The sequence below is a fragment of the Winogradskyella sp. genome (genome assembly GCF_045105575.1).
GTDB lineage: Bacteria > Bacteroidota > Bacteroidia > Flavobacteriales > Flavobacteriaceae > Winogradskyella.
Genome location: NZ_JBGCDQ010000002.1, coordinates 1 through 57,671 on the forward strand (window position 1 = coordinate 1; position 57,671 = coordinate 57,671).

The window sequence follows — 57,671 nt, forward strand, 5'->3', positions numbered from 1 at the left end:
GCTTCGTTTTCAGGACCACTTTCTGGTAAAACTTCAATATAAACAGCTGCTGTATCGCAAGCTTGCGGATTACCATCGTCACAGATTGTATACTCAAAAGTGTCTTCACCAATAAAGTTAGGGTTAGGAGTGTAGGTATAAGATCCATCAGGGTTCATTACCACAGTTCCATTAGCAGGATTGGTATTAGCGGTAACCGTTTGGTTATCACCTTCAAAATCTTCGTCATTAGTTAAGACATTACCAGTAACTGACATATTGATAAATGTATTATTAATATCAGAAATGGCATAGGTACAATTAATGAGAATATTAGTTGTAATGCTGAATTCACATCCATTTGCATCTAAAATATTAACGGTATAGCTTCCATCGCTTAAATCGTTGAATGAACTACTATTTTGATAAGTTGAGCCACTATCAATAGAGTATGAATAAGGTGCTGTACCTCCCATTGCAGAGATAGTAAAATCACCGAAACCAGCACATATAATATCTGTTTGTGAAGATATTGTTGCTGATAGACTTTCTGAAGGTTCAGTTATAGTAATTAGTCGCGTTACAGGATCACAAACCGATCCATCAAGGGTCACACTCACGGTATAATCACCAGCAGCCACATCAGCTATGGTACTCGAAGTAACACCAGCATCCACTTGACCATTAGACCAAGTAAATGTAAAAGTAGCCGTCGTATTAATAGCTGAACTCGCCGAAGCCGAAGCCGAACCAGTCGCTTCACCAAAACAAAGCACATCGACCACAGTACCAGTAGTAATTGCCGTATCACAATCATCTGTACATGTAATGTCTATAGTTTGATTAGCGATCACACAATTATTAGCATCAGTTACAGTTACAGAATGTGTTCCAACAGGAAGGTTGGTTGCGGTAGCCGTTGTTTGACCACTTGCCGAAGCCGACCAAAGATAAGTATAAGGAGCATTACCACCAGAAGCCACAGCGGTAGCCGTTCCATCGGTACACCCTTGAATAGACGTCGCATTGACGCGATTAATCACCACAGATAATGGGTTAGTCGGTTGTGCAATAGTAATGGTTTGCAGAGCAGGATCACAAACAGATCCATCAAGGGTGACACTCACGGTATAATCACCAGCAGCCACATCAGCTATGGTACTCGAAGTGACACCAGCATCGACTTGACCATTAGACCAAGTAAACGTAAAAGTAGCCGTCGTATTAATAGCCGAACTCGCCGAAGCCGAAGCCGAACCAGTCGCTTCACCAAAACAAAGCACATCGACCACAGTACCAGTAGTAATTGCCGTATCACAATCATCCGTACATGTAATGTCTATAGTTTGATTAGCGATAACACAATTATTAGCATCCGTTACGGTTACAGAATGTGTTCCCACAGGAAGATTCGTCGCGGTAGCTGTCGTTTGACCACTTGCCGAAGCCGACCAAAGATAAGTATAAGGAGCAGTTCCACCAGAAGCCACAGCGGTAGCCGTTCCATCGGTACACCCTTGAATAGAAGTGGCATTCACGCGATTAATCACCACAGATAATGGGTTAGTCGGTTGCGCAATAGTTATTATTTGCAGAGCAGGATCACAAACCGATCCATCAAGAGTCACACTTACGGTATAATCACCAGCAGCAACATCAGCTATGGTGCTCGAAGTAACACCAGCATCCACTTGACCATTAGACCAAGTAAATGTAAAAGTCGCTGTCGTATTGATAGCAGAACTCGCAGAAGCCGAAGCTGAACCAGTGGCTTCACCAAAACAAAGCACATCGACCACAGTACCAGTAGTAATTGCCGTATCACAATCATCAGTACATGTAATTTCGACACTTTCTACAGTTTTACAACCATTAGCATCAGTGATTACAACAGAATGTATGCCTACGGGTAAGTTTGTAGCAGTAGCCGTTGTTTGGTTACCAGCAGAAGCAGACCATTCAAAATTATATGGAGTCGTTCCTCCAGATACCAATGCGGTCGATGATCCATCAATACAACCCTGAATAGAAGTTGCATTTACATTGTTTAATGTAGCACTTAAATCTGCGCTAGGTTGCGTAATAGTTATTGTTTGCACAGCAGGATCACAAACGGATCCATCAAGGGTGACACTTACAGTATAGTCGCCAGCAATTACGTTTGATATTGTACTAGAAGTGACACCAGCATCCACTTGGCCATTTGACCAAGTAAAAGTAAAGGTAGCAGAAGTATTTATAGCTGAACTTGCAGAAGCTGAAGCTTCACCAGTATTATTGCCAAAACAGAGTACGTCAGTTACAGTGCCAGTTGTAATGGCTGTATCACAATCATCGGTACATGTAATTTCTATACTTTGATTAGCGATGACACAATTATTAGCATCGGTTACGGTTACAGAATGCGTTCCAACAGGAAGGTTAATCGCGGTAGCAGTCGTTTGATTATTGGTAGAAGCTGACCATAGATAATCATAAGGTTCAGTTCCACCAGAAGCCACAACAGTAGCCGATCCATCAGTACAACCTTGTATGGAGGTCGCATTGACACTATTAATAACAGCACTTAAAGCTGAACTTGGCTGATCGATAAAAAATCCTTTGTAAATACTACAACCATTAGCATCTTCGACCGTTACTCCATAATTGCCAGTATTAATATTTATTAAATCTTGCGTTATGGCAGAATTACTCCATGAGTAAGAATAAGGCGGTGTGCCACCCGTAACGTTAATATCAATAGCTCCTGTTGCTTGTCCGAAACAATTTACATCAGTTGTTGAATTTACAGTTACAGAAAGAACAGTATGGTTAACAGTAATATTTTGTGTGTGTTCTATAGCGTTTCCACAACCATCTACAGCTTCCCATGTTCTTTCTATAGTGTAAGCGGCATCACAAGAGTCACCTATTACAGTTTCTGAGAATACGGTGTTAATATTGCTTGTGCAATTATCTGACGCAGTTAAGGTCACTGCTGTTGGAATGTTATTCGATGTAACAGTAATATCGTTAGGTAAGGATTCATTAAAACTAGGATCAGTTGTATCTGTTAAATTTAGAAATTGTACGAATTGTCTTGAATTGCCACATGCATCAGTAGCAGTGTAAGTACGTTGTATAACTCCTGCACATCCGCCAGAGAATTGTAAATCATCTGAGGTAACAGTTACAGTGCTACAAGCATCAGTTGTAGTAATTGAATTTGTGTCTGGTAAATTACCGCACTCTACTGATATAGACGGTTGTAGGCCAGAGAATTGTGGTGCAATAGTGTCTTCTACGGTAATAGTTTGTGACGTAGTACTTGTATTGTTACAATCATCTGTGGCTGTGAATATTCTTAGAACAATAGTTTCACAATCGTTAGTTGTTGTTACAGCATCTATATAAGTTATGCTTTGGATATTAACATCATCTAGTGCGTTATAATTTGTGTTATTTGCAAACGTAGTTTTTACATCAGAAGATTGTGAGGTAGAATATGGGAATACAGCAACAGCACTTGTAATGTCTGAAGTTGAACACCCCTCAATCGTAATTGTTGCTGGAACAGATATTTGCGGATTTTCATTATCGTTCGTATTAATTGTAACATTTGTAGTTTCGACACAACCATTACTATCCTCAACGGTTATAGTATACGTACCAGCTGTAACATCTGTTAAATCCTCAGTTGTTGCACCATTACTCCAAGAGTATAAGTAAGATGGCGTGCCTCCTGTAATGGTAATATCAATATCTCCTGTAGTTTCACCTGGACATGATACGTTAGTAATAGAATCTACAGTTATAACGAGAGTATCTGGTTCCGTAACTTCAATATCAATAGTTGTTGTACAGTCATTAGCATCAATAACTGTGACTGTATAATCATCAGCGGTTAAGTTGCCAAAGTAAGTACCACTTTGTGTTGTGGTACCTCCATCTAAAGAATAGTTATAGGGTGATGTGCCTCCAGAAGCAGTAACTTGAAAGTCACCAGAGGTATTACCGTTACAATCTACATTTTTCATCCAATCTAATGAAACCGACAACTCATCACTAGGCTGATTTACTGTATAGCTTCTTTGCTCAGAACATCCGTTAGCATCGGTTACTGTAACTATATAGTCGCCCGCAAATAGATCCGTTAAATCTTGTGAAGTTGCTGAATTATCCCAAGAATATGTATAAGGTAGAGCTCCTCCCGAAACTGTAATATCTATAGCACCAGTATTTTCTGATTTACATAAAACATCTATAATAGTTTCATTGATTTCGATATTTGATAAAACAATTGGATTATTGGTGTAAATGGTTTCACATTCTGAGAATACGTTTCTTACCGTAAGGTTATAAGAGCCTTCTGGTTGAGAGAATGTTGGTGAACTCTGAAAGTTACCACCATTTAATCTGTATTCATATTCTGATCCTAAAGGACTTATTACATCTATAAAGAAATTACCACTACTAGCATCACAACTAATTTCTACTCCGGGATTTGGTGGCAAATCCACAAAATTCAAAGTTACGGTTGCTTCATCACAAACCAATTGGTTCGGTGCTGGCAGGCAAACGCTGTAATCAAAAGTGACTTCACCTGTAAAACCAGGTAGAGGATCGTAAGTGTAGGTACCATCAGAATTTAATCTAAAAGATGTTCCAGCCGGTGTAGGGCCTGATACTAATGTATATACAGAGCCGTCAGGTGCATTATTAGTAACATCTAAATCACCAGAATGTGCTTGATCGATACAATTTACTTGTGAATCATCAACTGCGTATTTCTGTAAAATAAAAAATTTACCATCACCATGGTCATCAGAAGCACCTGTAAATTCTATTTTCGTAATTCTAGATCCTGTAGGTGCTATATCATTAAGATAAAATAGTGCAATACCTATGGATTGTTGACCAGGTTGCACAACACGTCCAGATTGCCAATAATCTGAATTACCTACTGGTGCGGCAAAATTATATCCCCAAAGAGCAGCGCCAGGTCTAACAAAAGTTGCACCCAATAATTGTTCAGAGCCACCACCCACAGGTATACCGAACATTTGTATATAGTAGCAGTTATTCCCATATCTTTCAGTAGCCGCAAAAATACCACCTTGGTTAGATGGTATGGCAGGTGAATAAAATATGGTTTGTTTTTGAGCGTCTGTAGTGGTAGTAGCAAGAGAATCGCCGCAAATGTTTCTACCATTATTATTAGACTCGAAAAAATGATTTAAATCTTTAGATTGCAATGCATCTAATGCTCTTTGGTTCCAAGTTGGAGAATTACTATTTCCGCCTCCATTATTGTTACCAATTCTAATTCTATTATTAGAATGACCACTATGCCCTAAGCGTGTCATTTCATAACTAGAAGGTACAACAAAATTGTTATATACCTCACCATTCATTGTAATTGATTCAATAGTAGCTGGGTCAGCGTCAGTTGGCTGTGTAGGTTCAACCCACTGAAACGTTATACCTGTCCGAATAGAAGGCGCTTGCTGCGCACTCAGTAAATTTGGTAAAACAACAAAAAGGGCTATCACTACAGCCTTTGTTAAATTTACGACAGAAATACAATAGTATTTGTTTTTCATATTCTTTAATATAAAACTTATCATGTAAATGATGCTGCTAAAGCTAGATTGGTCGATATTGAGCTACAGTTAATTCTGTAGTGTAACCGCTTTTGCCGAAAACAACTTAATTACTTATTCTTTGTTAAATAAATCGAGGGAAGTGTATTAACGTAAATGAAAAATATAATGGATTAATATTTTTTTTGATTTGGGATCATTTACATTAAATTTACATAACAAAGAAACTTATAACTAAAATCATATACAAACATTAAAGTTGAGGGGCGAATTTAATCGTTAAAATTGAATTACACAACCTTTTGTCGAAAAAAAACGCATTTAATCGGATAAATATGAAGACTATTTTACTCGTAAGACATGGGAAATCATCTTGGGAACACGACGTTACAGATCGAGAAAGACCTTTAAAAACAAGAGGTATCAACGATGTTGAACTTGTTGCAAATCAGTTTTTTGAGCATCAAAGCCTTCCTGAGCGTATTTTTACTAGTCCTGCAAATAGAGCATTAAGTACCTGCAAAATTTTTATGAAAACACTAAAAATGCCAGAAATATCTTACTCTATTGTTGAAGAATTGTATGATTTTGATGGTCAAAATGTCATTAATTTTATTAAAAATTTATCAAACGACCTTAATACTGTCATGATTTTCGGTCACAATCATGCATTCACATCAATTTCCAATATATTTGGGGATACTTATATAGATAATCTTCCTACAAGTGGTTTAGTAAAGCTAAATTTTGAAATAGACGATTGGAAAGATTTGAAAAAAGGCAGTACTGAATTTGTAATTATTCCGAAGGCATTAAAAGAATGACAAAAGATAAAAATAGATATATAAATAGGGAGTTAAGCTGGTTAAAGTTTAATGAACGCGTCTTACAAGAAGCTGGTGATAAGCATGTACCACTTATAGAACGGTTACGATTTTTAGGAATTTTTTCTAATAACCTCGATGAATTCTTTAAAGTAAGGTACGCTACCGTAAAACGCATATACGAAGCTGGAAAAGGAGGGAAAAGTGAATTAGGTGGTATCACAGCGGGAGACCTATTAGAAGAAATTACAAAAATTGTAATAGACCAACAAAGTCACAGTTTAGATATTTTAGATGAAATAGACGAACAACTTAAAAATGAGAATATTTATGTTGTAGATGAAACTGAAATTGATGAAAACCATCATGAATTCATAATGAATTATTTTTATCAAGAAATCAGTCCTGCTCTTGTGGTAATAATGCTTAATGAAGATGTTGCATTACCAGAACTTATGGATATTTCGGCTTACTTATCAGTAAAAATGTCTAGTTCTAATGCTAAAGATCAGATTGCTTTAATAGAAATATCTGCTGATATGGATCGGTTTGTGGTGTTGCCAAACAAAGGTGATAATAATTATATCATCATGGTAGACGATATTTTACGTTACTGTTTGGATGAAATTTTCAACATATTTCATTATGAAAGTATCAGTGCCCACATGATTAAAATTACTAGAGATGGTGAATTGGAATTTGATAGTGATCTTAGTAAAAGTTTTATCGATAAATTATCCGAAAGTGTAAAAGACCGACAAAGTGGCGATCCAGTAAGGTTTGTATATGATAAGAGTATCGATCAAAGTACATTGAATTTTCTATTGGAGCGGATGCATATTTATAAAAAAGAAAGCATCATTCCAGGCGGACGTTATCATAATCGACGCGATTATATGAGCTTTCCAAGTTTAGGAAGAACAGATTTACTTTATGATAAAATTAAATCGCTACCTGTTAAAGGTTTGAGTTTAGAGGATAGTATTTTTAAAACTATCGCTAAAAAAGACTATTTAGTTTACACACCATATCATACCTTTTCTTACATCGTAAAGTTTTTAAGAGAAGCGGCTTTAGATCCAAAGGTAAAAACCATTAAGATTACTATTTATCGATTAGCGCAAATTTCGCATGTAGCCAGTTCTTTAATCAATGCAGCTAAAAATGGTAAAAAAGTAACAGTAGCGATAGAATTACGAGCACGTTTTGATGAGGCTGCAAATATCAATTACGCAGAACAAATGCAAGATGAAGGCATTAAGATGTTATTTGGTGTTACAGGTTTAAAAGTACATTGTAAAATGTGTGTTATTGAGCGTGAAGAAAATGAGAGGTTGGTGCGATACGGTTTTGTAAGTACAGGAAATTTTAATGAATCTACAGCCAGAATCTACACCGATTTCACCTTAATGACGGCTAACGCTAAAATTTTAAAAGACGTTAATAAAGTATTCGATTTCTTCCAGGTAAATTATAAAATCAACCGATACAAGCATATTATTACCTCACCACACTATACCAAGTCTAAGTTATTTGCTTTAATAGATAAAGAAATAAACAGTGCTAAACAGGGTAAACCTGCGTACATAAAATTAAAAATGAATAGCATCAGCAGCTATAAAATGATCGATAAACTGTATGAAGCGAGTAGAGCTGGAGTTAAAATTCAGATGATTGTAAGAGGCCTTTGTTGTTTGGTGCCAGGTATTAAAGGCATGAGCGAAAACATTGAAATTATCAGTATTATCGACAAATTTTTAGAACACACCAGATTATATATTTTTTGTAATCAAAATGATCCAAAAATTTATATTTCCTCTGCAGATTGGATGACTAGAAATATAGATAATAGAGTAGAAGTAAGTTGCCCAATTTATGATGCTGATATAAAGCGAGAGTTACAACATTTATATGATATTTGTTGGAATGATAATGTAAAAGCGCGCATTATTGACGAAAGCCAAGAGAATAAATACCGCAATAACAACAATCCGAAAGTTAGAGCGCAGTTTGATACGTACAACTATTACTTAAATAATTTAGAAGGATAAATAATATGCTTAAGATACAGAAATATGCAGCTATAGATATAGGATCTAATGCGGTACGTTTACTAATTTCAAATATTATAGAATTAGACGATGAGCCTGTGGTGTTTAAAAAGAATTCTTTGGTACGTGTACCAATTCGTTTAGGTGCAGACGTTTTTCTTAAAGGCGAAATCTCTGAGTATAACCAAGAGCGTATGGTTGATACTATGAAGGCTTTTAGTCTTATAATTAAGGCACATGGAGTCGTACGTTATAAAGCTTGTGCAACTTCTGCAATGCGAGAAGCTAAAAATAGTGCTCCTTTAACAGAAAAAATACTTGAAACTTCGGGTATCAATATAGAAATTATCGATGGTGAGGAAGAGGCAGCCATTATTGCTGCTACCGATTTAAATTCGTTTATAAATCCTAATAAAACGTACTTATATGTCGATGTTGGTGGTGGAAGTACTGAGTTTTCTATTATTCATAATGGTAATAAAAAGCAATCTAAATCTTTCAAAATAGGAACGGTAAGATTACTTAATGATATTGTTAAAAATGAAACTTGGCAAGAATTAGAGCGCTGGGTTAAAGACAACACCACGCAATACGATAAAATAGAACTCATAGGTTCTGGTGGAAATATAAATAAGATCTTTAAAATCTCTGGAAAAGATGTGGGTAAACCATTAACCTATTTCTATCTAACAAGTTATTATAAGATGCTTCAAAATTATTCTTACGAAGAACGTATTACTAAATTGAACTTAAACCAAGATAGAGCTGATGTAATTATACCAGCAACACGCATTTATTTATCGGCTATGAAATGGAGTGGAGCAAAAGACATCTATGTGCCAAAAATTGGACTTTCAGATGGTATTATAAAAAGTATGTATTATGAAACGGTTTCTAGTGTAGTTGTTTAATATTGGGTTTTAAAAGATCCATTTATCTAATTTTTTAAGATTAAAATCTATAAATTGATATGATTTTTAGAAATTAAATTATCTTAGCTATCTCAAATTGAACATTATGAAAAAATATTTATTCGCAGCATTATTCGTTTCATTATCAACTGTAGTCATTTCTCAAGACTTGAGATACGGTGTAAGAGGCGCGCTAAACATCTCTAATCTAGATTTTGAGCCTGATGCTGAATTTGATAATCAGCACAGAAATGGTTTTGCTTTTGGTGGATTTGTAGAATACGAATTTAGCGAAAAAAGATCTTTGCTAGTAGAGTTGCAATGGTCTGCAGAAGGCGGAAAAGATGAAACTATTAGAGCCGATTATATTCATTTACCAATACTTTTAAGATTTAATTTGTCTGATAGATTTGTTTTAGGTGTAGGCCCAAAGATTAGTTTAAAAACTTGGGCAGCTAATGATTTGTTCTCAACGGCAGCATTTTCAGGAGTTGCAGGAGCTGAATATATGATAACAGATGAGTTATTTATTGATGCCAGGTTGTCTTATGGTATTACCAATGTTATCGATCAAGACATTAAACTATTTGAAGCTAGAAATCATGTGATTCAGTTTGGTTTTGGTATGAAATTGTAAAATAATCTTCCTTTCGGTTAATGTATTTTAAATTATTGTGAAAAAGATGTTTGTTGTAGCTTTCTTTTTGCTGCAAAATTGTGATTATGTTATGTGTTCTGATAACACCCTAAGTCTTCAGGATCAAACTATTTTATATACTCTCAATAATCAATACGCAAACTTTGAAATTTATTCCGACGACTGCCTTCCACTCGGGTATTATAATGTCAGAATAAAAAGTCGCTTTAAAACCGACACTTTAATGTTATATAAAATACTTGATCAAACATTAGAAAAAAAAGTTGTTCCAAATCAAATTCAGGTATTTAGTTCAGAAAGTGATTTAAAATTTATTTTATATAAAATAAAAGATAAACATATGATTTTATTGCCCGATCATATTTAGGTGTCATTGAGAAATACTGATTAAGACTATTTATTTTATTGTTCTTAAAATTTTAAAGTTCTTATTTTCTGCGTTTTATCCAATATACTAAATTGATGATATCACTTTATGTAATTCTTTAAAATTTTTACTAATTTCCTTTATCAACTAAAGGTTTTTCTGCTCTATTGGCAACTTCCCACGCTGTAAAAAAGACGAGACGTGTTCTTGTTTCTAATAAATCGTATTCAATTTTGTCAGCAGTATCTGTAGGTTTGTGGTAATCGTCATGCGTACCATTAAAATAAAAGATCACAGGAATATTGTGCTTTGCAAAATTATAATGGTCAGATCGATAGTAAAAACGATTTGGGTCGTTATCATCATTAAAGGTATAATCGAGTTCCATATTTATATATGCTTTATTCGCTTCCTCTGAAATGTTATGTAAATCGGTACTCAATTTGTCGCTTCCTATTAAATAAATATAATTTCTTGTGCCTTCCTTGCGTTTCGGATCCGTTCTACCAATCATGTCAATATTAAGATTAGCAACCGTATTTTCTAATGGAAATATAGGGTCATTATCAGCATAATGTTTTGAGCCAAGTAAACCATTTTCTTCACCAGTAACATGTAAAAATAGAACAGATCGCTTTGGGCCATGACCTGCTTTTTCTGCCATTTTAAAAGCTTCAGCAATTTCTAGAATGGCTACAGTACCAGAACCATCATCATCTGCACCATTGTAAATTTTACCATTTTTTACACCTTCGTGGTCCAAATGTGCAGAAATCACTAAGACTTCATCTGGCTTTTCAGAACCTTTAATGTAAGCCACTACATTTTCAGACATAATCGCTTCAGACTTATTTTCAATGGCAATATTTAAATCGGTTTTAATCGTTTTTGGAGTTGCATCACTTAATATGGTGGAGTGCAATGCTGTTGCTAAAGTTTCATTTAGCATTAACATCATCATGCCATCCTGGTTTTCTTTTAAAGCCAATCGTCCTGTAGATCCGGATTTAAATTGACGTTTATAAAAAGGAGCGTATCTCGAAAACAAATGTGTATCTAAATACAAAAAGCCTTTCGCACCATGTTTAGCCGCAGCCTCTCTTTTACTAGACAATGATTGTCTTTCGCTAGTCCATTTAGTATCTTCAGTAGATCCTGAAGTGATGTAATTTCCTTCCTTATCTTTCGGTTCTCCTGCTTTTGCTAAAACAATTTTACCTTTGACGTCCACATCTTTATAGTCTGAATACGTATCAGTATCAATACCATAACCTACATAAATAATGTCGTTAACAGATAAGTTGATACTATTTGAAGCCACTACAACATGATGCTCAAAACTATTATATGCTTTTCCGTTAACCGATAATTGGGCTTCAGCAACTTTTTGTCTTTCTAGAGGCACGTTCTGAAAATAATTATCAGCACCTAAAGGAGTGGCAATGTTTAAAGCCATGTACTGTTCTTTTAAATAAGCAACTGCTAATTTCTGGCCTTTTTCTCCAGTGTCTCTGCCCTCAAATTCATCCGAAGCGTAGATGTATAGCATCGTTTTTAATTCGTCAGCCGTTATGGTTGAGGCATATGTTACAGGATCAACTTGGTCAACGCTCTTTGATTGCGCATTAGAAGAAGTACCACAATTTAACATGGTGAGTGCTACACTATATAGCAATAGTAAGTTTTTCATAATTGACATTGTTTTATTATTTCTGAGTCATTAAATTGAATCTATTACAACACTAAAATTATGCGATTTAGATGCAATTCTCATTCTGTATTCTAAAAATTAAATAATTTCTTTACTCAATCGCTTTTCGGCATTAGCCAAATACCAAGCCGTTGCAAATATCAGTTTTGTGCGTTTTTCTAAAAGCGGATAATTAATTTTATCTGCCGTATCTGTAGGTTTTGTGTAATCTTCATGTTCACCATTAAAAAAGAAAATAACAGGCACTCCTTTTACGGCAAAGTTATAATGGTCAGATCTGTAAAAATAGCGGTTCGGATCTCTGTCGTCATTATATTTATAATCAATGTTAAGATTGGTAAATGTAGAATTTGCTTTTTGCGCTATAAAATGCAATTCCGTACTGATTTTATCTGAACCTATAAGGTAGAGGTAGTTTTCGTCCGTTGTATGTCTCTTATCTACACGACCAATCATATCAATATTTAAGGTAGCTACAGTATTTTCTAATGAGAATATCGGATTTTCAGTATAATATCTTGAGCCATGTAAACCCACTTCTTCTGCGGTAACATGCAAAAATACAATACTGCGTTTTGGTCTGTAGCCATCTGTAACTGCCATACTAAAGGCTTCTGCCATTTCTAAAACTGCGGCAGTGCCAGAACCATTATCATCTGCACCATTATAAATTTCGCCATCAATAATTCCTTCATGATCCGAGTGTGCAGCGATATAAACATATTCATCTGGAAATTCAGATCCTTTGATGTAAGCAATGATGTTTTGAGAGTCGTTAAGACCATCTGGAAGTTCGTCTTTTGGTACGAGTTGATAGTAATTTGGATGCGATGCTGGTGCACCAATATTTTGACTTTTGTAATAACTTCTAATATAGTCGCATACTTGGTTATGACCTTCTTCGCCTGTTAAACGTCCCATATATTTATCTGAAGAAACTTCTACCACATGAGATTCTAGTTCCTTAGGTGTAATGGTGTTTAGATACTTCTTAACAAGCGTTTCATCTTTGTAATTGATACTATTTCTAAGATTATCAATTTTTTCACTGTGCCTAATAGTAGCGCAAGAACCAACTAAAAGGAGTGCTGATGCAATAAATAATTTCATGTATTTTAATCTATTGTTTTTTAACGGATATCCCGATAACTATCGGGACTTTTCGCTTATCATCATTTCTTTAGCAGCAAGAACGTTTAGCATGCTCATTTGATGTGTTTTTATGTTTAATTTTTTTGAAACCTATTTTATACAAAAAGGATTCTACGCTGCTTATCTTTTATCCCATCGATAAGAGCTTCAAAATTAAGCTTAAGTATTACAAATTCCGAATACCAAAAATAAGATAAAAAGCTTGAAATTTTTCTTACAAAGCACTTCAAATTTTATAAACCTTCACCAATTTCTCTATCATCCACTTTATTTTTGAGATCGTTCGAGTTTATTGCCTTAGAGTTTACTTCTGATGCTTCAGAATTGTTTTCGTTTTCATCTATGACGTGTTCTAAAGGTGCTATTTCAGAAGTATTGAATATACCCTTATAAATCGTTAAACTCAATGCGATAATAACGAGTAGAAATATATATTGAATAGACTTAGTTTGTATTCGTGTTTTTTTTGAAAGAAAGAGCATAGCTAAACCACAACTAAAAGCTATAATTATTGGTGTTACAGCTAAGTTAGAAAATTTTGTAACGGCTAAAACCGTTGCGATTAGCGCTGAAATAAGACCGAAAATACTTAAGGTTTTTTGCATATGTTTTTAATTTTATGATGCTTTTGAAGGAATTGTGAGTTTACAATATTAAGATTTATTCTTTTGAAAATAGATCGTTTCAACAGATTATGAAAGTATCATATATTGTGCCGAAAATGTAAAGCACATCTTTAGAAGACTAATTATGAAGGTGTAAAAGAACGAATTTAAGATTTTATAAAAAAACTAAGTAAAAACCTTTGTCTAAAGCAAAAAGGATTTTATATTTGCAGCCGCTAAAGGAGAGTTGGCAGAGTGGTCGAATGCGGCAGTCTTGAAAACTGTTGAGGGTCACACCTCCAGGGGTTCGAATCCCTTACTCTCCGCTTAGAGCAAAGCTCAATTTCTGAATGGAAATTGGGCTTTTTCTTTTTAAATGCGCAACGAGCTTGCTCGTGTAAGCATTTAAAAAGAAAAAGCCCAAAGCCTGCGCTAGCAGGATTGTACTTTATTGTAAGGTGTGGCGAATTAGGGATCTTTAATCCCTTACACTTCGCAAAAAAAAACATAACGAAAGGTGTAGGTGTTTTTTATTTATAATTATTTCTGAAGATGTCTATATCTAAAATCTACAACCTAAAGTGTATCGATACTTAATAACGATTTTATTAGCCTGTTTCATAAAGTTAAAACATTAGTAGCAAAAAAAACATAACTTTCCTTATGGTTTTTTCTAATAGACAATACCTTGCCTTAAAATTTAATTTTGTAAAAGATTATATTTTTATACCTTAAATTGTCTTCGAAATCATTAGTTATTCCACCACATAAACCAATTCATCAACTTCAGATAATCTAAAATAACCAAACGGAAAATTACTAGCGTTTGTGGTATTTATACAATTGCCACGTACGGTTGCTGGTTGCGTTTCAAAAGGACCACCACCTCCTTCACTGCCTTGTTGTAGTAATACAAACATAAATTCATAAAACTGTTCTGAAATACCATAGTTTCTTATGGTAACTTCATTACCAGATTCTAAATCTTCATCTGAGAAAAATCCAAATATTTGATTTCCATCGGTAAAGGTGTCATCAAAAACATCTAATTCTGGTGTCAAAGAGATATCTGTTAGAAATTCAAAGAAATAGTAATTATCAATATTAGCAGGATCGGTGTAAAAGGCTTTTAATTCTATTTGGTCGCCAGTGAATCCACCATCGTTATTTTGTTCTACAAAATCTATAGGTACCACAGAGCGTAACGTTTCTGTAGCAGTATAGTTTTCACCGTTATAGATAATGTTTAATGTATATGCTTCGTCTATAACTGGTGTAAAATTATTGGTTGTATAAATACCAGTATCCAGAACTTCTATAAAATTAAATACAGTGCCATTACTATCTGTAATGTTTACAATAGCATCATTAGCAGCAGGAACAGTGGCATCGAAAAATGGTGCTGATAAGGTTAGTTTTATACTTTGTTGATTGCCTGTGGTATCTTTAAACCAATTGATAGACGCATCAATAACTAATCTTGGTTCAGCTTCGTTAAGTTCTACGTCTATAACATCTTCACAGGTATAGAACAGTGAACAAAGAAAGACGATATATATTATTTTTTTCATGTGTTGTATGGTGTTATGTTTTAAATATTACAGGATGTTTTTTTCTATTTAAAGGTGAAACATGAGCCTGCTTGCTTAATGATTTAAAATTTAAAATTATAAGATACTGATGGTACAATGCCAAAGATGGCGAGTCTTACAGCTTCATTAGATCCTGTCATTTCGTTTTCTCTAAAGCTAATATTGGCGGCATTTCTTCGGTTATATATGTTGTAAATACCAAAAACCCATTCGCCTTTAAAATTCTTTGTACTATCTGGATCAGGATTATAAGTCGCGGCAACATCTAAGCGATGGTATGCTGGCAATCTGCTAGAATTTCTGGCTTCAAAACTCGGAATAACCAAGCCATTATATTCATATTGTCCGTTTGGAAACGTGACAGCTCTACCTGTTTGAAATAGTAAATTGGAACTAAACGACCATTTTTTATTCAGTTCATAACTTCCTGTTAATGAAATATCATGTGTTTTATCGAAAGGTGTTACGTACCATTCCCCATTATTAATTCCAGTTTCAACAGGTGTTCTGCCTGGTGTGCGTTGTTCTGATCTTGAAAGTGTGTACGCCAACCAACCTGTAAATTTACCTTCGTTTTTTCTAAAAAGAACTTCTAACCCGTAAGCTCTGGCTTCACCATTTAAAATCACTTGTTCAATAGCATTATTGGCAATTAAATCGGCACCATCCGTAAAATCGATACGGTTTTGAATCGTTTTATAGAAACTCTCTACTTCTAAAGAAAACATATTACCTTGAAATGTTCTAAAATAACCTAGAGCTACTTGGTCTAAAAGTTGTGGTTTTATAAATTCGCCACTTGGTGTCCAAACATCTAATGGAGTAGGTGAGTTGGTATTGGTTAAGAGGTGCAAATATTGCGTCATACGATTATAACTTGCCTTTAAAGAAGACTTATCGTTAAGTTGATAAGCCATGGCTAATCTTGGTTCAATGTTTGCGAAAGAGGCCATGACATCACTTCTATCAAACGTTTCCGTACCTATAGGTTCTGCTTTTTCGTAAATACCAATAGCTTCGTTAAATACCACAGGATCGTCGTTGGCATAGACGTTTTGATCATTTTGACCAAGACGATGAAATGTACTAAAACGCGCGCCATAACTTACCGAAAACTTATCAGAAATTTTATGTTCTGCATCGATATAAACCGCATTTTCAAAAGCAAATTTATCGGTTAATTTAAACGAGTTAATTCCCGATTCTGCAGAGCTCGGTCTAATGTCACCTGGATTAAATCTGTAGTAGATACTATTCAACCCATATTCTAATTTAAAGTTATTACTGATGTAATGTTTTAAATCGTATTTTACATTAAAATTTCGGATGCCAGATTCCCATTCAAATCCAACAAAATCTAGATTTAAACCATAGTAGTAATCAGAATAGATAAGAGATACATTGGAAAAAAGTTTATCAGAAAATAAATGATTCCATCTAAAATTCACAACCGAATTTCCATAGGTATTTTCAAAACTATCTGAAATGGCAAAGACATCTCTTCCAAAATAACCCGATAAGAAAATGCTATTTTTATCATTAAAACGGTAGCTTAATTTGGTGTTAAGATCATAAAAATAAGCAACGTTATCTAAGTCGAAAAGTGGTAAAAATAAGTGCGCATAACTACTACGACCAGCAACTAGAAATGAACCTTTTCCTTTTTCTATAGGACCTTCGGCAAGTAAGCGGCTAGAAATTAAACCAATACCACCATTCATATGAAATTTATTGCTATTTCCTTCTTTTTGATAAATATCTAAGACAGAAGAAATACGCCCTCCATATTTTGCAGGAATTCCGCCTTTGTACAACTTAATATCTTTAATGGCATCTGGATTAAAAACAGAAAAGAAGCCAAACAAGTGCGATGAATTAAATATGATGGCCTCATCTAAAAGAATAAGGTTTTGGTCTGCGCCACCACCTCTAACATTAAAACCAGAAGCTCCTTCACCAGCATTAGTAACGCCAGGAAGTAAGGTAATCGATTTTATAACATCTACTTCACCTAAAACCACAGGCATATTCTTTATCGTTTTTATAGATAACGAATTCACACTCATTTGAGGTTTCTTAATGTTTAAACGTTCTACATCTTCAGTGATGATTACTTCATCTAAACTTTCCGCAGCTTCTTCGAGTTGATAGTTTTTTGTAAGATTCTCCGTAAGTACAATTGTTTCTGTGATGGTTTTAAAACCTAAATAACTGACCTGAATTTCGTAAGTACCAGAAGGAAGTGTTATGGAGTAGAAGCCATACTCGTTGGTAACAGTTCCTGTGCTTTCTTGCGGAATAATGATATTAACGCCAATGAGCGTTTCGTTACTTTGAATATCGGTTATAGAACCGCTTAAGGTGAAATTCTCTTGCGCTTGAAGTATTACAGGACAACATACTATAAAAAGTAGAATTCTTTTAATGTGTGATAACATATGATAACAATGATTTTTTTGATAGATGCTGATGTAGAATGACATCACCTTCTAATTGTAGGTAAAATTAAACCAAACTGAAAGAAAAAAGCTTCTCGAAAGAAGCTTTTAACATATAATTTATTATGAGTTTAAAATAGCATTAAGCGATTTACTCGGCCTCATGGCATTAGAAATTAATGTTTCGTTAGGATAGTAATACCCTTTAATCTCAACGCCTTCGCCTTGGCAATCAATAAGTTCTTTTACAATCGCTTCTTCATTTTTTACTAATGCGTTGTAAATTTTAGAAAATTCAGATTTTAAATCAGCATCCTTGTTTTGGTTGGCTAATGCTTCAGCCCAATACAGCGCCAAGTAAAAATGACTACCTCTATTATCTAATTCATTTACTTTTCGAGACGGTCCTTTTTTGTTTTCTAGTAATTTATCAGAGGCATCATCTAAGGTTTCACCTAAGATTCTTGCTTTTTCATTACCGTTTACTACTGCAAAATGCTCAAGCGAAACTGCTAGTGCTAAAAATTCACCTAAGGAATCCCAACGCAAATGATTTTCTTCAACAAATTGCTGTACATGTTTTGGCGCAGAACCACCAGCTCCAGTTTCAAATAAACCACCACCATTCATTAATGGTACAATTGATAACATTTTTGCACTCGTACCGACTTCCAATATTGGAAATAAATCTGTGAGATAATCTCTTAACACATTACCTGTAACCGAAATAGTGTCCTTTCCGTCTTTAAGACGTTTTAAGGTAAAGTTTGTAGCATCAATTGGCGACAGAATTCTTATATCCAAACCTTCTGTGTCATGATCATTAAGATAGGTCGTTACTTTTTTAATTAATTCAGCATCATGAGCTCTTTTCTTATCTAGCCAAAATACGCCAGGAGTTGCAGAAGCTCTCGCTCTTGTAACCGCTAATTTTACCCAGTCTTGGATTGGTGCATCTTTAACTTGGCAGAGTCTCCAGATATCTCCAGTTTCAACTTTATGACTTGTTAGAACATTACCAGCAGCATCAATGACTTCAACTTTTCCTTTCGATTCAATTTCGAAGGTTTTATCGTGCGAACCGTATTCTTCCGCTTTTTGAGCCATAAGACCAACGTTAGGAACAGTGCCCATCGTAGTCGGATCAAAAGCTCCGTGTTTTTTACAAAAATCAATCGTTGCAATGTAAACACCTGCATAGCTACTATCTGGTATTACTGCTTTGGTATCTTGTAATTTACCTTCGGCATTCCACATTTGTCCAGAGGTTCTTATCATTGCAGGCATAGAAGCATCAATAATAACATGGCTTGGTACGTGTAAATTGGTAATGCCTCTATCAGAATTTACCATAGCTAAATCCGCACTATGATCTAAGGCAAAACGAATATCATCTCTAATTTCGTCGCGCTTATCTTCTGGTAAATCGTGTAATTTTTCGAGTAAGTTTCCGAAACCATTATTTACGTCGACACCAATTTTATCGAATGTTTTACCGTGTTTATCAAATAAATCTTTGAAGAACACGCGCACGGCATGGCCAAATATGATAGGATCAGAAACTTTCATCATGGTTGCTTTCATATGTAATGAAAACAGTACACTTTTATCTAAGGCGTCTTCCACTTGCTCTTCTAAAAATTCGAGTAAGTGTTTTTTGCTCATCACTGTAGCATCAATAATTTCACCTTTTAATACCGATAGATGTTCTTTTAAAAGCGTTTTATTTCCTTTTGAATCGGTATGTACAATGTTTATGGAATTGGCATCAGAAAAAGTAACTGATTTTTCATTGTGTGCAAAATCGCCTTTAGTCATGGTGGCGACGTGAGTTTTAGAATCTGCTGACCAAGCACCCATAGCATGTGGGTTTTTCTTGGCATAATTCTTCACAGCTTTTGGAGCACGTCTGTCGGAGTTTCCTTCTCTAAGTACAGGGTTTACAGCACTTCCTTTAATTTTATTGTAACGTGCTTTTATTTCTTTTTCAGCATCAGTTTTTGGTTCTTCCGGATAATCAGGTAGCTTAAAACCTTTGCTTTGTAACTCTTCTATGGCAGCAATTAATTGTGGTACTGATGCACTAATATTAGGAAGTTTTACAATATTAGCTTCTGGTTTTTTAACAAGTTCACCCAATTCCGCTAAAGCATCTGCTACTTTTTGGTCTTCGGTTAAAAAATCTGGAAAGGTAGCTAATAGTCTTGCCGCTAATGAAATGTCTTTTGTTTCTATGGTAACACCTGATGACTTTGTAAACGCCTGAACAATTGGTAAAAATGAACGAGTGGCTAAAGCTGGTGCTTCATCTGTTTTTGTATATATAATTTTTGCTGTTTCTGACATAGGTATTGCGAATAATTAGAATAAAAATAGGCCTTAAATAAGGCTGGGCGAATATACGAAAACGTGAGCGTTTAGCAATTGTGAGATTGATAGTAAACTACCGTATTAATTGTGAAAATGACAATAATAGACCGTTGTATTTTTGAATTTGATTAAATATGTGTTTTATCGATTTAATTCCTAGGTCTTAGGTCAACAATTGATAATCGTTCTTTGATATTTTTAATTGTAATATTTGTCAATAGTTAAGAGTTGATTTTAATGTTGAAATCCATGAGCAAACCCAACATATTATCTTTTGAAAATATAGCATGTTTTATACGATTTGTAGACGGATTGATATTGAAATTTGAAGCTGATGTAAAATCGGAATGTTCTAAGTTAGTTTGTTGAAAAATGGCATGTTTTAAATCGCAATGTTGAAATTCCACATGTTTGGCAGCACTTTCCGTAAAATCGACCTGATGCATGATACATTTTAAAAATTTTGTATGATTGATTTTTACTTGATAAAAGCTGCTTAAATTTAGGATACAATCTGTAAATGAAAAAGACAATAAAAACGGATTGCAATTTTGAAACAACACACCTAATACTTTACAATTCTTAAAATTAATCGTGTTAAAAGACGTATGCATAACGTTCGCATTGCTGAAGTTACAACCTGTAAAATCACATTCTATAAAATTAGTATTGGAAAGGTCAGCACTTTCGAAATTACAATTGGTAAATGTACAGTCTATGTATTCTGCTTTAGGTAAACGTTTGGTAGTGTAATCTTTATTTTTGAAATTTTGTTGGTCTATAAGTGGTAGATTCATAACACAAGAATACAAAAGAAAATTATCGATTTAAAATATATGACATCAAGATTAGTTTTACGACCAAATGCAAAAAGCCATATCACTACAGTAAACTGAGCTGACATGGCTTTTATAGAAACAATACTAACTTCACACCTATTTAGTTTTCACTAACCCGATTTTGCGACCTAAGTCAACATGTTTTCGGTACAAGCGTTTTTGTTTCAAAATCGAAACGGTTCCTATCTTTCAAAATGTATTGACCTGATAGTACTAAGCTTCTTAGGTTTGTTTTTCTTGATGTTTTTATCTTCGATTTCATTTTCATGAGCACCAAAATTATAAAACATTGCTCGTCCTTTTCGTGTGCACTTTCGATTCCAGTACTTCTTCAGAGCTTTTCACTTTATTAAAGCAACCTAACTAGGCATGTTGCAATGCTAAAGTTTCATGATTGATTTACAAACACTTGCTAACACAAACTGCATACAATCTCAAAAAACAACCTCAATATATAAAGAACGTATCTTTAATTACAATAGCAAGGTGTAAAATGAATACATTGAAACACACTACTAACTGTTTTATAAAATTAAATAATATTGATTAGAAATTTATACTTTTAACAGTTTAGATATCAATAGTTTATGAACTAAACTTATTAACAATGGTTAATAAAAAAAGCCTTCTTTTCAGAAGGCTCTTTGTTTTATTATGTAAGTGAGAATTATTTTCTTCTAACTTCTTTGATTCTTGCTTTCTTACCAGTAAGACCTCTAAAGTAGAAAATACGAGCTCTACGTACTTTACCACGTTTGTTAACTTCTACTTTTTGTAAAGCAGGCAAGTTTACTGGGAAGATACGCTCTACACCAATAGTTCCTGACATTTTACGGATAGTAAACGTTTCAGAAGATCCACTTCCTTTACGTTGTAATACAACACCTCTAAAGAACTGCGTACGTACTTTTTCACCTTCTCTAATTTCATAATATACTGTGATTGTATCACCAGCACTAAAATCTGGAAAATCTTTACGAGTTACAAATTCGTCTTGTACAAATTTTACTAAATTCATTTTATTTTGTTTATCATAGTTAATTCAAAGCAACATTCACGATTTTCGCCAGAGGTTGGTCTAAATTGGTTTGCAAAAGTAATTATATTTTGAAGATAAGCAATATTTAAGCGATTATATTTTTATTACTTTATAGTCTCTTCCATCTTCCATCTTCCATCTTCCATCTTCCATCTTCCATCTTCCATCTTCCATTTGTCTTTTTGGAGTTTTGAACTTTAAATTTAGAATTTCTTCTAAGTTAGTCATCCAAAAGATCTGGTCGTCGCTCTTGGGTTCTTTTATAAGCTTGATCTTCACGCCATTTTTCAATTTCAGGAAAGTTACCACTGAATAATACTTCTGGGACTTTCATACCATCGTATTCTCTTGGCTTGGTGTAAATTGGTGGTGCTAATAAATTATCCTGAAATGAATCGGTTAGGGCAGAGGTTTCATTCCCTAAAACACCTGGTATTAATCTTATAATAGCATCACATAATACCGCTGCGCCTAATTCACCACCAGAGAGTACGTAATCGCCAATAGATATTTCGCGTGTGATAAACTTATCACGCACACGTTGATCGACACCTTTATAATGTCCACAAAGAATGATGATATTTTCTTTTAAAGACGTTTGGTTGGCAATGCTTTGGTTGAGACGTTCACCATCTGGTGTCATATAGATGATTTCGTCGTAGTTACGCTCATTTTGTAATTTGGTAATACACTTGTCAATAGGTTCTATCATCATTACCATACCTGCGCCTCCGCCAAATTGAGTATCGTCTATGGCTTTGTAACCTCCTGTAGCAAAATCTCTAATATTATGAAAGTGGATTTCTACCAAACCAGCTTCAATAGCGCGTTTTACCATAGAGGCTTCAAACGGGCTTTTTATAAGTTCTGGTAATACGGTAATAATATCTATACGCATAGCTTGTTGTAATAGGTGGCGAAGATAAGATTAATTGTTTGTTTATAGAATGTAGATTTTATTAATAATATAGATTACAGCACGTGAGTTATTGAAAAATACAGTACTGATTTTTTTTATTTATAATAAAAAAAATCCGCAAATAAACTTACGGATTTTTAATATAGTATTTAAAATTCTCAATCAATTTAGAGACATTTCTTCCTGATAACTATCGGGAGCAATTGATGCAACTACTGAGATATCTTAAGACTTCTGTTTATTTAATTCGTCTTGCAACTGACGTCTTACTTTTTGCTCGCGCTCTAGAGCATTACGCCTGTGTTCTTCAAACTCTGTTTCTACTTCTTCTAGTTTGTGTTTTGCTTCTCGCGTAGAAGAGTTACTGCCTTTAAATTTGTATATAAAGAACAACAATAATGCAAATAAACCAGCAATAATAGACCACATAATCACATTGTAATTGGTTTTACTGGTTTGCATACCAAGTAGTGCCATATTATTTTTTTCGGAATCTGTTTGTTCTAAGTTTGTTTGTGTATCGGCTAGTTTTGTCTTTAACCCTTCAATTTCTTTGGCTTGGTTGCCCACTACTTTTTCAGAACTTTCTAATTCGGCATAGGTGGTTTTTAAAGAATCGAGTACATTAGATTTTAGTTTCGATAACCAAGCAAATTTAACGGCTTCATAGCGCTGACCATTGGTACCTTTAAAGTTTCCTGATTTTTTAAAAACATATTCAAATTGACTATCAATAGTTCCACTACTCAATGATAGTTTATCATCCGCATCTTCATCACTTGTTTGAGCGTTTACTATTTGTAAACTGAATGTAACTAAAAGAATTACAGAAACTTTGGTTAAGAATTTCATCTTAGGTGTAATTTTGGTTTTGGTTAGATTAATTAAGTTGCCAAGATAATAATTTTATGCACATGTCATAGCTAATTATCAAACAAATAGCCCTACAATTTTGTAAGGCTATTTTATATACGGTAGAAATTATAGTTTAGATGTTGATGGTACTTAAAGGTGTAATATTTGTAATATCGTTAGAATCTAAACTATATTGGTATAAACCATTTTCGCCAATTAAAACTAAGTAGCCATTGTTGATAATCACATCAAAGGCATCAACATTTATGGAGCTCACCAATTGAGAATTGTTAGGATCTGAAATATCGAAAATTTTCACATCATCATCGCAAACAAACAAATAATCACCATACAGTCCTAAACCGATAGGCTTAGTTAAATTTCGTGATGAAATTAATATAGGATTAGTAATCTCTGTAACATCATAAATCTCTAAGACATTAACATCGATGCCACAACCGATATTAGAGTGTAGAGTCACAAACGCATGTGTTTCGTTAGCTACGACAGGATCGCAAGCTGTAAAATGTTGCACATCTGATACATAAACAGGTTCTTCAGGGTTGTCTATGTTATAAATAAACATGCCATTTCTAGAACCTATATAAAGGTAGTTTTTGTAATTGAATAGTGTTTCGATATTAAAACCTATCGGAATGGTGTTGACTTGCACAGGTTGTTCTCGGTTAATAATGCTAAAGACATTAAGGTTGGTATTATCTACCACATAGAGATAATCGACGTAGAGCGCAAATCTGGCGAGTGAGCCACCTTGGCCAGTCTCTGAAAATGCAGTTTCATTAGAGCTATCGGCATCACAACTGATAAGGAGCAAAGCACTTATTATAATAGTATATATGTTTTTCATTTCAGTTTAATTTAAAGGTTCCCAATTCACAATAATATCATCTTCTTCTAAATTGTAATAGGCAAACCCTTCTGGTGACCATATTTGTGGAAACACATTAGCCACGCGTTTTGTAATGGTAAGCGATTGCGACGTTTCATCTATAGTAAAAGCCAGTAAATCTGTGGCATTGTTTGCATAGATAACATTATTTTTTATACTTAAATCTGAAGAGCCAAATACTTTAATAAAGCCAATATTTTGTGGGTTTGAAGGATCTGAATTATTAATAAGATGAAACCCTTCGTTAACCTCATTGATGAAAATATAGTTGCCTTTTACATAGATTTTTCCTGAATTGATAATAGCTCTAGGATTGCTTTCTAGTACTGTTGTGGTTTCAAAGTCAGCACGTTTCATGATGACAGGAAGGTAACTTGAACCTAAAGGAAAATCTCCAGTGTCCTCTTCCTCAAACACAATGCAACTTTGACAGAGCAAAAGTCCCAGTATAAAAGGAATTAAAAAAGATGTTTTCATAGTGCATTGATTTTTAGTAATTTTTATATGGATTAATTAGTGTCAATGAGTAGATGCAGAATTGGCAAAAGGGTTGCGTTAAATGTTGAATGAATTATAAATTAAATGATAAAAAGAAGCACCCTAAAATGTTTTGTAGAACATTTTTGAAATGATTTACAAAGTAGTTTCTTGTAGCACAAATAATGCACCTTTGATTATTGAAATTTACAAAATCTGTAGTACTTATAATAGCACCAGGTTTATTGTACAAGAGATGTCTAAACTACTAACTTATGTCGATTAGTCTCTCCTATAACTCATATAAACCATACTATTGTGTCATCTTTTATTTGTGCGTCTGTAATAATAGTTATCCTCTTCGTTTGCTGTAGAAAACAAATCGGTATGACAGTTGAAACTTCCGTTAAAGAAAACTAAAAATTCAACACCGCGTTCAATGAACATTATTGGTTCAATAAAACTGAAGCGTTTATTGTTGAAATTTTTCCCATTTAAAACCGCATGTCCTGATGTTAATCAAAGATAAAGTGGTTTTTTAATAAGGCAGGTAGTAACAATAATGAGACATTATCTTCTTAATTATGCCGAATTGTGTAATAAATTTGAGTACTTTTAAACCAAGACCAACCATCAATGCGCACCAATAAAGAACAATGTAAAAATTGCGAACAAGCTTTTGACGAAGATTTTCAGTTTTGTCCGCATTGTGGGCAAAAAACAAATGACGAGCTTACACTTGGGCTGTTGTTTTATAATACCATTAGTAATTACTTTTCTTTTGATGCGCGATTTATAAAAAGTTTTATTCCACTACTATTTAGACCCGGTTTTTTAGCAAAGGAATTTATTAAGGGAAAACGCTTGTTGTATTTGCATCCTGCGCAGATGTATCTCTTTATATCTGTTGTTTTTTTCTTCATTTTTTCGTTTACGGTAAGAGAACAAACTGATTCTATTAACGAAGAGTTTAAAAATGCTTTTGATAATAAGGATGAGACGATGTTAGATCCATTAGAGCTTAAAAAGATAGATTCTTTAGATAGAATTGAAATTAGGGAAGCACTTGAGCAAAGTCAGTTTTTTACAGGTATAAGTAAAAAAGAAATTGACTCTATTGCATCTTTAGAAGATTTACCCAAGAAGAATTCTATAAACTTAGGATCAAAACAAACTGAAATTGATTCTTTAATAGCCATAAATGCACCAAATAAAGAGATTTATAAAGTTCTAGAATTGGAAGCTGATGACGGCTGGTTTAAACGCAAGTTTTATCAACAAGGACTTAAATTATATAAAACAAAAGACGCAGGTAATGTTTGGAGTATGTTTTATGATACCGTACCTATTGCGTTATTCTTTGTATTACCACTTTTTGCCTTTATAATTAAACTGTTTTATTTTAGAAGAGGACGTTATGCACATCATTTGGTATTTAGCTTTTACTATTTTTCATTTATTTTTACAGCACTCTGTCTTGTATTTGGTATCAATTCTATTTTTGAAATTTCTGATTGGACGAACTCTCTTGTAACACTTTTTTGTTTTATTTATTTGTTTTTTGCCCTAAAGCGTTTTTATGGTCAAGGTTGGTTTTTAAGTTTTATTAAGACTGGTTTTGTAACATTAATTTTTTTGCCTGTTATAAGTTTAACGGCAATTGTAATTTTGTTTTTTGCTTTTATGTTTTACTAAATCGCTTAAGATTTAGCATGCCAAATAGGAATATCTAAAAAAGTACTAATCATTTCGGCATCACTAATAATGGATTTTAGATTGCCGTGATCCACAACGTTTTTTCTTGTACCATCTTCTAAAACGAGGTTCAATTCAAAACTTTGGTATGCACCTTTATCGCTTCTTACAAGTTCTCCAATAATTTGAATGGCCATAATGGATGTTAAAGGGACGCTATGACCTTTTCTGGTTTTATTGGACGCACGAGGATTAAACGTATAGGCTGCATAATAGTAACCTGATTTTTTATCAAAAACCCGTGGTTTGTAAAAGAAATAAAACATAAAGCTTCCTGCGCTCGCAAAAATAAGTCCGAAAATAATTAAAAACCATTCTGGTGCATTGCTCGAATTACTTCCGAATATATTAGAGCATCCTAAAAATATAACACCAAGTCCTACAGCGAAAAATACAAAACAAAATAAGGCAACTCCAAGAGAGGGTTTATAAACGAGTTTTGAGGACGAAGCTTCAACAAGTGCATTGGTTTTAAAATTAGCACCACCACCTTTCAACGGTGTTGTATCTACTTTAGATTTTAAAACTTGTAAATCTGAATGAAAGTCTACAGGCTTCATGCGTAAAATGCTTTATAGTTTTTCTTGAAGATATGTTCCTGTTACCGACTTTTTATTCTTAGCGATATCTTCAGGTGTTCCGGAAGCTACCAATTTGCCACCATGTTTTCCACCTTCAGGTCCTAGATCGATAATATAATCAGCACATTTTATCAAATCGATATTGTGTTCAATCACTATGATAGAATGTCCCTTATCGATTAAGGCTTGAAACGAGGTTAATAATTTTTTGATATCATGAAAATGAAGTCCAGTCGTTGGTTCATCAAAAATAAAAAGCGCATTATCACTTTTACTGCCTTTTCCTAAAAATGTTGCGAGTTTTATACGCTGTGCCTCACCACCAGAAAGGGTAGAAGAGGACTGACCTAAAGTTACATAACCCAAACCAACATCTTGTAAGGGTTGCAATTTGCCTTCAATCTTAGTTTGTTTGTTTGTTTTAAAGAATGCAATGGCATCATCTATGGTAAGATTTAAAATGTCATCAATGGATTTGCCTTCAAACTTTACTTCTAAAACTTCTTTTTTGAAACGTTTACCACCACAAGTATCGCACGTTAAATGCACATCTGCCATAAATTGCATTTCAATAGTAACCTCGCCTTCACCTTTACAGGTTTCACAACGGCCACCATCGACATTAAAACTGAAATGTTTTGCAGCATAATTCCTAATTTTACTCAGTTTTTGCGAAGCGAATAAGGCTCTAATATCATCATAAGCCTTAATATAGGTGACAGGATTAGAACGCGACGACCGACCAATTGGGTTTTGATCCACAAATTCTACATGCTGAATATTACTATGATTTCCTTTGATTTCTGAAACCTGACCAATTTTATCACTAAATCCTGTTAATTTCTTTTGTATCGCAGGAAAAAGAATCTTTTTAACCAAGGTGCTTTTGCCACTACCAGAAACTCCTGTAATTACCGTAAGCATTTCTAACGGAAATGTAACATCTACATTTTGAAGGTTATTTTCGCGCGCACCAATAATATCGATGCTGTATTTTGATGTGCGACGTTTTTTAGGGACTTCAATTTCTAATTGACCGTTGAGGTATTTTGCGGTTAAGGTGTCTGCGGTAATAATTTGTTCAAAATTACCAACAGCAACAACTTCTCCGCCTAAAGTTCCTGCTTCTGGACCGATATCTATAATAGCATCAGCCGCTTTCATAATGTCTTCATCATGCTCTACGACAATCACTGTATTTCCTAAATCACGCAACGATTTTAATACGTCGATTAAGCGTTCGGTATCTTTTGGATGCAAGCCAATACTAGGTTCATCTAAAATATACATGGAACCGACTAAGCTACTACCAAGAGAGGTTGCTAAGTTAATACGCTGACTTTCACCTCCAGATAAGGTGTTGGATTTTCTATTTAATGTAAGGTAACGCAAACCGACATTAGATAAAAATTGCAGACGTGTATTAATCTCAGTTAAAAGGCGTTTGGCAATTTTAGTATCACTGTCGTTTAACTTCAATTTTTCAAAAAACACAACGAGTTCATCTAATGGTAAATCGACTAAATCTGTGATCGTAGCATCGTGTATTTTTACATAATCGGCTTCCACACGCAAACGTTTGCCTTTACAAAGGTTACATTTAGTTTTCCCGCGATAGCGCGATAGCATTACACGATTCTGAATTTTGTAAGCTTTCGATTCTAATTCTGCAAAGAAATCATCTAAGCCTTCAAAATATGTATTGCCTTTCCAGATGAGGTTTTTATGTGCATCACTCAGTTGAAAATAAGGTTTGTGAATTGGAAAATCGAAATGATGCGAGTTGTTAACCAACTGATCTCTGTACCAACTCATACTTTCACCTCGCCAAGGAAAAATGGCATTTTCAAAAACAGATAAGGCCGTATTTGGCACCACTAAATCATCATCAATACCAATAACATCTCCATAACCTTCGCATTTAGGGCAAGCTCCATAAGGGTTGTTAAAACTGAATAAATGTGCATTCGGTTCTAAAAACGTCATGCCATCTATTTCAAATTTATTATTGAAAAGGGTTTGTTTTTTATCTGACAGCGATTCTAAAATACAAGTACCAACACCTTCAAAAAATGCCGTGCCAACCGCATCTGCCAAACGGTTGAGGAAATCTTCATCGTTTTTAAAGACAATTCTATCAACGACTAGAAACAGGTTTTTATCAGTTTTAATCTTTGTTTTTAAAGCGTCATCAATTCTTACAACCTCGTCTTTTACTTTAATACGTGCGTAACCTTGTTGTTGTAAGGTTTGCAGTTTGTTTTCAATAGTTCTGCCTTCCTCTAAAATGATTGGTGCTAGCAGTAATAGTTTTGTGCCTTCTTCAAATTCTGAAATGAAATTAATGACATCAGAAACCGTATGCTTTTTTACTTCGTTACCAGAAATAGGTGAGTAGGTCTTTCCTATTCTGGCGAATAATAACTTTAAATAGTCATAAATTTCTGTGGTGGTACCAACTGTTGAACGTGGGTTAGTAGAATTCACTTTTTGCTCAATAGCAATAGCAGGCGCGATGCCTTTAATGTAATCTACTTTTGGTTTATTTAAACGTCCTAAAAATTGACGCGCATAACTACTAAGGCTTTCCACATAACGTCTTTGGCCTTCTGCATACAAGGTGTCAAACGCTAAACTCGACTTACCAGAACCCGATAATCCTGTAATAACAACTAATTTATTACGAGGTATAACAACATCAATATTTTTTAGATTGTGCAGTTTTGCACCTTTTATAATGATATTTTCTTTGGGACTAACGTCTATAACCGTAGTATTCATAAGCGATGATCAGTATTTGAGTTGGCAAAGATACTATAACTATTTCATCTATTAAAGGAACGCTTTCTCCGATAAAATGTTAAAGTTTACTGTTATTTTTTGTTTTTTCGAAATGATTGTTGTTATATTGTATCATATTAATTTTCTAAAACAAGACCGCGTATCGCATAATATTACTTTAAAAAAGCTATAAACCCCAAACTAGTAGGCAACTACTGGGCATTAAAGTAATTATTATGAAAAAGAAACTTATCCAAGACGCGGAGTTGGTCAGCAACTACATTAACGGTGACGAAAACGCACTTTCAATTTTAATCGGAAGGCACAAACAAAAAATTTACAGTTTTATTTATTCTAAAGTTTATGATAGAGATGTCACTGAGGATGTTTTTCAGGATACCTTTATTAAAGTGATTAGAACACTTAAACGTGGAAAATATAATGAGGAAGGTAAATTTTTGCCTTGGGTAATGCGTATTGCACATAACTTGGTGATTGACCACTTTAGAAAGAACAAGCGTATGCCTAAATTTCAGAATGCAGGTGATTTTAGTATTTTTTCTGTGTTAAGCGATTCTACGCTAAATGCTGAAAAAACCATTATTAAAGACCAAGTAGAATCTGACGTAAGACGTATTATAGAAGAATTGCCAGAAGATCAAAAACAGGTACTTTTAATGCGTATGTATCAAGATATGAGTTTTAAAGAAATCTCTGAGCGGACTGGAGTTAGTATTAATACAGCATTAGGTAGAATGCGTTATGCTTTAATAAATATGCGAAAAGTAATTGAGCAAAATAATATTATTTTAACGAATTGATACAATAAAGAGTTTTGAGTTGCGTTTTAGTCATATAAACGAAAATATAATAGTAATATGGCAAAAATTTACTCTGACGCTTCCCCAAAAAAAATGCATAATCTACAACCAAAAGATGAAACGATAAGTTTCCTTTTGAATTACTCAAAGGCTTTAAGTGTTATAAATTATAATAAATTGAAGTTTGAAGCACTTCTCAATTAATTTTAAGAAAAATCCTGATGTGAAAACATTAGGATTTTTTTGTAAATAGTAATGCTTCGTAATTGGTAGTGGTGAGGTATTCTTGCTTTAAATCTCTTAAGTATTGAATCGTTTTTTCTTTCAAAGGATGTTTGTCTATTAGACAGTTTTTAAGCATTTCATCATTAATAGTAATGATAATATACCAATGGCCAGTTCGGTTGGTATAGTTTCCTTCAAATAAACGATTGTTTCCATTACGCTGTCGCTTAGCATCAATGGCTACCAAAGGTAAATTAACAGATTTATCAGTGCGCTCAGCTTCATAATATGATAAATAAAGACGCTCTCCTTCAAGTTGAAAAGGGACATTAATACCAACGTCTCTATCATTTAATCGGTACTTTTTATTAATGTATTGATAAAATTCGTCGGCTTGTTTTGGATCTTTAAATATAAATGCAGTTTCTCTTGGCATTTTTTTTTGAAACTTTTTGGCTTTCATAATCTTGTAATCTTGATTCTTAAATCGCGGAGCGACTTGAACGGGAATGCAGGAGCTTATGGAAATGATTGACAGTAAAAGAATCAGTTTTTTCATGGATTGATAATTTCTAATATGGCATCAAGAATTATACCAACCATTATATTCTATTTTATGCAAATTCTATGACGTTTCAATCTAATTTCCGATTACTGAATGCTGAGATTTAAAACTACTTTTTCTTCTTGTAATAATCATCTAAAACCGATTTTCTTCCAACTGTTTTAGTTATAATATCCTTGTCTAAATCCCAACCACGAGCAGGCGAATATTCCCGACCATACCAAATAATTTGCAAGTGTAAATCATTCCATAATTCTTCCGGAAATAGACGTTTGGCATCCCTTTCGGTTTGGACTACGTTTTTACCATTGGTTAAATTCCAACGATACATTAAACGATGAATATGTGTGTCAACTGGAAATGCAGGAATCCCAAAAGCTTGTGATAAAACCACAGCAGCCGTTTTATGACCTACAGCTGGCAACGCTTCTAGTGCTTCATATGTTTTTGGCACTTCACCATTATGCTTATCAATTAAAATATGCGATAAGCCATGTATGCCTTTACTTTTCATAGGTGATAAACCAACAGGTCTAATGATGTCTCTAATCTCTTCAACACTCAATTTAATCATGTCGTACGGATTATCGGCACGCTCAAATAACAAAGGTGTAATCTTATTAACACGCACATCTGTGCTCTGTGCAGACAATAAAACCGCAATTAATAATGTATAAGGATCTTTATGATCTAATGGAATCGGAATCGTTGGATAGAGTTGTTTTAACGTATTTATAACAAAATCTACCTTTTCTTGTTTAGTCATTCATTGTATTTTTACAAACTAGTATTTGTTCGAAAATAAATGAATTTTATAAATTGAATTATTTTTGATGGGATTTGTTTTTATTTTTATGATGTGATGCCTTAGCATCAAGCAATTAAAAATAAAAGCAAATAGCGCAAAAAGAAGCATTTTTAATTTGATTATATTTCCGAACAAATACTATTAACAAATTTACATAATATGACACACTTAAACGCAGGAGATAAGGCACCAGATTTTTCATCTTTAGATGAACAAGGAAATACCATTTCATTATCGGATTATAAAGGTAAAAAATTAGTGGTTTTCTTTTACCCAAAAGCAAGCACACCTGGTTGTACTGCAGAAGCATGTAATCTAAACGATAATTACGATCGTTTTAAAGCACAAGGCTATGAAATTTTAGGAGTTAGTGCAGATAGTGCCAAACGACAATCTAATTTTAAAACCAAATACGGTTTTCAATATCCTTTATTAGCAGACGAAGATAAATCGGTGATTGAAGCTTTCGGAGTTTGGGGACCAAAGAAGTTTATGGGTAAAGAGTATGATGGCATTCACAGAACTACTTTTGTTATTGATGAACATGGTGTTTTAGAGGATGTGATTACAAAAGTTAAGACTAAGGCTCATGCTGAGCAGATATTGGATGTGTAGCAGCTTCTGTTTAAATTAAAAAAGCGACAAATTAATTTAATCTGTCGCTTTTTTAATTTTGAACACTGAACACTGAACACTGAACACTGAACACTGAACTTATTTATGCATCACCTCTTCAGATTCGCAACCAAATAAGCTCTTTTCCTTAATAAGATTAGAAACACCTTCCGGTAACATCGTTTCCCAGCCTGCTTCATTATTCGCAATCATTTTGAGGACTGTTCTAGAAAATACAGAGAGATTAGACGCGTCATAATCAGTAATATCGACTACTTTTCCATTGTATTTAAAGAATTTGTACAGCTCTTTCATACGTGGATGTACTTTAAGATTTTCACTGTTGGTTAAGCTACCATCCTTATTTTCCATAGGATATAAATACACACGTAAATCTTTATAGAATAATTTTCCGAAGGATTCTAAAATACCACCACTTAGATGACGGTAATATTTCTCATCAAAAATATCAACAAGGTTATTGACACCCATGGCTAATCCCATTCTTGCTCTAGAATATTGAGAGAAGTATTCTACTAGTTTATAATACTCTTGGAAATTTGAAATCAATACCGTTTGTCCTAAAGAACATAGCAGTTTGGCACGATCCATAAAATCTTGCTCATCAATTTCGCCTTCAGCTCTCAGATTCGATAGGGTGATTTCAAAAATAACTTGAGTTTTTTCTTTATCGACTTTATTTTCCTTTATGAACATTTCGTAAGATTTCTCAAACATATCCATATTCACTTTTGTAACAGGTCTAAAACTTCCTCTCAGAGTTAAAATATTCTTTTTGTAAAGCACACGAGCTGGTAACACATTGTTACCATCTGGTGCAAACATAACGGCATCTGTCATGTTATTTTTAACCAGTTGTAAACTCATTAAACGGTTATCTACGTCTTTAAAAACAGGACCAGAAAAGTTAATTGTATCAATTTCTAGCTGATCTTTATCTAAATGATCGTACAAATAACGCAACAATTTACGTGGTTGATTGTATTTATAAAATGCACCATAAATTAAGTTAGTTCCTAATTTACCAAGCGTTTCTTGTTGCAAACGTGCATCGGTTTCTTTAAAACGAATATGAAGTACAATATCATTGTAATCTTGGTCTGGTGCGACTTGATATTTAATACCAACCCAACCATGGCCTTTGTATTTTTTTGCAAAATCTATAGTCGCAACCGTATTGGCATAAGAGAAAAATATTTTATTCGGATGTTTATCTCGTGTAATACGTTCCTCGGTTAATGCAACTTCATGATTCAACATTTTACGAAGTCTGGCTTCTGTAACATAACGTTTATCATCTTCAATACCATAAATGGCATCACTAAAATCTTTATCGTAAGCAGACATTGCTTTGGCAATAGTACCAGAGGCACCACCTGCTCTAAAGAACTGACGTACGGTTTCTTGACCTGCACCAATTTCAGAAAAGGTGCCATAAATATCAGCGTTAAGATTAATACGTAAAGCTTTGTCTTTTAGTGACGGAATATTTTCAAATTCTGTGTCACCAGTATACGTGATGTCCTTCATGGATAATAGGTTTATAACGTTAAAGCAAAGGTACTGTTTTACTATTGCAAACAAAAAAATAAGCTTATTTTTGTTACAAACTTAAGACCGATTGAAAATTACATTTTTAGGTACTGGTACATCGCAAGGAATTCCCATTATAGGAAGTGATCATCCTGTTTGTTTAAGTGAAAACCCTAAAGATAAACGGCTACGTGTTTCTATTTTAGTTGAGTGGGATGACCACACGTTTGTAGTAGATTGTGGTCCAGATTTTAGACAACAAATGCTCAATGCTAAAGTTTCTAAAATTGATGGTATTATTTTTACCCATGAGCATGCAGACCATGTGATGGGATTAGATGATATTAGACCCTTCTTTTTCAGACAGGGAGATATTGATTTATATGGGCATAAGCGGGTTTTTAAGGCCTTAGAAAAACGTTTCGATTATATTTTTACCACAGGTAAAAAATATCCAGGAGTACCAAGTGTCACCAAGCATCAAGTTAAAAACGAAGCCTTTTTAGCTGGCAATCTTAACGTGCTTCCCATTGACGGTTTGCATCACAAGCTTCAAGTTTTTGGATACCGCTTTCGTGATTTTGCCTATTTAACAGATATGAAAACCATTGCAGATGCTGAAGTTGAGAAACTTCAAAATTTAGAAGTATTAGTCTTAAATGCCTTACAAATTAAACCACACATATCACATTTTAATTTAGAAGAAGCCTTAGCTTTTATAGAACGTGTAAAACCAAAGCGAGCTTATTTGACGCATTTAAGTCATCACTTAGGCTTTCATGACGAGGTACAACAAAACCTACCAAAAAACGTTTTTTTAGCATACGATAACCTACAAATTACCATTTAAAGATGAAGAGTAAAATTTTAATGTATCTATTTATTTTTTCAGTGTTATTACTCATTTTTCAATATGTCAATTCAAAAAATATTATTGATAAATATGAGAAAGACATCGTTACTGTGAAAGCGAAACTTGCTGAAAGTGAGAAGGCTCAAAAAACTTTAGAAGAGCAAAATTTTGAATTAAGTTATTTTGATATCGACAGAAATGAAGATGCCTTATCTTATTTTGAAGCGCAAGGTTATGATACGTCAGAACTTATTCCTGCCATCATAGAAGGGTTGTATAATATGAATGATTACGAAGGTGACGATCATCCGATTGTGCCATATGTATCCACAACAAGTTCTAAATTATTGATTAATAAAGTCCGTGTGATGAACCACAAATGGATTGTCGCGAACTTTACTGATGGTAATTTCTGGGGCGAAATTTTTGTAACCTATTCTATTGATGAAAATAACGACCTTAAGTATAAATTGGTAGAGTACTTTTTGTATCCTACGATTAATTAAATAGAAGTAAAATTCTATTCTTTTATGCACCTAATTCCATAGAGGTTTAACGTTTATATAAAAGTCTATTGTTTTATAAAGCGACTCCAGAGAAGTCGTACCTCAAGATTAAGTGAATTAACCAAGAAACAGATAAAATTCCTTTTTAGTGGTGATGATGTCGCTCTATGGTTTTAGAAAATGTTGAATGCGTGCTGCATTCTTAGTACTTCAAAAATTAGATATTCTTAACCAACCAAGTTTTTAAATCAAAGAAATTCTGAGGAGCAACACCATGTCCAACTGGATATTCTGAATAGACATGATTGATATTTAAGTTATTCAAAAACAAAGGAGCTTTTTGAGCCCAGTCCGCAGGAATCACTTGATCTACGGAACCATGAGAACAAAAGAAATTTAAATGCGAAACAGCACTTTGTTCAATAGATTCTGGAAGTATATCTTCATTGATGTAGCCACTTAAGGCGACAATGTTTTTTACTTTTTCAGGATAAGATAAGGCTACAGCATAACTTAAAATAGTTCCTTGACTAAAACCCAGAAGGGTAACGTTTTTAGAATCTACGTTATACGTATTACAAGCATAATCGATAAATTCAGCGATCAGATTTACGGATTGCTTGGCTTGTTCATTATCACTCCATTTGCCTTTTTCGGCATCAAAATTAATAGCGTACCACGCATTTCCACTTGGTTGCATTCGGTAAGGCGCTCGTAAAGAAATAATCATTAAATCCTCTGGTAATTCTGAAGCAAATGAAAACAAATCATTCTCATCACTGCCATAACCGTGGCACATAATTAGTAAGGGAGCGTTTTCTTTAAGAGTGGACGGTTTTGAAATATAATGTAGTTGCGACATGTTTATTGACCAATAGATTTAAATAATTTTTGAAACAGATCTCCAAGAAGCGGAATTTTATTGGTTTGTCTGGAAACAGCACCAAAAATGCCATATATAAAAAGTACTGAAAAGAAAATCCAAAAGGAGTAGGTGACCATCCAGCTATCAAAAGAGCCAACAACATAGCCAATGGCAAAGTATAATATCCATAAGCCAAGCCCTTGTCTTATATGAAAACTGATAAACGGATTACGTTTATCTTGATTCATAAAAAAAGCTATCAAAACGCCAATTAAGGTAAGGTAAGCGACGACTCCAAGGGTTTTTCCGTCTTCAACAGTATGCTCATTCATTATTTTAAAACAATTTTATTATTAGAAATGATACCATAAGTTTCACCTTTAAGTGTGTATCCTAAAAATGCACTATTCTTAGAACGCGATAAAATAGTTGCAGTGCTAAATTCGAAAGTGTTATCTGGATTAAACAATGTTAAATCTGCCATAGCATCTGCTTTTATTGATGTTTCGGTAACACCAAATCGAGATTTTCCTTGGGTTAAAAGGCTTATGGTTTTTTTAGTTGTAAAGAGTGTTTGTAAAGCACCAAAAGCCGATTCTAAACCAATAGTGCCATATTCAGCATAATCGAATTCAATTTTTTTGTGTTCATTATCAATAGGATTATGATCTGTGGTCACCATATCAATCGTGCCATCTTTTAAACCTTCAATTAACGCATCACAATCTGTTTGCGTTCTTAAAGGTGGTAGCACTTTGTAATTGGTATCAAAGTTGTGTAATACATCGTCTGTAAAAACTAAATTATGAATGGCAACACTACAAGTAACATCGAGTTTCTTGGCTTTTGCTGCTCTAATTAATTTTACAGATTTTGCAGTAGAGATGGTTGGTATGTGAAGTTTACCTTCCGTATATTCTAATAAAAACAAATCTCTGGCGACTTGCAATTCTTCTGCTAAAGCCGGATTTCCTTTTAAACCAAGCTTGGTACTATTAATATGCTCATTAGCAACACCAAGTCCTGAAATTCGAGATTCTTGAGGAAAAGAACAGACCAAGCCATCAAAATTACTAGCGTATTGCAACGCTATTTTCATTAAATTAGGATTGGAAATCGGTTGCTGGTAATCGTAAAAGGCAATTGCTCCTGCGTTAGTCATATCAAATAACTCAGCTAAATCTTTGCCTTCACTCAATTTTGTCAATGCACCAATAGGATAGAGGCTTACCGCATGATCTTGCGCTTTAGATTTTACAAAGGTAATATCTGCGTAACTATCAATAACAGGATTTGAATTGGCATTGAGTGCCACAGCAGTAAAACCAGAATGCGCAGCGGTTTTTAAACCATTACTTATCGTCTCACGTTCTTCGTAACCTGGTTCACCAAAAGAAACGCTACTATCAAACCAACCTTGCGATACATGCAAGTTGTCTCGTTTAATCTCTTTAAATTTTTTGGGATTGGGAATCTGTTTAGCGATCTTGGAAATACGCCCTTTTTCAATTAAAATATCAACCGTTTCATTGTGAAAATCACTTTTAGAATCAACGATGGTGGCAGATTTTATGAGTGCGTTCATTTTTGGTTTTATCTAGTTATTGAGTTATTCTATTACTAAGTTATTCAGGTACTCTTAATAACGCATTAACCTAATAACTTTTTTAAAAATTTCTATTTCAAAAATTTTAAAAGCAGCATTTCAATAATTAAAAATACTAATGCAAAAATAACAAACCATTTCCACAGCGCATTAACATTTGTGTTACTTTTTATGGTATTAATGGCTTCGGCTAAACTTGAATCGATTGATGCGTCTTTTAGTGTATTTAAGTCGTAATAATTAAGACTGCTTTCAGTTCTGTTATAATTAAAACTTAAATTTTGAAGTACATTTTCTTTATTCTTCACCTTAAGAATACCAGCCGTGTTCGGGAAATCTTCGGTTTCTAAAACAACAGATTTGCTATACGTTTTTTGAAGCGGAATCACAGAAGTCTCGTCAGCATCTAAAGTTAAAATATCATCTTGCCCAATAGTGGTTTGAATCGCAATGGTATTTGGCTGACCAATGGTATAATACAGTTGAGACAATTTTAAACTCTGTAAACCCATGTTATACAATACAGGAATTATTAATTGCGAATTTTTAAAGTTTGAATTATCCGCATTTAAAGCTGAAGAAAACACGTAAGTATTGGTGTTTCCAACTAAAAAAGGTGAACCATCTTCATACGATAAAACGTTGTTTGAATTAGAAGCAAAACGATACGATTTGTTAGCCTTCGGATATTGAAAATTGGTGACTTTGGAATAAAAAGCATTCGCTAAAAGCGGATGATTGTAGTTGATACTCGTAATGCGTTTTTCTGTTGTATTTTGAGTATTGAATACGTTAATATTCAAGTCTCTAAATATTTGATTATAAGAATTTAAATCAATTTCATTTGATGGAATTATTAAAAGGCGACCACCATCATTTTTAAACGCAATTAAGGCTGTTTTAAGTGCGTTAGAAATTTGATCTAATTCATTTAAGACAATGAGATTCTGTTCAGGAATTAAATTGAAATTAAGTGCATTTAATTTGAAACTTTTAAAGTCGAATTCATCATCTGTATAAACCCGATTTAAGAACGCATCATCAGCAGTTTCATTAATCGCTAAAACTTTAATTTTTGGTTTCGAATTGATATTGAAATAGAAGGCATTGTCGTATTGTAAACCCACATCATCAATCATTAACTTCCCATTAATAATTGTGTTATTCGGAATTGTAAATGTAGTTTCTGCGTCATTTTCAATATCAACAGCACTTTTGGTGAGTAATATCTCGTCATTAAAAAGCGAAATTGAAACGTTTTCAGTGTTATCTAACGTACTTGATAATTTCACATTTAAGTCTAACGTTTCTGCGGTTGCGTTAGAGACGTAAATACTATCAATACTAATATTTGAGACTATGGTTGATTTTGGTTGTACTAATTTTAATTGTACAGTAGAATCTGCTTCAAAATTTAATAGGTTTCCTTTTTGTTGAAAATCAGACACTAAAACTAAGTTACGTGTTGCAGCACCTTGGTTAGAAAATAGCTGTTTCCCTTTTAAATAAACCGCATCGTAATTCAATTGTGTTGGTGAATGCGATAATTGAATTAAATCGTTTTTTAAAGCCTTAACCGTCGTGTTTCTAAAGGTAGCATCGTTTGTAAATAAACTAATCGATTCAGCTTCGGGTAAAGTGTTTATAATATCTTGAATGGCTTCATTAAGCAAAGTGCCATTGCTACCCTTAGCTTGCATGCTAAAAGAATTATCTAAATAAATAACAGTTTCTTGAGCTTCGTTAAAGTCTTCAGTATTTGGAATAAAAGGTTGTGCAAAAGCGATTATTGCGCAGGCTAAAAGAAGTATGCGTGTTAAAAGCGTGATCCACTTTTTTAATTGCGAACTTTTACGGGTTTGAAGTTTAACAGATTTTAAAAACTTAACATTGGTAAATTCAACTTTCTGAAAGCGTCTGAGTTGAAATAAATGTATCAGAATAGGAACAATCAGCAAAAAAAGGGCATAAAGTAATTCGGGATTTTTGAATTGCATTGCTGTTGTTTGTTTTTTTACAGACCTTTTAGGTTTTTAAAACCTGAAAAGTTTTTTATAAGGTCAAATATATAGAATACAATCACATTACATCCTTTCGCTTTTGAGAAATTTAACAGAAAAAGAAATAATCAATCATAGATTGCATTTTTTGAGTTTCAAAATACTGCATAATCTCTTTTTGAGCGTTTGTATTAGCAACCGTTACAATACTTTGAGGATGCTTTAATTGCGACAAATAATCAAAATTTAAAAGTTTTTGATCGTAGATGTGTTTTCCTATTTTTTTTGGGTTATCACAAATCCAATAAAACGGAATGTCTTGCTTTAAAAGTATTTTGGCTAAGGTTTTGCCTTTGTGTCCTGCTCCCCAAATAGCTAGTGGTCGCGATGCATCATAATTCAACTCTAAAAAATAAGATACTTTAAGATCTAGAAATGAATTTTCGGCATAATGCTCGTGTGTTCTAGAGGTTCGTGTGCTATAATCGCGCCAATGTAAAAGGATTTTATCACAAGGGATACATGTATAATTTGCTTTGTAAAATCGGAAGGCTAAATCGTAATCTTCAGGATAAACATTAGAGTTAAACCCATGGCAAGCGTCAAAATCGTTACGATGCAGCATCCAACAAGGCGATGGAATGACACACTCTTTGTAAATTTCAGAATAATTTGTACCATTTACGGTGAGCGCATTTAACCAATGCTCGTAACGTGCAAATCCATCGCTAAGTCCATCGGCTCTAAAGTATTTTACTTGTCCTACAGCAAGATGTTTTAGACCATAGGTTTCAAGACTCGTAAGCATGGTTTCAAGCCGGATTGGTGTCATTAAATCATCACTATCCATTCTTGTAACATAGTCACCAATGCTATGTTTGTAGGCTGTTTTTAGTGCATTAATAATGCCGTTAGATTCATTTTTATAAAGTTGAATCCGAGCATCTTGGTTAGTATAATTTTCAATAATAGAGTAAGAGCTATCATTAGAATGGTCATCTATAAAAATAGCTTCCCAATTGGTGTAGCTTTGGTCTAATATGGATGCGACACAGTCAGAAATAAAAGCTTCTGTGTTTTTAAAAGGGACTAAAATGCTAACGAGAGGTTGCGCCATACTGCGAATTTAACAAAACCTTTAGGTTTTTAATACTTACAGATTGTAGATTTGCGAATCTAAAAAAATTAAAAACAATAACATGAAGAATTATTTTGCCATACTTGGCTTAAGTGTCATTTTAGTAGGTTGTGGATCTGCAAAACCAAAGGTTGATGATTTAGCCGTTAATAATCCAATTTTAACAGCGTTAGATTTAATAGCGGTTAACAATGATCGTGTACCTGTAACTATTAATCCAGGTCGTTTTACTACTGAAACTGTAACGTACAGATTGCCAAGAGTGGTGCAAGGTACCTATTCGGTAAGTGATTTTGGAAAATATGTGGATGAGTTTAAGGCACTCGATTATGATGGCAACGAATTAGCTGTAACCAAGGTAGATACCAATACATGGACAATTGCTAATGCCACTAAATTAGACAAGTTACAGTACTATGTTAATGATACTTTCGATATTGAAACATCAGGTGGAATAGGAGGTGAACAACCATTTTCACCAGCGGGAACTAATATTGAAGAAGATAATTTTGTGTTGAATCTTCACGGATTTATTGGTTATTTCGATTCGTTAAAAAACAATCAATATGCTTTAGATGTGATTGCACCAGCAACGTTTAAAAGAACATCTGCTTTAGAAGATAAAGGGATAAAATCTAGTGAAGATGGCACAACAATCACAAGCAGTTATTTTGCACAACGTTATTTTGATATTACTGATAACCCAATGATGTATGGTAAGCTCGATGTTGAAGAGTTCATGGTTGGTGATATTAAAATTGTGTTAAGTCTTTACTCACCAACAGGCAAGCATACGGCTGCAAGTTTAAAGGAGACCGTTTTTAAAATGATGGAAGCGCAGAAAAATTATTTAGGTGATGTTGATAGTACACCACGTTACGATATTTATGTGTATTTATCTCGAGGTGACGAAACGTCTCCAAAAGGATTTGGTGCTTTAGAACACCACACATCTACCGTTGTTGTATTTTCTGAAAACAGCAGCTTAGAAGGACTTAAAGCGTCTATGATCGATGTTGTAGCACACGAGTTTTTTCATATTGTAACGCCTTTGTCTGTGCATTCTGAAGACGTTCACTATTTTGATTATAACAAACCAACATTCTCTAAACATTTATGGATGTATGAAGGTGTTACAGAATATTTTGCGCAACATTTTCAGGTTTATGAAGGTTTGGTAGATGAAAACCAGTTTTACAATACCATTATGTCTAAGATAGCAACTTCTAAGCGTTTAGACGATGCCATGAGTTTTACTATTATGAGTGAAAACGTGTTGGATGATCCTTATGCAGATCAATATTATAATGTATATATGAAAGGTGCTTTAATTGGTATGTGTATCGATATTTTAATGCGAAAAGAAAGCGATGGTAACAGAAGTATGTTATCACTGATGAAAGAATTATCTGCAAAATATGGTAAAGAAAAGCCGTTTGTAGATGATAATCTTATTACTGAAATTACGGCTATGACGTATCCAAGCGTTGGCGAATTCCTTAAAACACATGTGGAAGGAGATGTGCCAATCAATTATAATGACTTTTTTGCCATGGTAGGTTTAACTAAAGGTGAAACTGAAGTAGAAACCAACTATATTTTCGCTGGTGGACAAAATATTATTTTTGATGGAGACCAAGAAAAAGGAACGATTTTCTTTTCACCTATGGCTCTAAAGAATTCATTTTGGAAATCTCAGGGTGTTGAAGTTGGCGATGTTATTAAGAAAGTGAATGGAACAGATTTAACCATGGCAAATGCACAGCAAGTTGTTGGTGGCATGTTTGGATGGCAAGAAGGACAAGAAATTACAATGGATTTAGAGCGTAATGGCGAACCAATTGTTATAAAAACAACGTTAACCAAAGCAACGGCAACAAGCGAATCAATCGTAGCAGACGAAAATGCAACAGAAGCTCAAAAAGCAGTGAGAGCGGCTTGGTTGAAAGGCTAAGCAATAGGTTATAAAAGGTATAAAAAAAGGCTTCCGATTCGGAGGTCTTTTTTATGTGGAGTAACTCGTGAAAAATACAATAATAGTAAATATGCTTATCGATCTAAACAATTCAAACAAGTTAACAGATGACAAAATTGAAAAGGAACAATTCGTTAGAAATAGAGATGGTTTTAGTGCGATATAATAGCAGTTATATAAATCTAACCTAATAACCTAATAACAAAACTAATACTTAGCCGATTTCCCCTCAGGAAGCGAATGTGCAATAAACTCGCGTAAATCCTCATTAGATGTAATCAGGTCTTCGTTTCGTAAGTACATCATATGGCCACTTCTATAACCTTTAAAGGAAAAGCGATCTTTCATTTTACCACTAGGATCAATTTGCCATTGCGAGTATTTTGCCGAAAAATAGGTGGTAGCACCATCGTAATAACCAGATTGCGTTAAGACTTTTAGATACGGATTTTGTGCCATGGCTTGTCTTAAATTTTCTCTTGTATTGTCATTGGTTCTATCCCAATTACCAACATTGCCAAAAACGTTGTATTTAACGTCTGTTTTAAAGCCTAATTCATTTTGAATGTAATAATTGATGGCAGGAGTAAACGAATGCAACCAAGAAGATAATTCTGCACTGTAATCTGGACTTACACCAGTGTCGACCTTGTCAATACCGATGTATCTCGAATCTAATCGTCCAATTGTTTCACCAGTTTTATTACGAAGTAATTCTTTCCAGAAAAAGCGATTCGGAACGTCTAAATTTTGTTGTAAAATAACGTTTTCATTTAAGCCAGAATAGTAACTCATTTGCTTAGCAATTACATTCTTTTCAGCATCTGAAATAAATCCACCTTTTGCAAGGGCTGGCATTAAGGCAGTAATAGCAAAATCTTCAGCTTCAGGTAAAATATCTAATAAATCTTTATTTTGAAGCGCTGGAGGCAGCATGTTATGATACCAAGCGGCAGCGGTATAATATGGTAAATTTAAACTCGAAGCTAAAGGACCACCAACACGAAGCACCTTATAATCTGCAGGTGATACTAAAATAACACCATTAAGATACATCCATTGGTTATTTTGAAGCTCTAACGATAAACCCATCACACGTGTACCGCCATAACTTTCGCCAATGATGTATTTTGGAGATTCCCATCGGTTATGCCTTGTGGTAAAGGTATTCATCCAACTTGCTAAATATTTAATATCCGCATTGATACCAAAAAAGAGGGTATCATCTGGTAGTTTACCATCCTTGTCAGCTACTTTACGTGAGTAACCTGTATTTACAGGATTAATAAACACAATATCAGCAACATCTAAAATAGAATTTGGGTTATCCTTTATACCATAAGGTTGCACAGGATAGCCTTCATCATCAATTTTTAAAATTTTTGGACCAGTGTAGGCAATATGCATCCAAACGGAAGCTGAGCCTGGACCACCATTAAATGAATAGATTATTGGTCGGTTGTTAGCTTTGCTATCATTGGTGCGTTTGTAGTAGGTATAATATAATGAGGCAATCATTTTACCGTTGTCATCCCAAACAGGTTGGAATCCAGTTTCCGCTTGGTAGTTGACTTGTTTTCCTTTTATGGTGACAGAACTCGTGCTCACAATAGTTGTATCCACAGGGATTTTTAGATCTTGCGAAAAACAGAACGAGAAGCAGAACGAAAGTAGACATGCGAAGTTAAATTTCATAAGTTATAATTTAGGTGGTTTTAATTGTCTTTTGTTTCTAGAGTTTTCCAATCATCGTAAGATAGTACACCGTTTTCAGGTTTGGGTGTTCCTTCTAAAATACCGATAAATTCTAAATCGTGTCCATCTGGATCGCTAAAATAGATCGCTACGGAAGGCATCCAAGCAAAAACCATAGGCTGTTTAGAACCATCATTGAGGAAATTCCAGAAATTTAAATTGTGTTTTTTAAGGAAATTGATAGACTCATTTAAGATCCAATCAGGTTCACATTGAAACGCAAAATGTCTAATGTCAATCTCTTCTTTTGGCTTTTCCCAAAGACCTAACATTTGTTGTTTTGGTGTTCCAATCCAAAAAAAGGCTGTGCGTCGCGCATCGTTAATTCGGCATTGCTCTAAGCCTAAAATGTTGCTATAAAAATCTACAGAACGCTCCAAGTCCTCAACAAATAAATGGGTTTCGTAAAGGCCTTTAATTTTTGGTTTCATAGGTTCGTTTTAAGTATTGAAATTATATAAAATAATTCAAGCGTTCTTAATATGATTGTTATTGACTTCGAATATGCTTAGTCAATAGACAATCATTCGCACAACCGTTTATTCTAGATTTTAAAGATAAGAAATTTAAAACCCCTCAAAAACACCTAACCCAAATAAAGCAAAATCATATTTTACAGGATCTTTTGGATCTAAACGACGTAAGGCTTTATCTAGTTCAGCTAAGGCTTTGCCATCATTTTGTTTGCGTTTTAACAAACCTAACTTACGAGCCACGTTGCCAGAATGCACATCTAAAGGACAACTTAATTTGGATGGTGAAATGGATGTCCAAATTCCAAAATCAACACCGTTATTATCGTTTCTAACCATCCAACGGAGAAACATGTTAATCCGTTTGGCTGCAGAATTTTTTAGTGGATCACTGACATGTTTTTTGGTGCGATCTAAATGGTCTATTTCAAAGAATACGTTTTTAAACTCATGAATACTTTGTTGTAAAGAATCATGTTTTGCATGCTTTGCAAAAACCGCTTCTAAGCCATTGTGATTGGTGTAAATATGCTGTAAGCTTTTAATAAACTGAATAAAGTCATAACCGTTAAAGGTGCGATGCACAAAAGGTGTTAGTTTCTCTAAATCTGAATCTTGGTGCTGCATAATAAACTCAAAAGGGGAGTGGTCTAATAGAGCCATCATTTTGTTGGCATTATTGATAATGCTTTTCCGATTTCCCCAAGCGATGGTCGCAGATAAAAAACCTGCAATTTCAATATCTTCTTTTTTAGAAAATTGATGTGGTATCTGAATAGGATCACTTTCTATAAATTTGGGATGGTTATAGAGGATGACTTTTTCGTCTAGGAAATCTTTAAGTTCTGCTTTTTTAAGTTTCAATGCTAAATGTTGTTTTGAAAAAGTAAAAATAAGGCAAGTTTTTTGGAAATTGGCTTTGTTCTTTATTCTGATGTTTTTTGGCTAGAAAAGCTTCTAATGAATTGCCAGTTTCGAGTATGAATTGAAACATTTCAAAAGAATAATTTAGTTCTGTTGTATTAACTGCTGTTTCAGCTTAATACTGTAGTTTTAAAAATAATTCCATTATTAATAAGGAGAATCAAAACCTTAGTTGTTATATCATAAAGGTGGCATGATAGTTCCATCAAGCTATTTTCAAAATTTAGTGTAATTAGAAAATAGAATCAGATATTAAAGTTAAAAAAAAATAAGGGTTTAAGTTGATTACTTTGTTAGTGGAAAAGTGGCTTGGGTAAAACCAAGTCACTTTTTTTTTCAACTTATTTCACCGCAATCATACTTATTTCAACATTTACAAACTTAGGTAAGTTAGCAACTTCAACAGTTTCTCTCGCAGGTGCGGTAGCTTCATCAAAGTATTGACCATAGACCTCATTGATTTGCTTAAAGTTGTGCATGTCACTTATAAAGATGGAGGTTTTAAATACATTTTCAAAAGTCATGTCAGCAGCAGCTAAAACGGCTTTCATATTTTCCATTACTTGTTTAGTTTCGGTTTTAATATCATCTAAAACCAATTCCATCGTTTCAGGATGCAAAGCAATTTGTCCAGAAGTATAAAGCATATTACCAACTAAAACGGCTTGGTTATATGGTCCAATTGGCGCTGGAGCTTTTGTAGTGTTTATTATTTTTTTCATTTTTATGCTGAACTAGTTTCAGTATCTATTTCTTCAAAAAACTGAAATATTATTAGTAATTATAATCTCAAATTTAAACTATTTTCTTCAAATAAAATGCGCAGCAAAGCGCAGAAAAAATAAATTTATAGTCTTCCATCTTCATCTTCATCTTCATCTTCCATCAACCTCAATTCCCTACCTGTAAATCTGGCTGTCGACGTTGGTCGTATTTTAAATCCTTAAGAAGATTCGATTTAATACCAATAAAGAAATTCCAAGAGCTACGATCACTAAACGGAATCCAAGAAAAATTCATTCTCCAACTTAATAAATCACGCTCAAAACGCAGTTGTGTATAGGTAAATCCTTGGTTTAAAAAATCGTAACCAGAAGAAGCACCAACACTCCAACGTGGAGATAAATCAACGTCACCAGAGAACATTAAAGAATGTGAAGAAATCGTGTTTTCTCGTCGTGTATTAGAGTAGTTAACCGCATAAGCCAAACGTAAGCTCCAAGGCATTTTGTAATTATAGAATTCGTTATTTTCTTCTTCGTTATCTTTCTTTTTATCATCATCATCAGAAAGGCGCTTATCTGCAAAATCTTGTGAGCGGCCAAAGAGGTCATCGGTTCGGCCACCAGAACGCGCAGCTTGGTTTGATGATGCATCGTCATCTTTAGAGTCTTTGCCAGAAAAGCTATCGTTAGAAAGGGTATAACTCATATTCATGTTCGCCGAAGTTAAACGGAATAAGCTACCTCCATTATTCACATTAAACGTATTAATGAGACTGTTGTTACTATCTAAGGCGTAAGGATTAAGGGTCATACCAAAGTTAATACTCATTTTTTTATTCAAAATTTGAGTTCCTCCACTTACCCTAACTGGACTCCAGCGTAAGGAATCTGCTGCAATATCGTATGAGGTTGCAAAGTTGAGGTTGTTAAGGATAATAATCTTTTCAGCTTCTGTTTGTGTAGAATCTTTTGCCCTAATTTTGGCTTCTAAATTATTTCCTAAGGTGATACCAACGTTGTTAGAAAGCCGATTGCCAGGACGGCCAAATAGTGAGTTTTCAAATCGTGTAAATTCTTCCGTAGTAGTGCCATCAGCATCAATAACGTCATAAGTTTCATAGTACTGATCGAACGCAGGATTTATGGAATAACTTACAGAAGGTCGCATAACATGCCTAATGGCTTTTATTTTCTTGTCTTCTTCTTCATCTTCAAAATTATACATGCCATAAATAGTAGTACCAACACTGGCTCCAACATTATAGGTTAAAAAACGATCAAAACCGTTTTGATCTATTGTTACAATGTCATTTGTTGCTAAATCTTGAAATCTACTAATCGTTTTAAGCGTCCATGTTTCTTCAAAATTAGCATTAGCACTCACACTAAAATGGTTAAATACCTTAAAATTAGTGGTGACTGGGATAGTGTGACGCATTCCCGTTAAGGCATCATCAAACATTTCACTTGTTCCGAAGATAGTGTCATTAGTACGGATACTGTATTCTCCTCTGGTATTTACTTGAAAGTTAATGTTCTGAATAGCTCCTTTTTTAGTTCCATTTTTTGGTGCAAACGGAAAAACTCTACTCATCGACGCTTGCAAGGTAGGTAAGGTTAAATCGATATCTCCAGTATTGGTGTTTTGTCTGTGCGATGCCGTTAAATTTACATTGACCTGCGGTTCGCCTTGAAATGTTTTTGAATAGGATACAGAAGAAGCTAACGTATTATTTAAAAAATTAGCCTGATTCAATTGATTTATAGATTGTTGAAAGTAATTACTACTTCCAAGGTTTACAGACGCAGAAAAACGAGAATTAGGATTAGATTTTGCATCTTGGCTATGGGACCAGCGGATGTTATAAACCGTTTGCTGACTAAAATCTGGAAAACCACGTTCACTCGTTAGTAGATTTTCGTATCGAAAGCTTAGGTTACCATTAAACTTATAGCGCACCGCATAGTTATTTTCAATACGTAAGCCATAACTACCGTTTGTGTAATAATCTCCTAAAACAGCCAAATCGACATAATCATTAATGGCAAAATAATAACCACCATTTTGCAGAAAATAACCTCTGTCTCCGCCAGAATCTTCTCCAAACGACGGAAAAATAATACCTGAAGTTTGTGTTTTAGTCATAGGAAAAAAAGCAAAGGGCAAGGCAATGGGAGTTGGTACTCCATAGATTTCCATGTAGGTTGGCCCAACAATGACTTTTTTGTTAGGTACCATTTTCATTTTAGTGGTTACAAACTGATATTCTGGATCTTCTTCGTCTTCAGCTGTGGTGAATTTTCCGTTTTTCATAAAATAAACAGAATCATTTTCTTTTTTCGTAATTGGAGAATAGACTTTAAATCCTTGTTGTTCGGTTCTAGAATTAAAAACTAAAGCTTTTTTTGTTTCTGTATTAAATACAATGGAGTCCGGCTCAATTATATTTTCACCTTGTTTAAAAACAGGACGTTGAGAGTAGCCTGTAGAATCCTTTAAACGTCCAGCATAAACCAAATTTTTACTATAATCAATAACAATGATACCTGCTGTAATATCCATGTCTTGGTAGAGCACTTGGGCTTCATTATAGAGGTATATTTTTTTTTCTCTTTGGTTTAAAGATACATAATCAGAGGCTTTATATTTTACAGTAGCTTCTAAAAGCCCTTTCTTTTTAGTAGAATCCTTTTTTGTGGAATCAATTTCTTTAAGATTAACTGGTGGTTTTAAAATGGAATCTAATGGTGTAACAACGGAGTCTTTAGGTTGCTGAGCCAGAATTTTAGTGTCGTTTTTTGGTAATTCTTGTGCGAAGCTAAAAGTGTTGATAAACACTGTAAAACTCAAGGCAAAAAGTATGTGTAAGCTGGTTGTACGCAATCCTTTTAGATGTATTTTTGTAAAACTGTGGCTCGGTTTTTGAAACGCCAAAAGTACAGATATTTTTTTGTGATTAATTTATTAATACAATAAAGTTTAAAAATCGGCTGTTACTTATATAAAGGCATAAAACCCAAGTTTAAAACTCTTAAATCAAATATGCAAACGACCCATAAATATAGAATAGTATTATTGCTACTGACATTTATAAGTACTTTAACATCTCACAACAGCTTGTTTGCACAAAGCGATAAGTTTGTTGTGGTTTTAGATGCTGGTCATGGAGGCCATGATTCGGGTAATGTTGGTAATGGTCATAGCGAAAAGAATATTGCTTTAAAAGTGACACTAGAAGTTGGTAAAGCATTAGCGAAAAACCCTGATATTAAAGTCATTTATACCCGGAAAACAGATGTTTTTGTAGAATTATTTGAACGTGCTAATATTGCAAATAAAGCGGATGCAGACCTTTTTGTGTCTATTCATTGTAATGCGCATAGTTCTCAAGCTAGTGGTACTGAAACGTTTGTTTTAGGTGAAAAAAACACAGGACGTAATTTTGATGTGGCCAAGCGCGAAAATGAAGTGATTTTTTTAGAAGATAACTATAAAGAGAATTATGCAGGTTTCGATCCCAGTTCGCCAGAGTCTACCATAGCCATTGGTATAGAACAAGAAGTTTATGTAGAACAAAGTATTGTTTTAGCACGAAAAATAGAAGATAATTTTATCAATAAGGCGAAGCGAAAAAGTCGTGGTTTAAAGCAAGCCAGTTTACTTGTCATACGAAACACCTACATGCCAAGCGTTTTAGTCGAAGTTGGTTTTTTAACCAATAAAAGTGAAGGCAGTTTTTTAAATACCAAAGCGGGCCAAACTAAAATGGCTCATGCGATTAAAGTGGCTGTTTTAGATTATAAAAATGAACTCGATCAAAATGTAGGTAGTCATATTTTAACAGGACAAAATGAAACTGCCGTTCTCGAAGATTTGACACCTAGAATTTATAATGGGATTACCTTTAAAGTTCAAATCGCAGCAAGCTCTAGAGCATTAGAAGCTAAATCATATAATTTTAAAGGTCTCGCAGATATTTCAAGAGAAAAAGCAGGGAACTTATATAAATACTACAGTGGTGAAACTTCGGATTTTAATAAAGTAAAACAGCTGCAAGACGAGGCAAAGTCAAAAGGCTATTCTGGAGCCTTTATTGTTGCCTACAAAGGTGGTAAAAGAATTAGCATGACGGAAGCCTTGAAATCTACAAAGGATTAGGAACATTATTTATATATTTATTCCTAATTTTGTTACTCATCAAAGTATAGCCCATTGAAAATCTCAAGAGAAATTAAAACAGCCGTATTAGTCTTGTCTGGTATTGCTCTTTTTTTATATTTATTTACCTATTTAAAAGGTGAGGACTTATTTTCAAATTCTAATACATACTACACAGAATTTGATTACAACGCTTTAACCTTATCCTCTGGAGTCACCGTAAAAGGAAATAAAATAGGTAAAATCGAAGATATTAAGTACGATTTCGAATCGGGTAAAACACGCGTGGCTTTTTCTGTAACGCCAGAATTAAAGTTTTCTAAAAATAGTATCGTAAGACTATATCAAGATGGTTTAATGGGAGGCAATGCATTAGCCATTATTGAAGCAAGTGATGGTGCTATGGCAACATCTGGTGATTTTATAAAATCGGAAGTCAAACCAGGCATGATTTCTTCGTTAGAAAAGAATTTTTCTGGTATCAGCGAAGATTTAGGATCTACGCTTCGGTCTTCAGACTCTTTAATTAATAACTTAAATGCCATGGTGGTTGATGAGTCAGGCGATGGTTTAAAGCAAACTATAGCAGAGCTAAATGCCACCTTAAAGTCTTTTAAAACTGTAGCCTTAAATGCAAATAAGCTGATTAATCAAAATGATGAAAAAATAGCATCATTATTAGATAGTTTTGAAAAGACGAGTGGAGAATTAGCCATATTTACTAAGAGCTTAAATGAAGCTGATATTTCAAAAACAGTAAAAGATTTAGATGCCATGGTCTTAAAGTTTACAGCATTAGCTAGTAGTCTTGAAGCAGGAGAAGGTTCTTTGGGTAAACTTTTAAAAGATCAAACGCTTTATGATAACCTTGAAGCGGCTACAAAAGAAATGGAACTTTTACTTTTAGATATTAAATTACATCCAGCACGTTACCGACGCATTTTATCGAAAAAGGAAATTCCTTACGAGGAGCCAACCGAAGCAGAATTAAATAACAACTAGACGCGTTTCTTATGGAATACATACCAAATATCATTTTTGCCCTACTGCTCATTGCAGGTATTGGCTATTTTGCAAGAAATGTCAAAAAACTCATTCGTAATATCAAATTAGGTCATGAGGTTGATGCCAGCGATAATAAAGCGGAACGTTGGAAAAACATGGCATACATAGCCTTGGGTCAAAGTAAAATGGTAAAACGACCAGTTTCAGGTTTGCTTCATGTCATTGTATATGTCGGTTTTGTTATAATTAATATTGAAGTTTTAGAAATTATTATCGATGGTATATTTGGAACACATCGTATTGGTTTATCCATATTACCAGAATCAGTTTACGGTTTCTTAATTGGTACGTTTGAAGTTTTAGCCGTATTGGTGCTGCTAGCCGTATTAGTGTTTTGGGCAAGACGAAATATAGTTAACATACAGCGCTTTAAAAGTTTAAAAGGCTGGCCAAAAAATGATGGAAATATCATTCTTTATTTTGAAGTGGTCTTAATGTGTTTATTTCTTCTAATGAATGCAACAGACATACCGTTTCAAGACTTAGGAGCAGGTAATGTGATTTCACAATTTATAGCACCTTGGTTTAGTGGTTTTTCACCAGAAGCTTTGCATACTATTGAGCGTGGCGCATGGTGGCTGCACATTGTTGGTATTTTGGTATTTCTAAACTATTTATATTTCTCTAAGCATTTACATATTTTATTAGCCTTCCCTAATGTCTATCTAGGAAGTGTGGAGCCAAAAGGCAAATTGAATAATTTGGAAGCGGTAACTGCTGAGGTGAAATTAATGATGGATCCAGATGCAGATCCGTATGCTGCACCTGCGGAATCTGCCGAAGATGAAGTGCCAGCTAAATTTGGTGCGAGCGATGTGATGGATTTAAATCAAATTCAGTTGCTTAACGCTTACACGTGTACGGAATGTGGTCGTTGCACCAGCGAGTGTCCTGCTAACTTAACAGGCAAAAAATTATCGCCTCGTAAGATTATGATGGATACACGAGACCGTTTAGTTGAGGTCGGTAAAAATATCGATGCCAACAACGGAGTATTTAAAGATGATGGGAAACAACTCTTAGGTGATTATATTACAAACGAAGAGCTTTGGGCTTGTACCACATGCAACGCTTGTGTAGAGGCTTGTCCTGTAAGTATAGACCCATTATCGATAATTATGGATATGCGTCGTTATTTAGTAATGGAGCAAAGTGCAGCACCAATGGAATTAAATACAATGATGAGCAATATAGAGAACAACGGAGCACCTTGGCCTTACAACCAAATGGATCGTTTAAATTGGAAAGACGAATAAAACTCTCAATGTTGTCTGGTTGAGCGCAGTCGAAACCTAGTTGTAAAATAAATTTAAAACATAACAAATGAGCGAGCAACTTAAAGTGCCAACCATGGCAGAGATGATGGCAGAAGGCAAACAACCAGAAATTTTATTTTGGGTAGGTTCTGCTGGTAGTTATGATGATAAAGCAAAAAAAATAACGAAGGCGTTTGTAAAAATACTTCACAAAGCCAACGTCAGTTTTGCGGTTTTAGGAACGGAAGAAAGTAATACTGGTGACGTTGCTAAACGCGCTGGTAATGAATTCTTATTTCAAATGCAAGCCGTTATGAATATTGAAGTGCTTAATGGTTACGAGGTGAAACGCATTGTGACCTGCGATCCACATTCTTTCAATTGCATAAAAAATGAATATCCAAGTCTTGGCGGAAGCTACGATGTTATTCATCATACACAATACATCGAAGAGTTAATGACCTCTGGCCGTTTAACTTTAGACGGAAATACGTTTAAAGGTAAACGCATTACATTTCACGACCCTTGTTACTTAGGACGTGCAAACAAAGTGTACGATGCACCAAGAGATGTATTAAAGAAAACCAATGCTACTTTAGTTGAAATGAAACGTCATAGAGGTACAGCCTTATGTTGTGGAGCTGGTGGAGCACAAATGTTTAAAGATGCCGAACCAGGAAACAAGGAAATTAATGTTCTTAGAACTGAAGATGCTTTAGAAACACAACCCGAAATTATCGCGACAGGTTGTCCATACTGCAAAACCATGATGTCTGATGGAGTAACGTTCAAAGAAAAAGAATCTGAAATTGTAGTTATGGATATTGCTGAATTGATCGCAGAGGCTTAATTTTTTTTTAGTGTTATGGGAAATAACATCGAAAAATTACCGCTAAAAACAAGAATTAAGACTGGAGTGCTGATTGGCTTGTTTTTGCTTCATTAATGGCAGGTTTTGATTATTATGAAAACAGCCGATTTTCCTTGATTAAATTTATTTTCTGTGCTACGTTTTACTGGTTTTTTATGAGTTTAGCCTTTAGGAATAAGGTTAAAATAGAAAGATTAGTCTTTTAAAATTAACCAAATCGTTTTATGATATGACTTTCACCAACCTACAAATACAAACTGAAGACTTGCCCAAAGTAGAAGAGGTGAGCCTAAAACCGATTTCAAAAGCCTATTTCAAAATTATTTTACTGAATAAATTAGCCATTTATGCCGTATTATTTGCATCTGTTATTGCTGCTAAATATGTTATTGAGCGTAAAGAAGCACTCAACATTAACATTTGGTATCTCATTTTTATAGTCTTGGCATTTTGCACTATTAACATTGTGGTGAGTTCTTTGGCTTTTAAAAAACGAAAATATGCCATTCGAGAGCACGATGTAATTTACTCAAAAGGCCTAATTATACATTCTATAATCACGCTTCCAATGTCTAGAATCCAACATGTAGAAGAATCTCGAAGTTGGTTAGCAAGACAATTTGGTTTGGCCACATTAAAAATATTTACGGCAGGCGAAGCAGGAAGTGATTTAAGCATTAAAGGTTTGCCACATTTCGAAGCCAAACAAATTAAAGAAATCATCAGCGAAAAGATCAATGGAAACGACTGATTTCTCGCAACCCATAAGACAATCATCTAAAGGCATTATCGTTATTTTTGCGTTTAATGTGTTTACGTTTTTTAAAAAGTTCTTTGTTCTTTTTATTGCATTTGGTGTGTCGTTAATGCGACGAAAGTCTTTTGGGAACATGTCGCCAACGATGATGATGTTGGGCTTAATCGGTGTTTTAATCATTATTCTAATCATTGCCATTTTAAAATATCTCAATTTCAAATTTCATTTAAGTAAAGATGATTTTCATTTAGCAACAGGCATTATCAATAAGGATACGACGATAATTCCGAAGTCTAAAATTCAGAATGTTTACATCAAACAAAATTTTTTACAACAAGTGATTAATGTGGTTTCCGTAAAAATTGAAACTGCAGGAGATAAAAAATCCGAAATTGAAATTAGTGCTTTAGATAAACCGACAGCGCTGCGCTTAAAAAAGAAATTGTTTACTAAAGCTAATTTAGAAAATGAAAATAAAATTACGGATGGAGCAGAAGTACCGACCGAACGCAATGTGTTTTTTAAAGTCACGCCAAAACGATTGCTATTAGAAGGCTTATCGCAAAATCATTTTAAAAGCTTTTTAGGAATTACGGCTTTTGTTTTTGGTTTGTATTATGAATTTAAAGATTATTTAGAAGATTTAAATTTAAAAGATACCGTTGAAGGCGTTGTTGACCTTAAAGAGCAGACCTTACTCAATTTGTTAATTGCTAATGTACTCATCATACTTGCCGTTGTGTTGTTTTCATTTATATTTTCAGTGGTAAAAACCTTCATTATTAATTTTAATCTCGAAGTTGTAGAGCATCAAAAAACAATAGAAATTAATAAAGGACTTTTCAACAAAGTGTCTTTGAGTTTAACACCAAATCGTATTCAAAATTTAGTCATTACAACCAATCGTGTCAAACAATATTTCGGATTGCATAGCTTATCGGTAAAGCAAGCCATGGTTGATGTAAAACAACAAAAGAATTTTAAAATTGTAGCTTTAGAAAAAGCCCAACTCAACTACTTACTCAATAAACTTTTAGCCGATTACAACGATGGTGCGCCTGAAAAAGCAAAACCCAGACCTTATTTTATGCGAATCTCAGCCTTAGAGATGCTCTTATTCGGCATCATCATTAATAGTTTAGCCTTGTTTTTATTTGGAACCCAACTTTTATGGATTAATGCCGTTTTTATCCCTTTAGCTGCGTTGTATGTTTACTTCGCTTATAAAAAAGCGTATTATAAAATTTCAGATAATTTTGTGACTATTGGCAGTGGAGTGATTGATACCACAACAAATATTCTCGAAATTCATAAAATCCAAGCCGTAAAGCTACAGCAGACTATTTTTCAAAAACGACAACATATTGCATCCGTTAAAATTTCAACGGCTTCAAAATCAGTAACCATTCCTTATATTTCAAAATCGGAAGCTTTATCTATTTATAATTTTCTGTTATATAAGGTGGAATCTCAAGATAAAGATTGGATGTAAAATTGTATTTTTACCGTTAAATGAGTTCGTTAAAAAACAGAAGTTTATGCTAGTCGATTTTAATACCTTACCAGAAGAAGCAAGAGTCTGGATTTACCAAGCCAACCGTTCATTTTCAGATCAAGAATTGGAAGAAATAAAAAACCAATTAGATACATTCATTGAAGCTTGGACAGCGCACGGAAAAGATTTAAAAGCAGGCTATAAATTTGTTTATAAGCGGTTTATAGTTATTGCCATGGATCAAAGTTTGAATAGCGCAACAGG

At 34.1% G+C, this 57,671-nt stretch carries 45 protein-coding genes and 1 tRNA gene (1 of these 46 running past the window's edge); 18 read left to right on the forward strand and 28 right to left on the reverse strand.

Annotated features, from left to right (window positions below):
• Positions 1-5,561 (reverse strand): Ig-like domain-containing protein (locus AB8B52_RS00060; RefSeq protein ID WP_406023985.1); only part of this gene is annotated, 5,561 nt, incomplete at its 3' end.
• Between the two features lie 335 nt (positions 5,562-5,896).
• Here AB8B52_RS00060 and AB8B52_RS00065 point away from each other — a divergent pair.
• The 4 genes from AB8B52_RS00065 (at position 5,897) to AB8B52_RS00080 (ending at position 9,984) form a co-directional block, all read left to right on the forward strand.
• Positions 5,897-6,385, forward strand: coding sequence for a SixA phosphatase family protein (locus AB8B52_RS00065; RefSeq protein WP_406023986.1), 489 nt, complete (start codon positions 5,897-5,899; stop codon positions 6,383-6,385).
• Positions 6,382-8,436, forward strand: a complete 2,055-nt coding sequence (gene ppk1 / locus AB8B52_RS00070; RefSeq protein WP_406023988.1) for a polyphosphate kinase 1 — start codon at positions 6,382-6,384, stop codon at positions 8,434-8,436. The genes AB8B52_RS00065 and ppk1 overlap by 4 nt, the downstream gene beginning before the upstream one ends.
• Before the next feature lie 5 nt (positions 8,437-8,441).
• Entirely contained in the window at positions 8,442-9,347 is a 906-nt protein-coding gene (locus tag AB8B52_RS00075) for a Ppx/GppA phosphatase family protein (RefSeq protein WP_406023990.1), read from the forward strand.
• 106 nt (positions 9,348-9,453) lie between these two features.
• Positions 9,454-9,984: a porin family protein gene (locus tag AB8B52_RS00080; protein WP_406023992.1), complete on the forward strand. Its 531-nt coding sequence runs from the start codon at positions 9,454-9,456 to the stop codon at positions 9,982-9,984.
• Positions 9,985-10,502: 518 nt separating this feature from the next.
• On the opposite strand, the gene AB8B52_RS00085 is transcribed toward AB8B52_RS00080, so the two are convergent.
• The 3 genes from AB8B52_RS00085 to AB8B52_RS00095 all read right to left on the reverse strand — a co-directional run bounded on the left by AB8B52_RS00085 (position 10,503) and on the right by AB8B52_RS00095 (position 13,840).
• The gene (locus tag AB8B52_RS00085) at positions 10,503-12,062 is read right to left on the reverse strand and encodes a M28 family peptidase (RefSeq protein ID WP_406023994.1); all 1,560 of its coding nucleotides are present in this window, start codon (positions 12,060-12,062) and stop codon (positions 10,503-10,505) included.
• Positions 12,063-12,161: 99 nt separating this feature from the next.
• Positions 12,162-13,193, reverse strand: coding sequence for a M28 family metallopeptidase (locus tag AB8B52_RS00090; RefSeq protein WP_406023996.1), 1,032 nt, complete (start codon positions 13,191-13,193; stop codon positions 12,162-12,164).
• A gap of 275 nt (positions 13,194-13,468) precedes the next feature.
• Positions 13,469-13,840 carry an FUSC family protein gene (locus AB8B52_RS00095; RefSeq protein ID WP_406023998.1) on the reverse strand — a complete coding sequence of 124 codons (372 nt, stop codon included), beginning with the start codon at positions 13,838-13,840 and terminating at the stop codon, positions 13,469-13,471.
• 241 nt (positions 13,841-14,081) lie between these two features.
• Here AB8B52_RS00095 and AB8B52_RS00100 point away from each other — a divergent pair.
• A tRNA-Ser gene (locus AB8B52_RS00100) sits at positions 14,082-14,166 on the forward strand.
• A 429-nt stretch (positions 14,167-14,595) separates the two neighbouring features.
• On the opposite strand, the gene AB8B52_RS00105 is transcribed toward AB8B52_RS00100, so the two are convergent.
• The 9 genes from AB8B52_RS00105 to AB8B52_RS00145 form a co-directional block, all read right to left on the reverse strand.
• On the reverse strand, positions 14,596-15,411 hold the full coding sequence (locus AB8B52_RS00105) for a DUF4249 domain-containing protein (protein WP_406024000.1): 816 nt from the start codon (positions 15,409-15,411) through the stop codon (positions 14,596-14,598).
• A gap of 83 nt (positions 15,412-15,494) precedes the next feature.
• The gene (locus tag AB8B52_RS00110) at positions 15,495-17,870 is read right to left on the reverse strand and encodes a TonB-dependent receptor (protein ID WP_406024002.1); all 2,376 of its coding nucleotides are present in this window, start codon (positions 17,868-17,870) and stop codon (positions 15,495-15,497) included.
• A gap of 123 nt (positions 17,871-17,993) precedes the next feature.
• Positions 17,994-20,216: an NADP-dependent isocitrate dehydrogenase gene (locus tag AB8B52_RS00115; protein WP_406024004.1), complete on the reverse strand. Its 2,223-nt coding sequence runs from the start codon at positions 20,214-20,216 to the stop codon at positions 17,994-17,996.
• Between the two features lie 245 nt (positions 20,217-20,461).
• Complete coding sequence (locus AB8B52_RS00120; protein WP_406024006.1) at positions 20,462-21,037, reverse strand: pentapeptide repeat-containing protein; 576 nt, start codon at positions 21,035-21,037, stop codon at positions 20,462-20,464.
• A 709-nt stretch (positions 21,038-21,746) separates the two neighbouring features.
• Positions 21,747-22,097, reverse strand: a complete 351-nt coding sequence (rplS, locus tag AB8B52_RS00125; protein WP_406024008.1) for a 50S ribosomal protein L19 — start codon at positions 22,095-22,097, stop codon at positions 21,747-21,749.
• 241 nt (positions 22,098-22,338) lie between these two features.
• Entirely contained in the window at positions 22,339-23,016 is a 678-nt protein-coding gene (gene trmD, locus AB8B52_RS00130) for a tRNA (guanosine(37)-N1)-methyltransferase TrmD (protein ID WP_406024010.1), read from the reverse strand.
• A 246-nt stretch (positions 23,017-23,262) separates the two neighbouring features.
• Positions 23,263-23,889, reverse strand: coding sequence for a tRNA (guanine-N1)-methyltransferase (locus AB8B52_RS00135; RefSeq protein ID WP_406024012.1), 627 nt, complete (start codon positions 23,887-23,889; stop codon positions 23,263-23,265).
• Positions 23,890-24,025: 136 nt separating this feature from the next.
• Positions 24,026-24,760, reverse strand: a complete 735-nt coding sequence (locus AB8B52_RS00140) for an LVIVD repeat-containing protein (protein WP_406024014.1) — start codon at positions 24,758-24,760, stop codon at positions 24,026-24,028.
• Between the two features lie 6 nt (positions 24,761-24,766).
• Positions 24,767-25,279 carry a hypothetical protein gene (locus AB8B52_RS00145; RefSeq protein ID WP_406024016.1) on the reverse strand — a complete coding sequence of 171 codons (513 nt, stop codon included), beginning with the start codon at positions 25,277-25,279 and terminating at the stop codon, positions 24,767-24,769.
• A 636-nt stretch (positions 25,280-25,915) separates the two neighbouring features.
• Here AB8B52_RS00145 and AB8B52_RS00150 point away from each other — a divergent pair.
• Complete coding sequence (locus tag AB8B52_RS00150; RefSeq protein WP_406024018.1) at positions 25,916-26,974, forward strand: DUF3667 domain-containing protein; 1,059 nt, start codon at positions 25,916-25,918, stop codon at positions 26,972-26,974.
• Positions 26,975-26,979: 5 nt separating this feature from the next.
• On the opposite strand, the gene AB8B52_RS00155 is transcribed toward AB8B52_RS00150, so the two are convergent.
• Positions 26,980-27,594, reverse strand: a complete 615-nt coding sequence (locus tag AB8B52_RS00155; RefSeq protein ID WP_406024020.1) for a hypothetical protein — start codon at positions 27,592-27,594, stop codon at positions 26,980-26,982.
• A gap of 12 nt (positions 27,595-27,606) precedes the next feature.
• Entirely contained in the window at positions 27,607-30,396 is a 2,790-nt protein-coding gene (gene uvrA / locus AB8B52_RS00160; RefSeq protein WP_406024022.1) for an excinuclease ABC subunit UvrA, read from the reverse strand.
• Between the two features lie 236 nt (positions 30,397-30,632).
• On the opposite strand from uvrA, the gene AB8B52_RS00165 reads away from it, so the two are divergent.
• Positions 30,633-31,217, forward strand: a complete 585-nt coding sequence (locus AB8B52_RS00165; protein ID WP_406024024.1) for an RNA polymerase sigma factor — start codon at positions 30,633-30,635, stop codon at positions 31,215-31,217.
• Positions 31,218-31,449: 232 nt separating this feature from the next.
• On the opposite strand, the gene AB8B52_RS00170 is transcribed toward AB8B52_RS00165, so the two are convergent.
• Together AB8B52_RS00170 and nth are read right to left on the reverse strand one after the other, a co-directional pair.
• Positions 31,450-32,001 carry a hypothetical protein gene (locus tag AB8B52_RS00170; RefSeq protein ID WP_406024026.1) on the reverse strand — a complete coding sequence of 184 codons (552 nt, stop codon included), beginning with the start codon at positions 31,999-32,001 and terminating at the stop codon, positions 31,450-31,452.
• 115 nt (positions 32,002-32,116) lie between these two features.
• A complete protein-coding gene (gene nth / locus AB8B52_RS00175) occupies positions 32,117-32,773 on the reverse strand; it encodes an endonuclease III domain-containing protein (protein ID WP_406024028.1) in 657 nt (218 codons plus the stop codon).
• A 201-nt stretch (positions 32,774-32,974) separates the two neighbouring features.
• Here nth and bcp point away from each other — a divergent pair, with 201 nt between their 5' ends.
• Positions 32,975-33,430, forward strand: a complete 456-nt coding sequence (gene bcp, locus AB8B52_RS00180; RefSeq protein ID WP_406024030.1) for a thioredoxin-dependent thiol peroxidase — start codon at positions 32,975-32,977, stop codon at positions 33,428-33,430.
• A 99-nt stretch (positions 33,431-33,529) separates the two neighbouring features.
• Here bcp and AB8B52_RS00185 read toward each other — a convergent pair whose 3' ends face one another.
• Positions 33,530-34,981, reverse strand: coding sequence for a TonB-dependent receptor (locus AB8B52_RS00185; RefSeq protein WP_406024032.1), 1,452 nt, complete (start codon positions 34,979-34,981; stop codon positions 33,530-33,532).
• A 91-nt stretch (positions 34,982-35,072) separates the two neighbouring features.
• Between AB8B52_RS00185 and AB8B52_RS00190 the strand changes: the two genes are divergently transcribed.
• Positions 35,073-35,834, forward strand: coding sequence for an MBL fold metallo-hydrolase (locus tag AB8B52_RS00190; protein ID WP_406024034.1), 762 nt, complete (start codon positions 35,073-35,075; stop codon positions 35,832-35,834).
• A 2-nt stretch (positions 35,835-35,836) separates the two neighbouring features.
• Positions 35,837-36,343 carry a hydrolase gene (locus tag AB8B52_RS00195; RefSeq protein ID WP_406024036.1) on the forward strand — a complete coding sequence of 169 codons (507 nt, stop codon included), beginning with the start codon at positions 35,837-35,839 and terminating at the stop codon, positions 36,341-36,343.
• 217 nt (positions 36,344-36,560) lie between these two features.
• Here AB8B52_RS00195 and AB8B52_RS00200 read toward each other — a convergent pair whose 3' ends face one another.
• The 5 genes from AB8B52_RS00200 to AB8B52_RS00220 form a co-directional block, all read right to left on the reverse strand.
• A complete protein-coding gene (locus AB8B52_RS00200; protein WP_406024038.1) occupies positions 36,561-37,205 on the reverse strand; it encodes an alpha/beta hydrolase in 645 nt (214 codons plus the stop codon).
• 2 nt (positions 37,206-37,207) lie between these two features.
• On the reverse strand, positions 37,208-37,540 hold the full coding sequence (locus AB8B52_RS00205; protein ID WP_406024040.1) for a hypothetical protein: 333 nt from the start codon (positions 37,538-37,540) through the stop codon (positions 37,208-37,210).
• The gene (locus AB8B52_RS00210) at positions 37,540-38,793 is read right to left on the reverse strand and encodes a dihydroorotase (RefSeq protein WP_406024042.1); all 1,254 of its coding nucleotides are present in this window, start codon (positions 38,791-38,793) and stop codon (positions 37,540-37,542) included. The genes AB8B52_RS00205 and AB8B52_RS00210 overlap by 1 nt, the downstream gene beginning before the upstream one ends.
• Before the next feature lie 92 nt (positions 38,794-38,885).
• A complete protein-coding gene (locus tag AB8B52_RS00215; RefSeq protein WP_406024044.1) occupies positions 38,886-40,811 on the reverse strand; it encodes a BatA domain-containing protein in 1,926 nt (641 codons plus the stop codon).
• A 112-nt stretch (positions 40,812-40,923) separates the two neighbouring features.
• The gene (locus AB8B52_RS00220; protein WP_406024046.1) at positions 40,924-41,931 is read right to left on the reverse strand and encodes a glycosyltransferase family 2 protein; all 1,008 of its coding nucleotides are present in this window, start codon (positions 41,929-41,931) and stop codon (positions 40,924-40,926) included.
• Between the two features lie 82 nt (positions 41,932-42,013).
• On the opposite strand from AB8B52_RS00220, the gene AB8B52_RS00225 reads away from it, so the two are divergent.
• Positions 42,014-43,906, forward strand: coding sequence for a peptidase M61 (locus AB8B52_RS00225; protein WP_406024048.1), 1,893 nt, complete (start codon positions 42,014-42,016; stop codon positions 43,904-43,906).
• A gap of 228 nt (positions 43,907-44,134) precedes the next feature.
• Here AB8B52_RS00225 and AB8B52_RS00230 read toward each other — a convergent pair whose 3' ends face one another.
• From AB8B52_RS00230 to AB8B52_RS00250, 5 genes are all read right to left on the reverse strand, one after another.
• Positions 44,135-45,622 (reverse strand): S10 family peptidase, encoded by a 1,488-nt coding sequence (locus AB8B52_RS00230; protein WP_406024050.1) that lies wholly within the window; start codon positions 45,620-45,622, stop codon positions 44,135-44,137.
• A 20-nt stretch (positions 45,623-45,642) separates the two neighbouring features.
• On the reverse strand, positions 45,643-46,113 hold the full coding sequence (locus AB8B52_RS00235) for a VOC family protein (protein ID WP_406024052.1): 471 nt from the start codon (positions 46,111-46,113) through the stop codon (positions 45,643-45,645).
• A gap of 135 nt (positions 46,114-46,248) precedes the next feature.
• Positions 46,249-47,019 (reverse strand): TIGR02757 family protein, encoded by a 771-nt coding sequence (locus tag AB8B52_RS00240; protein ID WP_406024054.1) that lies wholly within the window; start codon positions 47,017-47,019, stop codon positions 46,249-46,251.
• Between the two features lie 401 nt (positions 47,020-47,420).
• Complete coding sequence (locus tag AB8B52_RS00245) at positions 47,421-47,801, reverse strand: RidA family protein (protein WP_406024056.1); 381 nt, start codon at positions 47,799-47,801, stop codon at positions 47,421-47,423.
• Positions 47,802-47,970: 169 nt separating this feature from the next.
• Entirely contained in the window at positions 47,971-50,739 is a 2,769-nt protein-coding gene (locus AB8B52_RS00250; RefSeq protein ID WP_406024058.1) for a putative LPS assembly protein LptD, read from the reverse strand.
• 108 nt (positions 50,740-50,847) lie between these two features.
• On the opposite strand from AB8B52_RS00250, the gene AB8B52_RS00255 reads away from it, so the two are divergent.
• The 7 genes from AB8B52_RS00255 to AB8B52_RS00285 all read left to right on the forward strand — a co-directional run.
• Positions 50,848-51,963 (forward strand): N-acetylmuramoyl-L-alanine amidase, encoded by a 1,116-nt coding sequence (locus AB8B52_RS00255; RefSeq protein ID WP_406024060.1) that lies wholly within the window; start codon positions 50,848-50,850, stop codon positions 51,961-51,963.
• A 54-nt stretch (positions 51,964-52,017) separates the two neighbouring features.
• Positions 52,018-52,965 (forward strand): MlaD family protein, encoded by a 948-nt coding sequence (locus tag AB8B52_RS00260; protein ID WP_406024062.1) that lies wholly within the window; start codon positions 52,018-52,020, stop codon positions 52,963-52,965.
• 11 nt (positions 52,966-52,976) lie between these two features.
• Positions 52,977-54,284, forward strand: a complete 1,308-nt coding sequence (locus tag AB8B52_RS00265) for a 4Fe-4S dicluster domain-containing protein (RefSeq protein WP_406024063.1) — start codon at positions 52,977-52,979, stop codon at positions 54,282-54,284.
• Between the two features lie 67 nt (positions 54,285-54,351).
• Entirely contained in the window at positions 54,352-55,134 is a 783-nt protein-coding gene (locus AB8B52_RS00270) for a (Fe-S)-binding protein (protein WP_406024065.1), read from the forward strand.
• Positions 55,135-55,384: 250 nt separating this feature from the next.
• Entirely contained in the window at positions 55,385-55,906 is a 522-nt protein-coding gene (locus tag AB8B52_RS00275; protein ID WP_406024067.1) for a PH domain-containing protein, read from the forward strand.
• The gene (locus AB8B52_RS00280) at positions 55,893-57,404 is read left to right on the forward strand and encodes a PH domain-containing protein (RefSeq protein ID WP_406024069.1); all 1,512 of its coding nucleotides are present in this window, start codon (positions 55,893-55,895) and stop codon (positions 57,402-57,404) included. The genes AB8B52_RS00275 and AB8B52_RS00280 overlap by 14 nt, the downstream gene beginning before the upstream one ends.
• A 46-nt stretch (positions 57,405-57,450) precedes the next feature.
• Positions 57,451-57,671 carry the 5' portion of an ABC transporter ATPase gene (locus AB8B52_RS00285; protein ID WP_406024071.1) on the forward strand. It continues 265 nt past the right edge of the window, so 221 of the gene's 486 nt are visible here — the first part of the coding sequence; it begins with the start codon at positions 57,451-57,453; its stop codon lies beyond the right edge, outside the window.

What these genes read in the sequence shown, in the direction of transcription:
- AB8B52_RS00140 (WP_406024014.1), bottom strand. Translation starts at nt 24,760, where the DNA reads ATGAAAAACATATATACTATTATAATAAGTGCTTTGCTCCTTATCAGT.
- AB8B52_RS00230 (WP_406024050.1), bottom strand. Translation starts at nt 45,622, where the DNA reads ATGAAATTTAACTTCGCATGTCTACTTTCGTTCTGCTTCTCGTTCTGT.
- AB8B52_RS00185 (WP_406024032.1), bottom strand. Translation starts at nt 34,981, where the DNA reads ATGAAGGACATCACGTATACTGGTGACACAGAATTTGAAAATATTCCG.
- AB8B52_RS00135 (WP_406024012.1), bottom strand. Translation starts at nt 23,889, where the DNA reads ATGAAATTCTTAACCAAAGTTTCTGTAATTCTTTTAGTTACATTCAGT.
- AB8B52_RS00225 (WP_406024048.1), top strand. Translation starts at nt 42,014, where the DNA reads ATGAAGAATTATTTTGCCATACTTGGCTTAAGTGTCATTTTAGTAGGT.
- AB8B52_RS00245 (WP_406024056.1), bottom strand. Translation starts at nt 47,801, where the DNA reads ATGAAAAAAATAATAAACACTACAAAAGCTCCAGCGCCAATTGGACCA.
- nth (WP_406024028.1), bottom strand. Translation starts at nt 32,773, where the DNA reads ATGACTAAACAAGAAAAGGTAGATTTTGTTATAAATACGTTAAAACAA.
- AB8B52_RS00170 (WP_406024026.1), bottom strand. Translation starts at nt 32,001, where the DNA reads ATGAAAAAACTGATTCTTTTACTGTCAATCATTTCCATAAGCTCCTGC.
- AB8B52_RS00150 (WP_406024018.1), top strand. Translation starts at nt 25,916, where the DNA reads ATGCGCACCAATAAAGAACAATGTAAAAATTGCGAACAAGCTTTTGAC.
- AB8B52_RS00220 (WP_406024046.1), bottom strand. Translation starts at nt 41,931, where the DNA reads ATGGCGCAACCTCTCGTTAGCATTTTAGTCCCTTTTAAAAACACAGAA.
- AB8B52_RS00200 (WP_406024038.1), bottom strand. Translation starts at nt 37,205, where the DNA reads ATGTCGCAACTACATTATATTTCAAAACCGTCCACTCTTAAAGAAAAC.
- AB8B52_RS00095 (WP_406023998.1), bottom strand. Translation starts at nt 13,840, where the DNA reads ATGCAAAAAACCTTAAGTATTTTCGGTCTTATTTCAGCGCTAATCGCA.
- AB8B52_RS00235 (WP_406024052.1), bottom strand. Translation starts at nt 46,113, where the DNA reads ATGAAACCAAAAATTAAAGGCCTTTACGAAACCCATTTATTTGTTGAG.
- AB8B52_RS00120 (WP_406024006.1), bottom strand. Translation starts at nt 21,037, where the DNA reads ATGAATCTACCACTTATAGACCAACAAAATTTCAAAAATAAAGATTAC.
- AB8B52_RS00265 (WP_406024063.1), top strand. Translation starts at nt 52,977, where the DNA reads ATGGAATACATACCAAATATCATTTTTGCCCTACTGCTCATTGCAGGT.
- AB8B52_RS00080 (WP_406023992.1), top strand. Translation starts at nt 9,454, where the DNA reads ATGAAAAAATATTTATTCGCAGCATTATTCGTTTCATTATCAACTGTA.
- AB8B52_RS00145 (WP_406024016.1), bottom strand. Translation starts at nt 25,279, where the DNA reads ATGAAAACATCTTTTTTAATTCCTTTTATACTGGGACTTTTGCTCTGT.
- ppk1 (WP_406023988.1), top strand. Translation starts at nt 6,382, where the DNA reads ATGACAAAAGATAAAAATAGATATATAAATAGGGAGTTAAGCTGGTTA.
- AB8B52_RS00110 (WP_406024002.1), bottom strand. Translation starts at nt 17,870, where the DNA reads ATGTTATCACACATTAAAAGAATTCTACTTTTTATAGTATGTTGTCCT.
- AB8B52_RS00270 (WP_406024065.1), top strand. Translation starts at nt 54,352, where the DNA reads ATGAGCGAGCAACTTAAAGTGCCAACCATGGCAGAGATGATGGCAGAA.
- AB8B52_RS00085 (WP_406023994.1), bottom strand. Translation starts at nt 12,062, where the DNA reads ATGAAAAACTTACTATTGCTATATAGTGTAGCACTCACCATGTTAAAT.
- bcp (WP_406024030.1), top strand. Translation starts at nt 32,975, where the DNA reads ATGACACACTTAAACGCAGGAGATAAGGCACCAGATTTTTCATCTTTA.
- AB8B52_RS00280 (WP_406024069.1), top strand. Translation starts at nt 55,893, where the DNA reads ATGGAAACGACTGATTTCTCGCAACCCATAAGACAATCATCTAAAGGC.
- AB8B52_RS00195 (WP_406024036.1), top strand. Translation starts at nt 35,837, where the DNA reads ATGAAGAGTAAAATTTTAATGTATCTATTTATTTTTTCAGTGTTATTA.
- AB8B52_RS00275 (WP_406024067.1), top strand. Translation starts at nt 55,385, where the DNA reads ATGACTTTCACCAACCTACAAATACAAACTGAAGACTTGCCCAAAGTA.
- AB8B52_RS00215 (WP_406024044.1), bottom strand. Translation starts at nt 40,811, where the DNA reads ATGCAATTCAAAAATCCCGAATTACTTTATGCCCTTTTTTTGCTGATT.
- AB8B52_RS00155 (WP_406024020.1), bottom strand. Translation starts at nt 27,594, where the DNA reads ATGAAGCCTGTAGACTTTCATTCAGATTTACAAGTTTTAAAATCTAAA.
- AB8B52_RS00090 (WP_406023996.1), bottom strand. Translation starts at nt 13,193, where the DNA reads ATGAAATTATTTATTGCATCAGCACTCCTTTTAGTTGGTTCTTGCGCT.
- AB8B52_RS00065 (WP_406023986.1), top strand. Translation starts at nt 5,897, where the DNA reads ATGAAGACTATTTTACTCGTAAGACATGGGAAATCATCTTGGGAACAC.
- AB8B52_RS00205 (WP_406024040.1), bottom strand. Translation starts at nt 37,540, where the DNA reads ATGAATGAGCATACTGTTGAAGACGGAAAAACCCTTGGAGTCGTCGCT.
- rplS (WP_406024008.1), bottom strand. Translation starts at nt 22,097, where the DNA reads ATGAATTTAGTAAAATTTGTACAAGACGAATTTGTAACTCGTAAAGAT.
- AB8B52_RS00105 (WP_406024000.1), bottom strand. Translation starts at nt 15,411, where the DNA reads ATGAAAAAAATAATATATATCGTCTTTCTTTGTTCACTGTTCTATACC.
- AB8B52_RS00210 (WP_406024042.1), bottom strand. Translation starts at nt 38,793, where the DNA reads ATGAACGCACTCATAAAATCTGCCACCATCGTTGATTCTAAAAGTGAT.
- AB8B52_RS00115 (WP_406024004.1), bottom strand. Translation starts at nt 20,216, where the DNA reads ATGTCAGAAACAGCAAAAATTATATATACAAAAACAGATGAAGCACCA.
- AB8B52_RS00075 (WP_406023990.1), top strand. Translation starts at nt 8,442, where the DNA reads ATGCTTAAGATACAGAAATATGCAGCTATAGATATAGGATCTAATGCG.
- uvrA (WP_406024022.1), bottom strand. Translation starts at nt 30,396, where the DNA reads ATGAATACTACGGTTATAGACGTTAGTCCCAAAGAAAATATCATTATA.
- trmD (WP_406024010.1), bottom strand. Translation starts at nt 23,016, where the DNA reads ATGCGTATAGATATTATTACCGTATTACCAGAACTTATAAAAAGCCCG.
- AB8B52_RS00165 (WP_406024024.1), top strand. Translation starts at nt 30,633, where the DNA reads ATGAAAAAGAAACTTATCCAAGACGCGGAGTTGGTCAGCAACTACATT.
- AB8B52_RS00255 (WP_406024060.1), top strand. Translation starts at nt 50,848, where the DNA reads ATGCAAACGACCCATAAATATAGAATAGTATTATTGCTACTGACATTT.